Annotated in this window: 46 protein-coding genes (1 of these 46 running past the window's edge); 24 read left to right on the forward strand and 22 right to left on the reverse strand. The window is 68.9% G+C overall.

From position 1 onward, the window contains the following. Nucleotides 1-145: 145 nt before the first annotated feature. The 5 genes from TSH20_RS21000 to TSH20_RS21020 all read right to left on the reverse strand — a co-directional run bounded on the left by TSH20_RS21000 (nucleotide 146) and on the right by TSH20_RS21020 (nucleotide 6079). Nucleotides 146-1330 (reverse strand): Gfo/Idh/MocA family oxidoreductase, encoded by a 1185-nt coding sequence (locus TSH20_RS21000; protein WP_247871295.1) that lies wholly within the window; start codon nucleotides 1328-1330, stop codon nucleotides 146-148. Next, entirely contained in the window at nucleotides 1327-2394 is a 1068-nt protein-coding gene (locus tag TSH20_RS21005) for a sugar phosphate isomerase/epimerase (RefSeq protein WP_109156250.1), read from the reverse strand. The genes TSH20_RS21000 and TSH20_RS21005 overlap by 4 nt, the downstream gene beginning before the upstream one ends. 162 nt (nucleotides 2395-2556) lie before the next feature. Continuing rightward, entirely contained in the window at nucleotides 2557-3540 is a 984-nt protein-coding gene (locus TSH20_RS21010) for a substrate-binding domain-containing protein (protein ID WP_109156251.1), read from the reverse strand. Nucleotides 3541-3564: 24 nt separating this feature from the next. Continuing rightward, complete coding sequence (locus TSH20_RS21015; protein ID WP_247871296.1) at nucleotides 3565-4539, reverse strand: ABC transporter permease; 975 nt, start codon at nucleotides 4537-4539, stop codon at nucleotides 3565-3567. Nucleotides 4540-4549: 10 nt separating this feature from the next. Next, the gene (locus tag TSH20_RS21020) at nucleotides 4550-6079 is read right to left on the reverse strand and encodes a sugar ABC transporter ATP-binding protein (protein ID WP_109156253.1); all 1530 of its coding nucleotides are present in this window, start codon (nucleotides 6077-6079) and stop codon (nucleotides 4550-4552) included. Between the two features lie 365 nt (nucleotides 6080-6444). On the opposite strand from TSH20_RS21020, the gene TSH20_RS21025 reads away from it, so the two are divergent. Beyond that, nucleotides 6445-7677 (forward strand): ROK family protein, encoded by a 1233-nt coding sequence (locus TSH20_RS21025; RefSeq protein WP_109156254.1) that lies wholly within the window; start codon nucleotides 6445-6447, stop codon nucleotides 7675-7677. Here TSH20_RS21025 and TSH20_RS21030 read toward each other — a convergent pair. The 3 genes from TSH20_RS21030 to TSH20_RS21040 form a co-directional block, all read right to left on the reverse strand. After that, entirely contained in the window at nucleotides 7655-9757 is a 2103-nt protein-coding gene (locus tag TSH20_RS21030) for a HAMP domain-containing methyl-accepting chemotaxis protein (RefSeq protein WP_109156255.1), read from the reverse strand. The two genes, TSH20_RS21025 and TSH20_RS21030, sit on opposite strands and share 23 nt — an antisense overlap. Nucleotides 9758-10038: 281 nt before the next feature. Further along, a complete protein-coding gene (locus TSH20_RS21035) occupies nucleotides 10039-11331 on the reverse strand; it encodes a DUF5666 domain-containing protein (protein ID WP_247871297.1) in 1293 nt (430 codons plus the stop codon). Beyond that, the gene (locus TSH20_RS21040; protein ID WP_199231953.1) at nucleotides 11328-12242 is read right to left on the reverse strand and encodes a DUF6502 family protein; all 915 of its coding nucleotides are present in this window, start codon (nucleotides 12240-12242) and stop codon (nucleotides 11328-11330) included. Before TSH20_RS21040 ends, TSH20_RS21035 begins: the two co-directional genes overlap by 4 nt. 343 nt (nucleotides 12243-12585) lie before the next feature. Here TSH20_RS21040 and TSH20_RS21045 point away from each other — a divergent pair, with 343 nt between their 5' ends. Beyond that, a complete protein-coding gene (locus TSH20_RS21045) occupies nucleotides 12586-13296 on the forward strand; it encodes a hypothetical protein (protein ID WP_109156257.1) in 711 nt (236 codons plus the stop codon). A 57-nt stretch (nucleotides 13297-13353) separates the two neighbouring features. Here TSH20_RS21045 and ptsP read toward each other — a convergent pair whose 3' ends face one another. Beyond that, nucleotides 13354-15918: a phosphoenolpyruvate--protein phosphotransferase gene (ptsP, locus tag TSH20_RS21050; RefSeq protein WP_109156258.1), complete on the reverse strand. Its 2565-nt coding sequence runs from the start codon at nucleotides 15916-15918 to the stop codon at nucleotides 13354-13356. A 303-nt stretch (nucleotides 15919-16221) separates the two neighbouring features. Here ptsP and ptsG point away from each other — a divergent pair, with 303 nt between their 5' ends. The 3 genes from ptsG to nagA all read left to right on the forward strand — a co-directional run bounded on the left by ptsG (nucleotide 16222) and on the right by nagA (nucleotide 20407). After that, the gene (gene ptsG, locus TSH20_RS21055; RefSeq protein WP_109156259.1) at nucleotides 16222-18006 is read left to right on the forward strand and encodes a PTS glucose transporter subunit IIBC; all 1785 of its coding nucleotides are present in this window, start codon (nucleotides 16222-16224) and stop codon (nucleotides 18004-18006) included. A 179-nt stretch (nucleotides 18007-18185) separates the two neighbouring features. Further along, complete coding sequence (locus TSH20_RS21060; protein ID WP_109156260.1) at nucleotides 18186-19247, forward strand: SIS domain-containing protein; 1062 nt, start codon at nucleotides 18186-18188, stop codon at nucleotides 19245-19247. Beyond that, a complete protein-coding gene (gene nagA / locus TSH20_RS21065; protein ID WP_109156261.1) occupies nucleotides 19247-20407 on the forward strand; it encodes an N-acetylglucosamine-6-phosphate deacetylase in 1161 nt (386 codons plus the stop codon). Before TSH20_RS21060 ends, nagA begins: the two co-directional genes overlap by 1 nt. 150 nt (nucleotides 20408-20557) lie before the next feature. On the opposite strand, the gene TSH20_RS21070 is transcribed toward nagA, so the two are convergent. Together TSH20_RS21070 and TSH20_RS21075 are read right to left on the reverse strand one after the other, a co-directional pair. Next, a complete protein-coding gene (locus tag TSH20_RS21070; protein ID WP_109156262.1) occupies nucleotides 20558-21223 on the reverse strand; it encodes an HAD family hydrolase in 666 nt (221 codons plus the stop codon). Nucleotides 21224-21274: 51 nt separating this feature from the next. Beyond that, nucleotides 21275-22033: a GntR family transcriptional regulator gene (locus TSH20_RS21075; RefSeq protein ID WP_109156263.1), complete on the reverse strand. Its 759-nt coding sequence runs from the start codon at nucleotides 22031-22033 to the stop codon at nucleotides 21275-21277. A 220-nt stretch (nucleotides 22034-22253) separates the two neighbouring features. Between TSH20_RS21075 and TSH20_RS21080 the strand changes: the two genes are divergently transcribed. Together TSH20_RS21080 and nagE are read left to right on the forward strand one after the other, a co-directional pair. Further along, nucleotides 22254-23150, forward strand: a complete 897-nt coding sequence (locus TSH20_RS21080; protein WP_109156264.1) for an N-acetylmuramic acid 6-phosphate etherase — start codon at nucleotides 22254-22256, stop codon at nucleotides 23148-23150. Between the two features lie 64 nt (nucleotides 23151-23214). Further along, complete coding sequence (gene nagE / locus TSH20_RS21085; RefSeq protein WP_109156265.1) at nucleotides 23215-24681, forward strand: N-acetylglucosamine-specific PTS transporter subunit IIBC; 1467 nt, start codon at nucleotides 23215-23217, stop codon at nucleotides 24679-24681. 139 nt (nucleotides 24682-24820) lie between these two features. On the opposite strand, the gene TSH20_RS21090 is transcribed toward nagE, so the two are convergent. Next, nucleotides 24821-26359 (reverse strand): FAD/NAD(P)-binding protein, encoded by a 1539-nt coding sequence (locus tag TSH20_RS21090; protein WP_109156266.1) that lies wholly within the window; start codon nucleotides 26357-26359, stop codon nucleotides 24821-24823. A 643-nt stretch (nucleotides 26360-27002) separates the two neighbouring features. Between TSH20_RS21090 and TSH20_RS21095 the strand changes: the two genes are divergently transcribed. The 8 genes from TSH20_RS21095 (at nucleotide 27003) to TSH20_RS21130 (ending at nucleotide 34806) form a co-directional block, all read left to right on the forward strand. After that, on the forward strand, nucleotides 27003-28094 hold the full coding sequence (locus TSH20_RS21095; protein WP_109156267.1) for an ABC transporter substrate-binding protein: 1092 nt from the start codon (nucleotides 27003-27005) through the stop codon (nucleotides 28092-28094). 28 nt (nucleotides 28095-28122) lie between these two features. Continuing rightward, entirely contained in the window at nucleotides 28123-28995 is an 873-nt protein-coding gene (locus TSH20_RS21100) for an ABC transporter permease (RefSeq protein WP_199231954.1), read from the forward strand. Further along, a complete protein-coding gene (locus tag TSH20_RS21105) occupies nucleotides 28992-29777 on the forward strand; it encodes an ABC transporter permease (RefSeq protein WP_109156268.1) in 786 nt (261 codons plus the stop codon). Before TSH20_RS21100 ends, TSH20_RS21105 begins: the two co-directional genes overlap by 4 nt. Nucleotides 29778-29808: 31 nt before the next feature. After that, nucleotides 29809-30675, forward strand: a complete 867-nt coding sequence (locus tag TSH20_RS21110; RefSeq protein ID WP_109156269.1) for an ABC transporter ATP-binding protein — start codon at nucleotides 29809-29811, stop codon at nucleotides 30673-30675. A 56-nt stretch (nucleotides 30676-30731) separates the two neighbouring features. Beyond that, nucleotides 30732-31676 (forward strand): TauD/TfdA family dioxygenase, encoded by a 945-nt coding sequence (locus TSH20_RS21115; protein WP_109156270.1) that lies wholly within the window; start codon nucleotides 30732-30734, stop codon nucleotides 31674-31676. Between the two features lie 146 nt (nucleotides 31677-31822). Beyond that, nucleotides 31823-33136 carry an amidase gene (locus TSH20_RS21120; protein WP_109156271.1) on the forward strand — a complete coding sequence of 438 codons (1314 nt, stop codon included), beginning with the start codon at nucleotides 31823-31825 and terminating at the stop codon, nucleotides 33134-33136. A 365-nt stretch (nucleotides 33137-33501) separates the two neighbouring features. Further along, entirely contained in the window at nucleotides 33502-34437 is a 936-nt protein-coding gene (locus TSH20_RS21125; protein ID WP_109156272.1) for a hypothetical protein, read from the forward strand. A gap of 120 nt (nucleotides 34438-34557) precedes the next feature. Next, nucleotides 34558-34806 carry a hypothetical protein gene (locus TSH20_RS21130; RefSeq protein ID WP_109156273.1) on the forward strand — a complete coding sequence of 83 codons (249 nt, stop codon included), beginning with the start codon at nucleotides 34558-34560 and terminating at the stop codon, nucleotides 34804-34806. A 36-nt stretch (nucleotides 34807-34842) separates the two neighbouring features. Here TSH20_RS21130 and TSH20_RS21135 read toward each other — a convergent pair whose 3' ends face one another. From TSH20_RS21135 to TSH20_RS21155, 5 genes are all read right to left on the reverse strand, one after another. Further along, on the reverse strand, nucleotides 34843-36183 hold the full coding sequence (locus TSH20_RS21135; RefSeq protein WP_109156274.1) for a sigma-54 dependent transcriptional regulator: 1341 nt from the start codon (nucleotides 36181-36183) through the stop codon (nucleotides 34843-34845). Beyond that, on the reverse strand, nucleotides 36156-37991 hold the full coding sequence (locus TSH20_RS21140) for an ATP-binding protein (RefSeq protein ID WP_109156327.1): 1836 nt from the start codon (nucleotides 37989-37991) through the stop codon (nucleotides 36156-36158). The genes TSH20_RS21135 and TSH20_RS21140 overlap by 28 nt, the downstream gene beginning before the upstream one ends. A gap of 99 nt (nucleotides 37992-38090) precedes the next feature. Continuing rightward, nucleotides 38091-39368, reverse strand: coding sequence for a dicarboxylate/amino acid:cation symporter (locus tag TSH20_RS21145; RefSeq protein ID WP_109156275.1), 1278 nt, complete (start codon nucleotides 39366-39368; stop codon nucleotides 38091-38093). 101 nt (nucleotides 39369-39469) lie between these two features. Beyond that, a complete protein-coding gene (gene aspA / locus TSH20_RS21150; protein ID WP_109156276.1) occupies nucleotides 39470-40888 on the reverse strand; it encodes an aspartate ammonia-lyase in 1419 nt (472 codons plus the stop codon). Between the two features lie 204 nt (nucleotides 40889-41092). Then, nucleotides 41093-41782 (reverse strand): MOSC domain-containing protein, encoded by a 690-nt coding sequence (locus tag TSH20_RS21155; RefSeq protein ID WP_109156277.1) that lies wholly within the window; start codon nucleotides 41780-41782, stop codon nucleotides 41093-41095. An 86-nt stretch (nucleotides 41783-41868) separates the two neighbouring features. Here TSH20_RS21155 and otnI point away from each other — a divergent pair, with 86 nt between their 5' ends. Next, the gene (otnI, locus tag TSH20_RS21160; RefSeq protein WP_109156278.1) at nucleotides 41869-42660 is read left to right on the forward strand and encodes a 2-oxo-tetronate isomerase; all 792 of its coding nucleotides are present in this window, start codon (nucleotides 41869-41871) and stop codon (nucleotides 42658-42660) included. Here otnI and TSH20_RS21165 read toward each other — a convergent pair. After that, nucleotides 42657-43097: a GNAT family N-acetyltransferase gene (locus tag TSH20_RS21165; protein WP_109156279.1), complete on the reverse strand. Its 441-nt coding sequence runs from the start codon at nucleotides 43095-43097 to the stop codon at nucleotides 42657-42659. The genes otnI and TSH20_RS21165 overlap by 4 nt on opposite strands. A gap of 94 nt (nucleotides 43098-43191) precedes the next feature. Then, nucleotides 43192-44208 (reverse strand): NADP-dependent oxidoreductase, encoded by a 1017-nt coding sequence (locus TSH20_RS21170; protein WP_199231955.1) that lies wholly within the window; start codon nucleotides 44206-44208, stop codon nucleotides 43192-43194. A 92-nt stretch (nucleotides 44209-44300) separates the two neighbouring features. On the opposite strand from TSH20_RS21170, the gene TSH20_RS21175 reads away from it, so the two are divergent. Then, on the forward strand, nucleotides 44301-45236 hold the full coding sequence (locus tag TSH20_RS21175) for a LysR family transcriptional regulator (RefSeq protein WP_109156281.1): 936 nt from the start codon (nucleotides 44301-44303) through the stop codon (nucleotides 45234-45236). A 9-nt stretch (nucleotides 45237-45245) separates the two neighbouring features. On the opposite strand, the gene TSH20_RS21180 is transcribed toward TSH20_RS21175, so the two are convergent. Continuing rightward, complete coding sequence (locus tag TSH20_RS21180) at nucleotides 45246-46616, reverse strand: FAD-containing oxidoreductase (protein WP_109156282.1); 1371 nt, start codon at nucleotides 46614-46616, stop codon at nucleotides 45246-45248. Nucleotides 46617-46810: 194 nt separating this feature from the next. On the opposite strand from TSH20_RS21180, the gene TSH20_RS21185 reads away from it, so the two are divergent. The 6 genes from TSH20_RS21185 to TSH20_RS21210 all read left to right on the forward strand — a co-directional run bounded on the left by TSH20_RS21185 (nucleotide 46811) and on the right by TSH20_RS21210 (nucleotide 55723). Then, the gene (locus TSH20_RS21185) at nucleotides 46811-48475 is read left to right on the forward strand and encodes an ATP-binding protein (RefSeq protein ID WP_109156283.1); all 1665 of its coding nucleotides are present in this window, start codon (nucleotides 46811-46813) and stop codon (nucleotides 48473-48475) included. Between the two features lie 5 nt (nucleotides 48476-48480). Next, complete coding sequence (locus tag TSH20_RS21190) at nucleotides 48481-49122, forward strand: response regulator (RefSeq protein ID WP_109156284.1); 642 nt, start codon at nucleotides 48481-48483, stop codon at nucleotides 49120-49122. Between the two features lie 136 nt (nucleotides 49123-49258). Beyond that, nucleotides 49259-49645 carry a response regulator gene (locus TSH20_RS21195; protein ID WP_247871298.1) on the forward strand — a complete coding sequence of 129 codons (387 nt, stop codon included), beginning with the start codon at nucleotides 49259-49261 and terminating at the stop codon, nucleotides 49643-49645. A gap of 217 nt (nucleotides 49646-49862) precedes the next feature. Continuing rightward, nucleotides 49863-52481 (forward strand): ATP-binding protein, encoded by a 2619-nt coding sequence (locus TSH20_RS21200; protein ID WP_109156285.1) that lies wholly within the window; start codon nucleotides 49863-49865, stop codon nucleotides 52479-52481. Nucleotides 52482-52597: 116 nt separating this feature from the next. Then, complete coding sequence (locus TSH20_RS21205) at nucleotides 52598-54091, forward strand: ATPase domain-containing protein (RefSeq protein ID WP_247871299.1); 1494 nt, start codon at nucleotides 52598-52600, stop codon at nucleotides 54089-54091. Nucleotides 54092-54100: 9 nt separating this feature from the next. After that, the gene (locus tag TSH20_RS21210; RefSeq protein WP_109156287.1) at nucleotides 54101-55723 is read left to right on the forward strand and encodes an ATP-binding protein; all 1623 of its coding nucleotides are present in this window, start codon (nucleotides 54101-54103) and stop codon (nucleotides 55721-55723) included. 16 nt (nucleotides 55724-55739) lie between these two features. Here TSH20_RS21210 and TSH20_RS21215 read toward each other — a convergent pair whose 3' ends face one another. Next, nucleotides 55740-56513 (reverse strand): M48 family metallopeptidase, encoded by a 774-nt coding sequence (locus TSH20_RS21215; RefSeq protein ID WP_109156288.1) that lies wholly within the window; start codon nucleotides 56511-56513, stop codon nucleotides 55740-55742. Nucleotides 56514-56597: 84 nt separating this feature from the next. Then, nucleotides 56598-57506 (reverse strand): LysR substrate-binding domain-containing protein, encoded by a 909-nt coding sequence (locus TSH20_RS21220; RefSeq protein WP_109156289.1) that lies wholly within the window; start codon nucleotides 57504-57506, stop codon nucleotides 56598-56600. Between the two features lie 93 nt (nucleotides 57507-57599). On the opposite strand from TSH20_RS21220, the gene TSH20_RS21225 reads away from it, so the two are divergent. Next, a protein-coding gene (locus TSH20_RS21225; protein ID WP_109156290.1) for an aldo/keto reductase family oxidoreductase crosses the window boundary here: on the forward strand, nucleotides 57600-57671 show its 5' end (the start). 798 nt of this gene lie beyond the right edge of the window; 72 of the gene's 870 nt are visible here — the first part of the coding sequence; it begins with the start codon at nucleotides 57600-57602; its stop codon lies beyond the right edge, outside the window.

Genomic DNA, 57671 nt, shown 5'->3' on the forward strand with positions numbered 1-57671 from the left:
GGGGGAGGGGGTTGGGGGGGGGGGGACGCATTGGGAGGATCAGGGGGATATGCGGCGCCTTGCATTTCTTGCAAAGCCACGCAGTGCGCCCCTCACCCCGACCCTCTCCCCGGGGGGGAGAGGGGGATTTGGGCGCGAGAGGGAACTAAACCGCCAAACTTACCCACGCGGCATTGCGCCGGCTGGACTCGACTGCGCCATGGATGAAGCGCACGCCGCGCAGCCCGTCCTCCACCGTCGGCAGGGGCACGTCGGTGGGGGCCGGGCGGCCGTCCAGGCGGGCGGCGATGCGGTCGGCGGCGTCGCGGTAGATTTGCGCGAAGCCTTCCAGATAGCCTTCCGGATGGCCGGCCGGGGTGCGGGCGATGGAGGAGGCCGCGGACAGGCTGCCAGCACCGGCGCGGAGAAGGGTGCGGGTCGGCTCGCCTAGCGGGGTGAAGCGCAACTCGTTGGGCTGCTCCTGCTGCCATTCCAGGCCACCGGCCTCGCCGAAGACGCGCAGGCGCAGGCCGTTGGTGGTGCCGGGGCTGACCTGGCTCGCCCACAGCATGCCGCGGGCGCCGCCGTCGAAACGCATCATGATGTGGGCGTTGTCGTCCAGCCGCCGGCCGGGCACGAAGGCGGTCAGGTCGGCGGCGAGATCGGTGCAGTGGAGACCGGTGACGAACTCGGCGAGATGGAAGGCGTGGGTGCCGATGTCGCCGATGCAGCCGGCGATGCCGCTGCGTGCGGGATCGGTGCGCCAGGAGGCCTGCTTCTGGCCGCTGGTCTCCAGATCGGTCGCCAGCCAGTCCTGGGCATACTCGGCCTGCACCACCCGGATTTTGCCGAGCATGCCCGACGCCACCATGGCGCGGGCCTGCCGGATCATCGGATAGCCGCTGTAATTGTGGGTCAGCACGAAGACGAGGTCGCGGCTGCGCACCAAGGCCGCCAACTCCTCCGCCTCCTCCACTGTGTGGACCAGCGGCTTGTCGCAGATGACGTGGATGCCGGCCTCGAGGAAGGCTTTCGCGGCCGGGTAATGTAGGTGGTTCGGCGTGACGATGGCGACGGCGTCGATGCCGTCGGGCCGTGCCGCCTCCGCCCTAGCCATCGCATGGAAGTCGTCGTAGCAGCGGTCGGGGGCGATGAACAGCTCCGCTCCGCTGGCCCGCGCCCGCTCAGGGTCGGAGGACAGGGCGCCCGCGACCAGTTCATAGCGGTCGTCGATGCGGGCGGCGATGCGGTGGACGGCGCCGATGAAGGCGCCCTGGCCGCCGCCGACCATGCCCAGCCGCAAGCGCCTCGCGGAGGCGGGCGATTGGGCTGGCATTTGATCCGGGCTCATGCTGCCCCTTTCCCCAGACCGAGAATCCGGCGGTTGGCCGCCTCGTCGGTGCCGGCGTCGGCGAAGTCGTCGAAGGCGCGGTCGGTGACGCGGATGATGTGATCCTGGATGAAGCGGGCGCCTTCGGCGGCTCCCTGCTCCGGATGCTTGATGCAGCATTCCCATTCCAGCACCGCCCAGCCGTCGAAGCCGTACTGGGTCAGTTTGGAGAGGATGCCGCGGAAATCGACCTGCCCGTCGCCCAGCGAACGGAAGCGCCCGGCCCGGTCCTTCCACGGCGCATAGCCGGAATAGACGCCCTGCCAGGGGGTCGGATTGAACTCCGCATCCTTGACGTGGAACATGCGGATGCGGTCGTGGAAGACGTCGATGTAGCCGAGATAGTCAAGCTGCTGCAGCACGAAATGGCTGGGGTCGAACAGGATGTTGCAGCGTTCATGCCCGCCGACGCGGTCGAGGAACATCTGGAAGGTCGTGCCGTCGAACAGGTCCTCGCCGGGATGGATCTCGTAGCAGAGATCGCAACCGGCTTCGTCGAAGGCATCGAGGATCGGGCGCCAGCGCTTCGCCAGTTCGTCGAAGGCGGTCTCGATCAGGCCCGGCGGGCGCTGCGGCCAGGGATAGAGGTAGGGCCAGGCCAGCGCACCGGAGAAGGTGGCGTGGGCGGTCAGGCCGAGGTTGGCGGATGCCTTGGCCGCGAGGTGCAACTGCTCCACCGCCCAGACTTGGCGCGCATCGGGGCGGCCGTGGACCTCCGCCGGGGCGAAGCCATCGTAAAGCGCGTCATAGGCGGGGTGGACGGCGACGAGCTGGCCTTGCAAGTGGGTGGACAGCTCGGTCAGTTCGACGCCGGCATCGGCCAGGGTGCCCTTGACCTCGTCGCAGTAGGTCTTGCTGGTCGCGGCCTTTTGCAGGTCGAACAGGCGTCGGTCCCAGCTGGGGATCTGCACGCCCTTGAAGCCGAGGCCGGCGGCCCAGCGGGCGATGGCGTCCAGCGAGTTGAAGGGGGCGGCGTCGCCCGCGAACTGGGCGAGGAAGATCGCGGGGCCTTTGATGGTCTTCATGGGTTTTGGCTCCCCGGTTATTGGGGGGTACGGCCACTTGCCCCCACCCTAACCCTCCCCCGCTCTCGCGGGGGAGGGGACAAGTGCTTTGGCGGGAGAGGAGCGGCAGTTCCTCCCCCGCCCAGCGGGGGAGGTTAGGTGGGGGTCTAACGTCACCAAGGATCAGTACGGCGAATCCGGGAAGTAGAACTCCTTGGCGTTCTCCTTGGTGATCAGCGCCGACGGGATGATGTGGGTCGCCGGCAGCTTGTCGCCCTTCAGGCGGGCTTCGGCGGTCATCTTGATGGCGTCGTAAATGAATTTCGGCGAATAGGACACGTCGGCGTGGATCAGTGGGTTGGAGCCGTCGAGGATGGTCTTCACCATCGTCTTCGACCCGGCGCCGCCGAACACCTCCTTGATGTCGGTGCGCTTGGCCTGCTCGATCGCCTTCAGCACGCCGAAGGCCATGTCGTCGTCGGCGGCCCAGATGACGTCGATGTCCTTGAAGCGGGTCAGGAAGTCCTGCGTCACCTTGAAGGCGTCGTCACGGTTCCAGTTGGCGTATTTGCCGTCGAGAATCTTGATGTCGGGATACTGCTTCAGCACGCCGGTGAAGGCCTCCCACCGCTCGTTGTCAAGCGTGGTCGGGATGCCGCGCAGGGCCACGATGTTGGCCTTGCCGTTGTATTTCTTGGCGATGTATTCGGCCGGGATACGGCCGAAGGCGGTGTTGTCGCCGGCGATGTAGGCGTCCTGCGCGCTGGTGTCGGTCAGGCCACGGTCGACGACGGTGACATAGACGCCCTTCTTCTTGGCCTGCATCACCGGCTGGGTCAGGGCGGCGGATTCGAAGGGGAAGATGACCAGCGAATTGATGCCGGTCACCGTCACCAGATCCTGAAGCTGGTTCGCCTGTTCCGGTGCGCCGCTGGCGGTCTTGACGGTGATCTTCAGGTTGGGATGAGCCTTTTCCAGCTCGGCCTTCGCCTGATTGGCCCACCAGACGATGCCGCCGGTGAAGCCGTGCGTGGCGGCGGGAATGCTGACGCCCAGCTTGACGGTGTCGGCCGCCAGGGCGAAGCCGCCGCCGAGGGCCACCGTCGCGGCCATGGCGAGGCCGGCGCCGAGCACAACACGTCGAGTATAACGAGCAACTTCCGACATGACGTTTCTCCTCCTTGTCGTTTCTTACGGGCGCCGGCGCTGCAGGAAGGCGACGGCGATGATGACGCAGCCCTGGACCGCCGCGTTCAGATAGACGCTGATGATGCTGGTCAGGTTCAGGATGTTGCTGATGACCGACAGCAGGACCGCACCGATCACCGTCCCGGCGATCCGGCCCTCGCCCCCTTTGAAGGAGGTGCCGCCGACGATCACCGCGGCGATGGCCTCCAACTCCCACAACAGTCCGGTGGTGGGGGAGGCGGACCCGAGGCGCGGCACATACAATACGGTCGCGATGCCGACGCAGACGCCGAGCAGCCCGTAGGTCAGCAGCTTCACCCGGTCGACGTCCACGGCGGCGAAGCGCGCCACCTGCTCGTTGGAGCCGATGGCCTGGACATAGCGACCGAAGGCGGTGCGGTTCAGCAGAACGGCTCCCGCCACCGACACCGCCAGGAAGACCCAGGCCGGCACCGGGAGGCCCAGCAGGCTGCCGTAATAGACGGGGCCGTAGGCGTCGGACAGGTCGTTGTCCAACGTGATGGCGCCGCCGTCGGCCAGCCACGTCAGCACCGCGCGGAAGATGCCGAGCGTGCCCAGTGTGACGATGAAGGGTTCGATCCGGCCGCGCGTGATCAGAAAACCGTGCGCCAGCCCGAAACCGCCGCCCAGCAGCAGCGCGAACAAAACGCCGAGGGCCACCACCGCGACCGGGGAGCCGACCGACGCGGCCAGCGCGTTCATCACCAGGATCATGCTGCCGGCGATCAGCGCCGCCATCGACCCAACCGACAGGTCGATGCCGCCGGAGATGATGACGAAGCACATGCCGATGGAGATGATCCCGATGAAGGCCGTGCGGGTCAGCACGTTCATCAGGTTGCCCCAGGTCGCGAAATCCGGGTTCAGCGCCGTGCCGATCACCAGCAGCAGAACCAGTCCGACGACCGGGCCGAAGCGGTGCGGGTCGAAGCGGCGCGCCGGCTTTCGGGCGGACACCGCACGGACCTCAGCAGCGGGTGTTGGGGCGGGTGTGGGTGCTGATGTCGGTCCCGCTGGCATCTGTCCCGATGGCATGGGCAATCAACTCCTCTTCGCTGAGCCGGTCGGCGGGCACGGTCGCGGTCACCCGCCGCCCGCGCATCACGATCACCCGGTGGCAGAGCCCGATCAGTTCGATCAGTTCCGATGAAATGACGATCACGCCGCGCCCTTCGGCGGCCAGCCGCGCGATCAGGAAATAGATGTCCCGCTTGGCGCCGACATCGACGCCGCGCGTCGGCTCGTCCAGCACGAAGACGCGGGGGTCCGGCTCCAGGAACTTGGCGATGGCCAGCTTCTGCTGGTTGCCGCCGGAGAGCGACGATGCCTTTCCCTGCGGATCGCCGCGGATGCCGAAGCTGGTCACCGCATGCTCCAGCGCCCGGTCCTCCGACGCCGGCGACAGCAGCGGGTGGGCGTGGTGGCGCAGAGTCATCAGGGTCAGGTTGTCGCGCAGGCTCATGCCGACATGCAGGCCCTTGCCCTTGCGGTCCTCGCTGAGATAGGTCAGGCCATTGCGCATGGCCTCGCGCGGATTGCGCAAGCGAACCGGGCGGCCGCCGATCTCGACGGTTCCGGCGCTGCGCGGGCGCAAGCCCAGGATGCCCTCGAACAGTTCTGTGCGGCCAGCGCCGACCAGACCGGCGAAGCCCAGGATCTCACCGGGGTGGAGGTCGAAGCCGACATCCTCCGCCCAGCCGGGCACGGTCAGGCCGCGCACCGCCATCAGCGGCTTGCCGAGGGCCGGGACGTGCTTGTCCGGGAACATGTCGGTCAGCTCGCGGCCGACCATCAGCGTCGCCATGCGCTGACGCGGCGTTTCCGCCGTGGGGGCGCGGGCGACGAAGCGGCCGTCGCGCATCACGATCACCTCGTCGGTGATACGCTCCACCTCGTCCAGCTTGTGGGAGATGTAGACGATGGTGACGCCGTCCCGGCGCAGCCGCTCGATCAGCCCGAACAGCCGGTCGCATTCGGACGGGGTCAGGCTGGCCGTCGGCTCGTCCATGATCAGCAGGCGGGCGTTGCGCAACTGCGCCTTGGCGATCTCCACCAGTTGCTTTTCGGCGACGATCAGGTCGCGGACCTTGGTGTCGGGGTCGCCGTCGAAGCCGACCTGACGCAGGGCTTCGGCTGCCCGCGCGCGCATGGCGCGGTCGTCGAGCAGCCAGCCGCGCTTGATCTCGTGGCCGAGGAACATGTTCTGGGCGACGGTAAGGTCGTCGGCGAGGCTGAGTTCCTGGTGGATCAGCACGATCCCGCGCTTTTCGGCGTCGCGGGAGTTTTTGAACGTTACCGGCTCGCCATCGATGCGAACTGTGCCGGAGGTCGGCGCATGATAGCCGGCGAGGATCTTCATCAGCGTGGATTTGCCGGCGCCATTCTCGCCCAGCAGCCCATGCACCCGGCCGGGATGCAGGTCGAAGCCGACGCCGTGCAGGACGCGCACGGAACCGAATTCCTTGGTGATGCCGTCGAAGGCGACATGCAGGCTCATGGCTCCGCACCCCCTGACGGCCTTTCCACCGGCCGCGTTGCGGCGGGGCGGATGCCGTCCATGACGTTTCTCCCATCGCGGAGCGTGTCGTCCCGCAAGACGCCGCTTCGTTCGTTGAGCGGATGGTAAGCCCGGTGCTTTGGACAGACAATGGACGACTTCGAACATAATTTGGCAAAAGTGGGGTGGGTGTGGTAGGGATGGGGTGGTGGAAAGTGCGGACTCTTGCCCCCACCCTGACCCTCCCCCGCTGGGCGGGGGAGGGGATTGGACCTTTGTCGGTGCACAGCGGCAGTCCCTCCCCCGCCCAGCGGGGGAGGTTAGGTGGGGGTCTAACCCCGCAAGAATTAGAAAGGCACTCCCCGATGGTTGACTGGCAACGTCTGTCGGACGGCGAGCGCGCCCTGCTGGAGCGGTTGTTCTGGGCCGGTGGGCTGTCGCGCGGCGAACTGGCGGCGTCGGTCGACTTTTCCAAGAGCAAGGCCAACCTCGCCATTTCCAGCCTGATCGGCCGCGAACTGATCGAGGAGGGCGGGGTGCAGCCGTCTTCGGGCGGGCGGCGGCCGGAGGTGCTGCGGCTGAGCCACCGGATGGGGGTGCTGGCGGGGATCGACATCGGCGCCACCAGCGTCGACGTGGCGCTGCTCGCCCCCGACATGACGGTGCTGGACCACCGGTCGGAACCGGCGGATGTGCGCGACGGGCCGGTGGCGGTGTTCGGACGGGTGCGGACGCTGCTGCGCGAGGCGCGGGAGCGGCTGGGCATCGGGCCGGCGCGGGTGCTGGGCATCGGCGTCGGCGTGCCGGGTCCCGTCGCCTTCGGCAGCGGCATGCTGGTCAACCCGCCGCTGCTGCCGGGGTGGGAGAGCTTCTCGATCCGCGAATGCCTGGCGGAGGAGTATGCCGCGCCGGTCTTCGTCGACAACGATGTGAACATCATGGCGCTGGGCACCCATTGGCGCCTGCGCGGCCAGCTTCAGAACTTCCTGGTCATCAAGGTCGGCACCGGCATCGGCTGCGGCATCATCTGCCACGGCATGGTCTATCGCGGGCGCGACGGGTCGGCGGGGGACGTCGGGCATATCTGCGTCGATCCCCACGGGCCCGTCTGCCATTGCGGCAATGCCGGCTGCGTCGAGGCGATGGCGGCCGGCCCGGCCATCGCCCGTATGGCGGAGGACGCGGCGCGCGCCGGCGAGAGTCCACGGCTGATGGAGGTGCTGGAGCGGAACGGGCATCTCACCACCGTCGATCTCGGCAATGCCAGCCGGGCGGGCGACGCGGCGGCCAATGCCATCGTGCAGCAGGCTGGCGGCCATATCGGGCGGATGCTGGCGGCGGTGGTCAATTTCTTCAACCCGTCGCACATCTTCATCGGCGGCGGTGTCGCGCGGATCGGGCCGCTGTTGCTGGCCTCGATCCGGCAGAGCGTCTATCAGCGCTCGCTCGCCCTCTCCACCCGGCATCTCGACATCCAGTATGTGCCGGAGGTCGAGAGCGCCGGGGTGATCGGTGCGGCGGTGATGGCGGTTCAGGAAACCATGCTGGCCGGTACCGGGCTGACTGGCACCGGCGTCACGCCGCGCGAACGGCGGTGATGAAGCTGGTGACCTCGCCGCGCAGGGTCTCGGCCTCGCGCGCGAGGCTGCTGGCGGCGTCCAGCACCTCGGTGGCGGCGGAGCCGGTTTCCAGCACCGCGTGGTTGACGCCGACGATGGTGGAGGAGACCTCGGTGGTGCCGCGCGCCGCCTCCGTCACGTTGCCGGCGATGTCGCGGGTGGCCGCGCCCTGCTCCTCGATGGCGGCGGCGATGGTGGTGGTGATCTCGCTGATGCGGCCGATGGTCTGGCCGATGCCGGCGATGGCGTCCTGGGCGCCGCCGGTGGCCTGCTGGATCTCCTTCACCTTGGCCTGGATCTCGTCGGTGGCGCGGGCGGTCTGGCTGGCCAGCGCCTTCACCTCGCCCGCCACGACGGCGAAGCCCTTGCCCGCTTCACCCGCACGCGCGGCTTCGATGGTGGCGTTCAGCGCGAGCAGGTTGGTTTGCGCGGCGATGGTGTTGATCATCTCCACCACATGGCCGATCTGGTCCGCCGCCTCCACCAGCATCCGCATGGTGCTGTTGGTCCGTTCGGCCTGGGTCACCGCCTCGCCCGAGATGCGGGTGGAGGCGGCGATCTGACGGCCGATCTCATGGATGGAGGCCGACAGCTCCTCCGTCGCCGAGGCCACGGTCTGCACGTTGGCCGACGCCTGTTCGGAAGCCGCGGCGACGGCGGTCGCCTGGGCGCTCGCCTGCGTCGCGGTGGTGGACATGGTGCCGGCGGTGCCCTGCATCTCAGTGGCGGCAGAGGCGACGGTCTCCACGATGTGCATCGCCTTGGCGTCGAAGTCGCGCATCAGCGCTTCCAGCCGGGCGGCCCGCGCCTCCTTGGCGGCCTGTTCGCGGGCCTGTTCCGCCGCCAGACGGTCGGCGGTGATCATGCTGTCGCGGAAGACGGTGACGGTCGCCGCCATGCCGCCGATTTCGTCGGCGCGGCCCAGGCCGGGGATCGCCACCGCCATGTCGCGGTCGGCCAGACGGCGCATCGCCTCGGTCATCGAACGGATCGGGTCGCTGACCCGGCGCTTGGCGACGACCATGCCGGCGACGGTCAGCAGCACGGCGGCCAGCACCAGCAGGCCGGCGATGACGGCGTCGCGGGTGGCGCTCGCGGCCTGCGATTCGGAGCGGACGACCATCCGGTCCACTGCCGCCAGCGCGGCATCGACGATGTAGCCCTGGCTGGCGGTGTCCTGCCGGCGCAGCGTGCCGATCTCCACCGGCGAGGGACGGCCCTCGGCAAGGGCGGCGAGCACCGCCTTGCGCTGATCGACCAGTGGGCCTTCGAAATTCACCTTGGCCTTCTCGACCGCCTCACGGATGGAGTCCGGCGTGTCGGGGCGGGACGCCGATTCCTTGACCAGGGCCCAGGCCTGCACGGTGCGGCCGATGGCCTCCGCCACCGCCTGCGCGTCGGCAGGCGTCCAGGCCTGACCGGTGGCGACGGCGGTCTGGATGCGCAGCGCCATGCCGCCGGCGTTCAGGCGGGTGTTCCAGGCGGCGCGCTTGATGCCCAGCAGATGGTCGACCACCGGATCGGCCAGCTTCAGCGAGCCGTCGAGCAGGTCGGTGGCGGCGGTCAGCGCGTCGAGATAGGCGACCGGCGCCGTCACCCAGGCGTCCGCCACCGCCGGATCGCGCGAGGCCTTGCGTTGGCGCACCGCGCCATCGGCCTGCTGGCGCAGGGCGGCAAGCGTGTCGTGGGTGGCGCGCAGTTTGTCGGCCGCTGAAGGCAGGCCGGGCAGGTCGAGAGTGGCGAGCTTGGCGGCGATGGCGGCGTAACCAGCCTCCGCCACCGCGCGGTTGGCGGCGATGTCGCGCAGTTCGGCATCGCCGGCCGGCTCCTCCGCCCCCAGTGCCGGGCCGACCAGACCGCGCTCCAGACGGATCGCCAGCAGCGTGCGCAGCAGGTCGCGGCTGGTCTCGCTGAGCGTGGCGACGCGGTGGGCGTTGCGGGTGCGGTCTACGACGTCGACCAGCATGTGGCTGCTGGTGGCGATCAGCAGCAGGCCCAGCGCGGCGATGACAAGTCCAAGGGTGGCGCGGATCGACAGCCGCGAGAGGAGCGTGATCATGGTCGATTCCTGTCTGTGCGAAGAGTTCGAGCCGTCGCGGGACGGGCGCTGTCCGGAAAGAGGTCTGGATGTGAGCCAAAGACGTTGATGGAAACCGAATCGTCCTTTCGGCTCAGCCCCTATTGACAGCGGCCGGCATGGTCCGCGACGGCATCTCTCCGGCGTTGATATATTAATATGCTAAAACTGCGTGTTTGAGAATGCAGATAAATTCGAAGCATGGATCAAAATGCCGCATGAGGACTGCGGAAGTATTTGACCGTAATTTAAAATAAACGCGCTTAGAAACGCGCGCCCCTGCCGCCGGGGCCACCACCCGGTCCTCCATCAGGGCCGCCGCCAAATCCGCCGCGGGGGCCGCTGTGCGGAGAACCGCCGCCACGTGGAACACCGCCGCCCGGTCCGCGGCCGGGACCGCCGAATGTACCGCCCGGACCGGGGGAACCGCCAACGGGGCCGGGGGGTGGCGCCGCTCCGGGACGGGAGCGCAGGCCGTCGATCGGACCATCCGGCCCCTCCATGCCGGGCGCGTCCGGTCCCGGTATTCCGTCGGAGCGCATGCCCTCTGGCCGCATGCCCGCGCCCAGACCGGCGGCGCGGTCGGCGGGATCGGTGCCGGGCAGCGACCGGCCGCCCAGATGCGGCGCGCCGAAGGCCCGTCCGCCGCCGAACCCGCCGCCGGTGGTGACCACACTGTCGATCACCACCCGTGCCGGCGCGGCGATGCCGCTTGCCCGGTCGATGCGCGGTCCGCCCGGCGCGACGGTCTGGCCGGAGCCGTCCACATAGGTCTCGACCGACAGGGCGCCGACCGTGGTGCCGAAGGGGTTGAAGGGATCGGGCTCCACCGTCAGCGCCGCACTGCCATCGGCTTTTCCAGCGGCAGCGCCGGTGACGCGCACCATGCCGCCCACCTCCGGCAGTCTGCCGTCGAGCCCCCGGCCGCGGGACAGCGTCAGGCCGGCGACGGTCAGCGTCTTCGGCGTGACGGCATCGAGCCGGCCGCGAAGAACCCAGCCGCGCGCCGGATCCCAGGGATCGACACGGCTGGCGTCGATCACGCCGTCGGGACGGCGCAGGCCGGAGACGGCAACCCAGCGTCCGGGCGTGAGCGCGGTGGTGCCCTCGGCCTCGGCGAGGTCGATGCGCTGGCCCAGCACCAGCGCGCCGCCGGCCGTCGTCCGGTCCACTGGGCCGGCGACGGCGAAGCGCACGTCCAGCGTTTGCGCGGTCAGGCCGGTCGGCCCGCCGGGCGCGGCGGTCATGGCGACGGTCTGGCCGATGCGGACATCGCCGGGCTGCGCCGGACGGCCTTCGATCCGCACGGTGGTGGTCGGCGGCAGATCGACCCGCAGGCCGTTGACCCAGACGCTGCCGAACGCGGTGACCGTGCCGACGATGCCGGTGCTTCCGATCCCAGTGCCGCCGATGCCGCGGTCGGTCACGGACACGCCGGTGCCGCCGATGCCGCGGTCCGCCAGCCCGTCATCCCGGCCAGGGGAGGGGGTGGGACCGCAGCCGGCGGCCAGCAGCAGCGTCAGCAGCAGGGTTCGGGCGAGGGGCTTGCGTGTCACGATGCGCCTGCTCCCCCGCCGGAGCCGGCATGTTGCTGCGCAGGAACGGGCGTCTCGTCCTCGTCATAGAGATAGAGGCCGGCGGTGAAGCGGTGGCTGGCGTCGTCGCGGCCGGCATCGCCGTCGGCGAGATCCGCCGCCATGCGGTTCAGCTCGACCAGCATCGCCATGCCCAGCCGGTCGGCTTCGCGGCGCAGGGCGGCGATGGAATCGGGGCTGAGCCGGTCATAGGCCAGCGCCCGCTCCAGGAAAGGCGGGGTGCCGCCGGCCAGATTATGCCCGGACGCCGCCAGATGGTCGGCGAGGTTGCGGCCGTAATAATAGGCGAGCTTGTCCAGGTCGCCACGCGGCACATGCGCTGCCTCGGCAAGGTCGAGCAGGCCGTCGGGCCGTTCCGTTACCAGCCCGGCATGCAGCAGTTCGTCCAGCAGGGCGCGCGGGCGGATGTCCTTGCTGATGCCGGTCACCAGCGTCTCGAAGGCGGGCTCGCGGTCCGAAGCGGAACTGCGGGGCAAGGGGCGGGGGCGGCCGGCGGCATCGAGGAAGCCGGGATCGGTCAGCCAGCGGCTCAGCACCTGCGACCCCAGCGACGGCGCGGCGGCGGCGGCGGCTTCCGCAGCCGGCGGAGCGCCCCGGATCTGGCTGACGTCCTTGCGGTGGACGCCGGTCAGCAGGGTGATCCGGCTGTCGGTCATCGGCTTTCCGGGCAACGCGAAGCCACGCTCCGCCACCTCGACATACACCGACTTCAGCAGGGTCGCCAGCATCGGCCAGGAAATGCCGAAGCCGATCAGCGTCCGCACCAGCGGGACCAGCACACGGCGCACCGCCGAAAGCAGCGCCGGCGGCGGTGCCGCCCCGGTGATGCCCGCCTCGCTGGGGCGGTCTGGCTGGGGGCTGCGGGTGGGCACGCGCCTGACACTCCGGCGGTTGGGGCTGTCTCTATTGCCGATGCGACAATAGCGCGGCGGGGCCGAAAGGGAATCACCTTTTCGCTTGATGTGGGAAATTTTCCCACGCATGATGCCGGGCATGTGACAGCCGCGGTCGCTGCGCAGTTCCACGGGGACCACCAAGGTCCCCCAAACTTTCCCCAAGGTCAGGAGCGGCCGTCCGGCCGTAGCCCGCATGAGCCTGTCAACGATTGACCAGCCTGCTTATCCGCCCGCCCGCGGGGACGCTCCCAACCCTGTCGGGGCGCATGGAAAACGGAACCCGTCTTCGGTCCTACCCTTTCGAACGCGAGCGTCCGATATGGCGTCGTCCATCGCCCGTACCGCCGCCATCAACCGGTCGGCTTTGATCCGCAGCATCCTGTTCGGGGCGGCGGCGAACCTGCTGGTGGCCGGCAGCGCGCTCTATGCCCGGCCGCTGCAGGACGCCCTGTGGACGGGGGCCGACGACGGCAGCCTGCTTCTGCTGGTCGCCATTGCGCTGGGACTATTCGCCCTGCATGCGCTGCTGGACTTCGGCCAATCGCGCGAACTGGCGCAGCTGGTGCCGCCTGGCGCTGTGTCCGGTGCGCCGGCGGGATTGCTGGAGCGGCTGTGGCTGCTGGAAGCGGTATGGGCACCGGTCCATCTGGCGGTGCTGACGCTGCTGAACCCGCTGATGGGGGCGATGGCGCTGGCCGGGATCGCGGCGTTGGCGGCGATGATCGCGGTCGGCGCCACCGGGCCGGCGAGCGCCATCGGCGGGCGGTCGCAGCTCGCCCGGCTGGCCGGCGCGGACAGCTTCGGCTGCACCGACGGATTCCTTGCCGGGCTGGGCTTCTGCGAGACGGTCTATCGGGTGCTGATCGTCGGGCTGGGAGCGGCGCTGCTGGTGCGTGGCGATCTGGAGCCGGGACTGTTCGTCGCCGCCTCACTGATCGGCATCGCCGCGATGCGCGCCGCCGCCCGCGGTGCCTCCCGTTGGCACGGCGGACGGCAGGCGGCGGTGATGCTCAGGGTCGGACGGGTGTGATGGTACAGGTGCCCTCTCCCAGGGCGGGAGAGGGAGTTTTATGCGGCAATCAATCGTTCAAAGCCCCAGCCACGTCTCCGCGACCAGACGGCGGACTTCGGCGGCGCTGTCGGTGCCGAGTGCGGCTTCGGCGACGCGGCGGCAATCCTCCAGGCGCAGGGTGCGGATGAAGGCCTTCAGGTCGGCGATCACCGCCGGGGTGGCCGACAGCTCCGTCACGCCAAGCCCGATCAGCAGTGGTGCCGCCATCGGGTCGGAGGCGGAGCCGCCGCACACCGCCACCACCCGGTCGTGGGTCTTCGCGCCCATCACCGCAAGCCGGATCAGCCGCAGCACGCCCGGGTGCAGCGCGTCGAGCTGCGCCGCCACATGCGGGTTGCCGCGGTCCATCGCCAGCACATACTGGGTCAGGTCGTTGGTGCCGATCGACAGGAAATCCGCCACCGCGCCGATGCGGTCGGCGATCAGGGCGGCGGCCGGCACCTCGATCATCGCGCCCAGCTCGATCGGTTCGGCGCGGCCGAGCCTGGCCCGCTCCTCGTCCACCATCGTCCGCACCGCCAAAAGTTCGGACGGCGAGGCGATCATCGGCACCATGATGCGGCAGACGCCGGCCGGCTTGACGCGCAGGATGGCGCGGATCTGCGCGCGCAGAAGCTCCGGCTCGCGCAGGCCGACGCGGACACCGCGCAGGCCCAGCACCGGGTTCTCCTCCTTCGGCAGCGGCAGGTAGGACAGCGGCTTGTCGCCGCCGACGTCCAGCGTGCGGATCACCAGAGGCCGGCCTTCCAGCGCGTCGGCGATCTGCTGGTACTGCTGGTATTGCTCATCCTCGGTCGGGGCGGACTGGCGTTCCAGGAACAGGAATTCGGTGCGCAGCAGACCGCAGCCCTCCGCCCCCTCCACCACGGCGCCGGGGGCGTCGCTGACCCGGCCGAGATTGGCGAACACCTCGATCCGGGTGCCGTCGGCCATGCGGCAGTCCTCGCGGGAGGTGCGGCGGTTCTCCTCGCGCCGGGCGGCACGGGCAGCGACGGCGGTGCGGGTGGTCGCCAGCATGTCCTCCGGCGGGAAGACCAGCAGCTCGCCGCGGTTGCCGTCGAGCACCACGGGGGCGCCGTCCGGCACCCGTTCCGCCTGCCGGCCCAGCGCAACCACGGTCGGCACGCCGAGCGCGGCGGCCAGAATGACGGCGTGGGACGTTGGACCGCCATGGGCCATGCCGATGCCGGCCAGCCGACCGGCCGGAACCCCGGCGAGGTCGGAGGGAAGGATCTCGTCGGCCAGCACGATGGTGCCGGCCGGCAGGTCCGCCAGCCCGGCCGACGGCTCCTTGCCCGACAGGGCGGTCAGCACCTGCTGTTCCAGGTCGCGCAAGTCGGCGGCGCGTTCGGCCATGCGGGGATCGGCGAGACCGGCCAGCGCATCGGCCTGCATCTGCGCCGTGCGCTGCCACGCCCATTCCGCACTCTTGCCGGCACGGATGTCGGTCAGCGCGCTGTCCAGCAGTTCGGGATCGTCCAGGATTTCGCGGTGGGCCTGGAAGATGGCGGCGTGGTCCGGCATGCGCTTGGCCGAGTCCACCAGCCTGGAGATCACGCGCTCCAGCGCCTGATGCAATCGCGGCTCCTCGACCTCGGGTCCGGCGCCCTGTTCCGTCACGCGCACGCCGCTGCGGAAGCGGCGGACGACGCTGCCGACCGCCTGTCCCGGCACGGCGATGGTGCCCTTCAACAGCGCCTCCTCGCCGGGAGCGAAGGGTGGCCCGATGTCTTTCTCGGCGGCTGGTTGGGCTAGGGCCGGGGTGGCGGCGGGAGCAGGAGCCGGAGCGGCGACGCCTTCGACGACGGGGTCGCCAAGGCCGCTGTCGATCAGGCCGGCGATGCTCTCCACCACGCCCTGTGCGCCGGGACCGGTCGCGCGGATGGTCAGCCGGTCGCCCAGCACGGTGCCGAGCCCCATCAGGGCGACGACGCTCTTGGCATTGGCGCTGCGGTCGCGGCAGAGGATGGTGACGGTGCCGGGATGCGCCTTGGCGGCGGCGACCAAGGCCGCGGCGGGGCGGGCGTGCAGGCCGTGGGCGATGCGCAGCGAGACCGTGCGCTCGGCCGTCTCGCCCGACTCGACCGGAGCGGCAGCCGGGGTGGGGGCGGCATCGGCGCCGCTGCCGCCATGGACGGTCATTGCGACGTCGCCGGCCGCGATCTCGCGGTCCACCGACTGGCCGTCGACGGTATAGCCGTCATTCACCACGACCATCATGCTGACCAGGCTCTGCGCCCGGCTTCCCACCAGATCCATGTCGAAGCTGATCAGGCGGTCGCCGGTCTTCACCGACTGCCCATCCTGCACATGGGCGGTGAAGCCCTCGCCGTTCAGGCCGACGGTGTCGACGCCCAGATGCAGCAGGACCTCCGCGCCGCTGGCGGTGCGGACGGTGCAGGCGTGGCGGGCGCGGTGGACCGACAGCACGATGCCGTCGCAGGGGCTGCGCAGCTCGTTCACCGTCGGGTCGATGGCCATGCCGGTTCCGACCAGCCCCTGGGCGAAGGCGGGATCGGGCACCTCGGTCAGCGGCATGGCCCATCCGGCCAGCGGGGCTGCAAGCGTGATCGCGGTCATGATGGTTCGATCCTCTATTCTTATCGCTTGGACCGGAGCGGGCGTCACCATGTCGGACGCCGTCTGTGCGCAGACGCCGCATAGCCCAAGCGGAATTCTCATCATATGTTAGCGAAAGATCCTGTCCGGGAAAGGCGGAAGCCTGCGGCCAATCCGCGCCCCAGCCGACGCATCGGGGATAAGCCGCAAGCTTGCCCGATTCACTATGTCGCCTATGTCGTGAAACCAGAGCATGGGTCAGGTTGTAATTCTGTCCTGAGCAAACGATGTCGCCGCCGCCGGACAATTTGCGGGAGAGCCGCCATGGCATTGAACCCCTTTGCGTTTCTACAGAAAATCGGCAAGTCGCTGATGTTGCCGGTGGCGGTTCTTCCCGTCGCCGGTCTGCTGCTGGGCATCGGCGCGGCGAATTTCGAATGGATGCCGCCGCTGCTGTCGATGCTGATGAAGAATTCGGGCGATGTGATCTTCGGCAATCTGCCGCTGATCTTCGCCATCGGCGTGGCGTTGGGATACACCGAGAATGACGGCGTGTCGGCCATCGCCGCCACCATCGGCTATGTGGTGATGCTCGCCACGCTGGGCGTGATGACCGGGGTCTGGGGCATGGAGCCGAAGACCATCATGGGCATCAAGTCGATGGAAACCGGCGTGTTCGGCGGCATCCTGGCCGGCGGGCTGGCGGCGGCGATGTTCAACCGCTTCTACAAGATCGCGCTGCCGGCCTATCTGGGATTCTTCGCCGGCAAGCGGTTCGTGCCGATCATCACCGCGCTGGCCGCCATCGTGCTGGGTGTCGTGCTGTCGGTGGTCTGGCCGCCGATCCAGGGCGGCATCAACAGCTTCTCGCACTGGGCGGCGGTGAACGACCCTCGCCTGGCCGCGACCATCTACGGCTTCGTCGAACGGCTGCTGATCCCCTTCGGCCTGCACCATATCTGGAACGTGCCCTTCTTCTTCGAGATCGGGTCCTTCCAGGATGCAACGGGGCAGGTGGTCCATGGCGACATCAACCGCTATTTCGCCGGCGACCCCACCGCCGGCATCCTGTCCGGCGCCTTCCTGTTCAAGATGTTCGGCCTGCCGGCCGCCGCCATCGCCATGTGGCATGCCGCCAAGCCGGAGAACCGGGTGCGCGTCGGCGGCATCATGATCTCCGCCGCGCTGACCTCCTTCCTGACCGGCATCACCGAGCCGATCGAGTTCAGCTTCCTGTTCCTGGCGCCGGTTCTGTACCTGATCCACGCGGTGCTGGCGGCGACCTCGCAGTTCATCATGAACTCGCTGGGCGCCCATATGGGCTTCACCTTCTCCCAGGGCGGCATCGACTTCGTGCTGTTCAACGTGCTCAGCCCCTATTCGCAGAAATGGTGGCTGGTGCTGATCCTGGGGCCGGTCTATGCGGCGATCTACTATGTCGTGTTCCGCTACACCATCCTCGCGCTGAACCTGAAGACCCCCGGCCGTGAGGACGCGACGGAAGAGGGCATCAGCACCGCAACCGGCAGCGAGCGGGCGCGCGACCTCGTTCTGGCATTCGGCGGGCGGGGCAACATCAGCAATCTGGACGCCTGCATCACCCGCCTGCGCGTGGTGGTGAAGGATCCGGGGCGCGTCGACGAGGGCAAGCTGCGCAATATGGGCGCGTCGGGCGTGTTGCGGGTGCGCGACAGCGTGCAGGCCGTGTTCGGCACCCTGTCGGAGAATCTGAAGACGGAAATGCAGGAGTATCTGCACAGCGCAGGTTCGGAGGCGGACGGGCCGGCCAGCGTGGCGGCACCGGTCGCGGCGCAGACCATTTCCGCTCCGGCTGCGGCGCCTGTGCCGACCGACCGCGCCGCCCGCATCGCCGAGGCGCTGGGCGGGGCCGGCAACATCAAGACGCTGGCCGCCTTCGCCACCACCCGCCTGCGGGTCGAACTGGGCGACGCCGGCAAGACGAATGCCGAGACGCTGAAACGGGCCGGCGTGCGCGCGGTGATGGGGCTGGGCGCCAATGGCATCGACCTGATCGTCGGCAATGACGCTGACGCGCTGGCCGGAGCCATGACCGGCATGCTGCCGGGCGGACGGCGCGCCGCGGAATAGGCCACTCTCTGCATGGTATTCGACTGGTTTCATCGGGCGGCACGACCTTATCCGGGTCGTGCCGCTTTTCTTTTCCGCATTGCGGCTGTCGTCGTGAAGCGATTCCACCAATGGACGCTGGCCTCCGGCGCAAGAAGGTCTTACATTGGTATCTATACCAGCCAATCGCGAGCGCCGCCATGACCGATCCGGGCATTCCTGATTTCAAGCCGTCCCGCACCACTCCCCTGATGGCGGTGGAGGCGGCGGAGGCGCCCGCCGCGGTGGCCCGGCAGATCGCGCGCTGCGGCGCCGGCTTCGCCGAGTTGGGCGCGCGCCTGCGCCGCGAACCGCCGCGCTTCGTCGTCACCTGCGCCCGCGGCAGTTCCGACCATGCCTCGGCCTACGGCAAATACCTGATCGAAACGCGGATTGGCCGGGCGGTAGCCTCCATCGGGCCGTCGATCGCTTCGGTTTATGGCGGGCATCTGAGCCTGGAAGGGGCGCTGTTCGTCGCCGTCTCGCAGTCGGGGCGCAGCCCGGACCTGCTGCGGCTGGTGGAGGCGGCCAAGGTCGGCGGTGCCCTGGTGGTCGGCTTCGTCAATGCGGAGGACTCGCCGCTGGCGGAGATGTGCGACCATTTCCTGCCGCTGGCGGCCGGGCCGGAGCGCAGCGTCGCCGCGACGAAATCCTGCATCGCCTCGCTGGCCGCCTACCTGCAACTGGTGGCGCATTGGCAGGATGATCCGGTGCTGAAGGCGACGTTGGCGGCCCTGCCCGACACGCTGGCGGCAGCCCAGGCGCTGGACTGGAAACCGGCGCTGATGCCGCTCGCCACCGCACAGAACCTCTATGTGCTGGGGCGCGGAGTCGGCTTCGGGGCGGCGCTGGAGATGGCGCTGAAGTTCAAGGAGACCTGCCGCCTGCATGCCGAGGCCTTCAGTGCGGCGGAGGTCGTGCACGGTCCGCTGGCGCTGGTCGGTCCCGGATTCCCGGTGCTGGCCCTGACCCAGGCCGACGCGGCGGAACCCCACACCCGCGCGGTGGTGGAACGCATCGTCGGGCTGGGCGCCGCCGTCGCCACCACCGAAGCGGGACTTGCCGGAACCACCCTGCTGCCCAGCCTGCCGGGGATTGCACCGGAGGCCGCACCGCTGGCGGCGTTGCAGAGCTTCTACGGCGCGGTCTATGAACTGGCGCTGGCCCGCGGCATCGACCCCGACAGCCCGCCCAACCTTGCCAAAGTGACGAAGACCGTCTGATGCGACAGCTCCTGACCGGTGCCCGGATTTTCACGGGCGAGACCATCCTCGACGGCCGCAGCCTGCTGGTCGGCGATGGCCGCATCCTCGACATCGTGGCGCCCGGCCGCAACGCGCCGGAGGTCGACCGGACGGTGGCGCTGGAGGCGGGCGACCTGCTGGCCCCCGGCTTCCTCGACATCCAGGTCAATGGCGGCGGCGGCGTGCTGTTCAACGGGCAGCCGACGGCGGAGGGGGCGCTCGCGATCGCCGCGGCGCACCGACGATTCGGCACCACCGGGCTGCTGCCGACCATCATCACCGACACCCCCGACTGCCACCGCGCCGCCGCCGAGGCGGCGGTGAAAGCGGTGGCGCAGCCCGGCAGCGGCGTGTTGGGCATCCATTTCGAAGGGCCGTTCATCAGCCCGCAGCGGGTCGGCGCCCATGACCCGCGCTTCGTCCGCGCGCCGGACGAGGGCGATCTGGACTTCATCGGCGGGCTGCCGGCGCGGATGCCGGGCGGGCGGGTGCTGCTGACCCTGGCGCCGGAATGCGTGGAGGATGCCGCGCTGTCGCGGCTGATGGCCGCCGGGGTGATCCTGTCGGTCGGTCACACGATGGCGAGCGCCGAGCGGGTGGTCGAAGCCTTCGATCTCGGCGTGCGCGGGGTGACGCATCTTTACAATGCGATGCCCGGCATCGCCAACCGCCAGCCGGGTCCGGCCGGGGCGGCGCTGGGTGACGGGCGGCCCTGGTGCGGGCTGATCGCCGACGGGCACCATGTCCATCCGCTGATGATGCGGGCGGCGCTGGCGGCCCGGCCGCGCGGTCGGATGATGCTGGTGACCGACGCGATGCCGCCGACCGGCACCGATGCCGACAGCTTTGAACTGAACGGGCGGACGATCTACCGGCGCGACGGCCGGCTGGTGCTGGCCGACGGGACGCTGGCGGGGGCGGACCTCGACATGGTGACGGCGGTGCGCAATGCCGGGACTTTGATCGGCCTGCCTCTGGAGGAGTCGTTGCGGATGGCGTCGCTCTATCCGGCGGAGTTTTTGGGGATGGACGGCGAACGCGGACGGATCGTGCCGGGCTGGCGGGCCGATCTGGTGCTGCTGCGGGCGGATTTGACGGTGAAGGGGACTTGGGTGGAGGGAGAGTGGCGGGGGGTGTGAGGTGTCGGCTTCGACTGCCCCCACCTAGCCTCCCCCGCTGAGCGGGGGAGGGACTGCCGTCGCCTTTCCGATTAAGTGCTTATCCCCTCCCCCGCCCAGCGGGGGAGGGTTAGGGTGAGGGCAATCGACAGCCGGAACTTCAAGGACACGTCAGCCCACCGCCACGATCTCCAGCCCGTCCTCCTCCACCCGCACCCGCAGAGCCGTCAGGTCGGGCAGGCAAAGGTTGCCGTCCAGCTCATGCGCCGGCAGCGTCGTGGTCAGCGCGATCACCAGGGCGCCGGCGGCATGGCCGGCCTCCAGACCCGCCGGGGCGTCCTCGAACACCACGGTCTCGCGCGGGTCGAAGCCCAGCTTTTCGGCGGCGGTGCGGTAGCCTTCGGGGTGGGGCTTGCCGTGGGCGACCATGTCGGCGCCGATCAGCAGGTCGGGCAGGGGCAGGCCGGCCTGGGCGATGCGCTTCCTCGCCATGTCCTGCGGAGCCGAAGTCACCACCGCCCAGCGGTGGCGCGGCAAGGACTGCAGAATCTCCAGCGCGCCGGGGACGGCGCGCACCCCCTCGGTGTCGTTGGTGTAGCAGTCTTCCACCAGCCGGACCTCTTCCTCGATGTCGGCGCCGGCGGGGGCGAAGCGGCGGACGGTTTCGATGCTGCGGACGCCATGGCAGACGGCCAGGATCGCGTCGGGGTCCAGATCGTGCCGGGCGGCCCAACTGCGCCAGGAGCGCTCCACGGGACCCTTGGTGTCGATCAGGGTGCCGTCCATGTCGAACAGGATGGCGCGGACACGGAACGGGGTATCAAGGGCAGGCTTCATCGCGCGCTCTCGTCAGGATTTTCTTGCAGGGAACGGAATGGTCCGGGGGGATCAGACCAGCGACAGCTCCACGACGAAGTCATAGGCGTCGCCGCGGTAGTGGGAACGGACGAACTCCAGCGGGGTTCCGTTCTCCAGGAAGGTGCGGCGCTCAATGTAGAGGGCGGGGGCGCCGTCCGGAACCCCCAGAAGCGTCGCCTGATCCGTCGGCAGGCGAATGGCAGACAAGCGTTGCAGCGCCCGGAAGGGGGGGAAGCCGCGCGCGCGCAAAGTCTCGTACAGGGATCCCTGCACCAGATCCGGGTCGGGCAGGAAACTGGTCGGCAGAGCGCTGAGTTCGATGGCGAGCGGGGTGCCGTCGGCCAGCCGCAGCCGGTGCAGCCGCACCACCTCCGCCCCCGGCCGCAGACCCAGCGCCATCGCCTCCTCCGGGGTCGCGGTGGCGACGGAGCGGCTGAGCCAGCGGGAATCCGGCTTCAGGCCGCGCCCGCCGATATCCTCGGTGAAACTGGTCAGGGCGGACAGCCGCTGTTCCACATGGGGGCTGCGGTTGATGAAGGTGCCGGCGCCCTGGCGCTGGTGCAGCAGCCCCTCCGCAATCAGTTCGCGCAGTGCCTTGCGCACGGTGACGCGCGACACGCCAAAGACTTCCGCCAGTTCCCGTTCGCCGGGCAGGGCGTCCTGGTCGGTCAGCCGGCCCTCGACGATCAGCGTCCGCAGATGCCGCGCCAACTGCAGATAGAGCGGCAGGGGCAGCGCATCCGACAGGGCGGCGGGGTCGAACGGGGCCGCGGGGGCGGCGTTGGACATCGGCAACCACTCCAGTGCTCCGGGACCGGCATGATACCACTGAAAGGCCTTTGGGCAACAGGCCCGGGCGGCAGCCCGCGGTGCCGCGCACGATTGTGACCAGTTTCAGATTGCGGAATGTCCGGATTTTGGTATTCTGCGCATACAGTCCAATCTAATACCACCAACCAGACATCACCAATCTCCGGTCCATGTGCCGGAGCGACAGCGGAGCCGGGGAATGGCAAGCGGCACCGAGGATGCGGCGAACCGGTACAGCCGGCTGGACGTGTGGCCGGCCGCCGAACTGATGACGGCGCTTTGGGAAGGGCAGACGCGGGCGCTGGCATCTTGCGTTCCGGCATTGCCCCTGGTCGCCGCCGCCGTGGAGGCCGCGGCCGGGCGGCTATCGGGCGGGAACGGGCGGCTCGTCTATGCGGGTGCGGGGTCGTCGGCGATGGTGGCGGCGCTCGACGGGCTGGATCTGGGGCCGACCTTCGATTGGCCGGCGGATCGTCTGGTGCTGCTGATCGCCGGGGGGCTCGATCTGTCGCGCGGGCTGGCCGGGGCGGCGGAGGATGACGAGGGGGCCGGGCGCGCCGATGCCGGCCGGGCGGGGATTTCCGCCGCCGATGTGGTCGTCGGGCTGTCGGCCAGCGGGGCCAGCGCCTACACCGTCGGCGTCCTGCGCGCCGCGCGGGAGGCGGGGGCGCTGACCATGGGCATCGCCAGCAGCGCCGGCTCGCCCCTGCTGGAAGCGGTGGAGCATCCGGTGCTGACCGCGACGGGGGCGGAGGTGATCGCCGGCTCCACCCGGCTCGGTGCCGGGACGGCACAGAAGGTGGTGCTGAACCTGTTTTCGACCGGCGTCATGACGGCGCTCGGCAACGTCTACGACAACCTGATGATCAATGTCCGGCCGGAGAACGCCAAGCTCCGCCGCCGCTGCACCGTCATGGTCGCCCGCATCGCCGGCGTCGACGAGGATGCTGCCGGTGCGGCGCTGGAGCGGCATGGCGATGTGCGCCGCGCCGTGCTGGGGCTGGCCGGGCTGGATGGGGCCGACATCGACCGGCTGCTGACCGAGACCGGCGGCAACCTGCGCCGGGCGATGGAGCGTGCCAAATCAACCACTTGATAATGACCAACACGACAGGCCCGGCACCCTGAGGCCGGAGCCCGCTTCACTGGGAGACGTCCGAATGTCTGCTGATCGTTTGCCGGGCGACCGCTTCTCGGGCGTCCAGAGGCTTGGGCGGGCGCTGATGCTGCCGATCGCCGTGCTGCCCATCGCCGGGCTGCTGCTGCGCATCGGCCAGCCCGACCTGCTGAACATCGCCTTCATCGCCGCGGCGGGCGACGCCGTCTTCTCCAACCTGGGCGTCCTGTTCGCCGTCGGCATCGCCATCGGCTTCGCGCGGGAGAACCACGGAGCCGCGGGTCTGGCCGGCGCGGTGGGGTATTTCGTGGCGGTGAAGGGTGCCGTGGTGCTGAGCGGCGTCGCGCCCGAACTGGTGGCGAAGATGTCGAGCCGCATCAGCATTCCGGTCGGCATCCTGATCGGCATCATCGCCGGCCAGCTCTACAACAAATACAAGGACATCAAGCTGCCGGACTATCTCGCCTTCTTCGGCGGGCGGCGCTTCGTGCCCATCGTCACCGGTCTGGCGGCGCTGGGGATCGCGCTGGTCTTCGGCTATGGCTGGCCCATCGTCGATTCGGGCTTGAGCGCGCTGACCACCGGCGTGCTTGGGCTGGGCGAGTTCGGCCTGTTCCTGTACGGCGTGCTGAACCGCATCCTGATCATCACCGGCCTGCACCACATCATCAACAACATCGCGTGGTTCCTGCTGGGTGATTACCAGGGCGTCACCGGCGACCTGAACCGCTTCTTCAAGGGCGATCCGACAGCCGGCGCCTTCATGGCGGGCTTTTTCCCGGTGATGATGTTCGGCCTGCCGGCCGCCTGCCTCGCCATGTACCACACCGCCAAGCCGGAGAACCGCGCCGCGGTCGGCGGCGTGCTGCTGTCGATGGCGCTGACCGCCTTCCTGACCGGCGTGACGGAGCCGGTGGAATTCGCCTTCATGTTCCTGGCGCCGGTGCTGTTCGCCGTCCATGCCGTGCTGACCGGCCTGTCGATGGTGCTGATGGACGTGCTGAACGTGAAACTCGGCTTCGGTTTCTCGGCCGGGCTGTTCGACTATGTGCTGAATTACGGCAAGGCGACCAACCCGATCCTGCTTCTGCCGGTGGGGGCGGTGTACTTCGCCGTCTATTACGGGCTGTTCCGCTTCGTCATCCAGCGCTTCGATCTGAAGACGCTGGGCCGCGACGATGTCGCCGTTCCCGCCGGTCAGGCGCCGGCCGCCGAGGGCGTCCGTCCCGCCGCCGCGCCGGTCGCGGTGACCAGCGACCGGGCCGGCGCCTATGTCGCCGCACTGGGCGGGGCCGGCAACCTGCGCTCGGTGGAGGCCTGCACCACCCGCCTGCGCCTGAGCGTCGCCGATGCCGGCCGCATCGACGAGGCGGCGTTGAAGCGGATCGGTGCGCGCGGCGTGGTGAAGCCGACGGCCAACTCGGTCCAGGTCATCGTCGGCCCGATCGCCGACCAGTTGGCGGGCGAGATCCAGGACTCGCTGAACGCATCGGCGGGATTGCGGGTCTGAGCGCCGGGCCGAGGAAGCCGGTCTGACGAAAAGCCCCGGTCCTCCGATGAGGCCGGGGCTTTTTCATGCTTTGCCCAATCGCCCGGCTTTATCCGTGGCGGACAGTGCCGAGCAGCTCGCCGGTGGCCCTTCCGTCCGCTCAAACCCGTCGCGGTTCCGGGAACTCAGGCGCCGTCATGCCGGGCAGAGCCGCTTGGCCGGCCATCGTTCCGGCATCCAGCCCGTCCAGAATCCGGCGGGCGGCTTCGGCGCATTGGCTGCGCAGTTCCGGCACGGCGGTCATCTCCCAGAAGGGGGCCTTGGCGACCGGACCAAAGGCGAGCAGGCGCGGGGAGGGGGTGCCGTCGGCGGCGATCACCGCACCGCCTTCCGTCACGTCCAGCCCCAGCCGCAACGCATCCGGCCGCGCAATGCCACGGTCGAGCAGCGAGCGCACCAGGGGATGGCGGATGCGGGTGTAGTCGCAGTTGGTGCCGGTGGCGTTGATCAGCGCGCCCGCCGTCAGCAGCCGCTCCCTTCCGCCGCCGCGCTCGACGACGGTCAGCTCCAACCCATCGGCGGTGAGGGCCGCGTCCTTCAAGCGGCCGGGCAGGATGCTCAATTGACCGCCGGCACGGGCGGCGGCGATGCGGTCGGCGACCTGCGGCGCCATGCGGTGGCGGTGCACCTCCCAGAAGGGGCGGGCGTGGCGGAGGAAGCGCTGGCGTTCCTCCATCGGCAGATGCGCCCAAATCCGGTGGTGGTGAGGCCGCAGCGCGTCGAAGGCCGACCGCCAGTCATAGCCGGCAGCCGAGGCCCGCCGCGCGTCGGCCTTCAGGGCGATCAGCACGTCCAGAACCGTGCTGGGCAGCACGTCGGGATGGAGGAACGAGGTGTAGGGCCGCGTCTCCTCATGCCGCAGCGGCAGCAGGCCGCGGCGCGACACGGCGGTGATCGGACCGCGGTGCCCCTGGTCGAGCAGCGTCAGAACCGTGTCCACCATGGTCAGGCCGGTGCCGAGGATCGCGACGGCGGCTTGCCCGTCGATCCTGGCGATGGCGGCGGCATCCCACGGGTCGCCGATGAAGCGCTCCGACGCGAAGGCCTCCGCCGCCGTCGGGGATGCCAGACAGGGTGGAGAGGGCGGGAAATTGCCGATGCACAGGGCCGCCGTGTCGGCGCTGACCACCCGTCCGTCGCCGAGGCGGACATGCACCGCCGGCCGGTTGCCGGAGGAGGTTTCGGTGCGAACGTCCACCGCCTCGCCGCGGATCTGGTTCAGGCGGGCATGGGCGGGAGCCTCTGCCTGTGCCTCCGCCAGGACATCCTGGATGTAGGCGCCATACAGCGCGCGGGAGACGAAGGCATGGCCGCTGGGCGGCTGGTCCGGCACCTGCCCATCCGCCCGGCTCCACAGCCAGCGCAGAAAATGGCGCGGGTCGTCGGGATAGGCGCTCATGTTGTAGGCGCGGACGTTCAGCACATGCGTGCCGTTCGGGGTCGAATAGGCGACGCCGGTACCCGGCCGGTGGCCGTATTCGATCAGATGGACCACCAGCGGCGCCCGGGCACCGCGCAGCAGATGGGCCGCCAGCAGGCTGCCGGTGAAGCCGGCGCCGACGACAGCGATCTGGCGGGGTTGGTGGAAACTGTCCGGCGCGCTGCCACCGGGCGGATGGAAGTGAGGCGTTGCAGGCATCGAAGTCCGTCCTTCCGTGAGTCATTCCGGAAAAGGCCGGCCGTTGGCGGCTGCTCCCCAGGTCCGTCAATCCGTGATCGGGTGCGGGGTTTCGCGTCGGCCGTGTGTCTGCTCGGTCCGCTTCGTTCTCTCCTGCATATCACAGGGTCCGGACACGCGCCATCGGCCGAACGGCAAATACCATTACCAAAGTAGGATTCAGTTTATTTTCACACAGATCGGTTTTTCCACGTTGACTCATAGTCCACCAAAACTGTAGAGAATAGGGGTGAGCCCGCTTCCGGAGCCGCCGCGGCAATTTGAATCGCAGCTTGCGCCGCGTCACCAAACGCTAAAGCGCCACGATCCCGATCGTGGATTCGTCGAAGGAGTGACCGGATATGTCCATGGTCGCATTCCAGTTTTCCATCATGCCGCCTGTCGCTCCAGCCGGGCCGATGGCGCGCTGTACCTGTCGCGCCTGACGCAACGGGCCTGATGGTGAGCGCCTGACGCCGGGCGCCCCGCCGATCCAATCCTTCCCGGTTCCCGGACGCAGCCCCGCATTCCGTGGCTGTGCTTACCCCCGGCTTTTGCCGTGACGGCGTGCGCGATCCTTTGCGCCGCACCGGGAGACCTGCACCGATTTAAAGGTGGTCAGTCCATGAAACAATTCACAAAACGGATCGCCCGCTCGGTCCTGGCCGCTGCCGCCGTGCTGACGGCCGTCACCGTCGCCGGAAGCGCCGTGGCCGAACCGGTCACCATCCGCTTCGGCTTCGCCCAGGTCGGGGTGGGCAACCGCCAGTTCGGCAGCGGCAACACCGCGGCAATCCTGCATTCCAGGGGAATCCTGGCGGAGGAGTTCAGGAACGACCCCGACGTCAAACTCGACTGGTCCTTCTTCAAGGGCGCCGGTCCCGCAGTGAACGAGGCGATCGCCAACGATCAGCTCGATTTCGCCCTGCAAGGCGACCTGCCGTCGCTGGTCGGCCGATCGAACGGGCTGAAGACCAGGATTCTGGCGGCGAGCGGCCTGCGGTCGAACCTTTATCTGGCGGTGACGCCGAAGGCGGGCATCCGGTCCATCGCCGACCTGAAAGGCCGCAAGGTGGCGCAGTTCCGCGGCACCAACCTGCAGCTGGCGACCGACAAGGTGCTGGCCGCCCATGGCCTGACCGAGCGCGACGTGAAATTCATCAACATGGACTTCGCCACTGCCACGGCCGCACTCGCCACCGGCGACATCGACGCGGCGTTCGGGCAGGCCGATTATCTGGCGCTCGACGGCCAGGGCGTCGCCAAGGTCGTCTACAGCACCCGCGGCGACGACCCGACCTTCACCCGCCATTCCCACCTGCTGGTGACGGAGGCGTTCGAGAAGGCGCATCCCGATATCACCTACCGCGTGGTGAAGGCGCTGGTGAAGGCGGCGGCCTGGGCGTCGGACGAGGCCAACCGCGAGGCGCTGTTCGGGGAATGGGCCAAGTCCGGCGTTCCGGCCGAGACCTTCCGCGCCGATTTCGAAGGACAGGCGCTGGGCTACCGCAACAGCCCGCTGATCGACGACTTCCTCGTCGCCGCCTACCGCGATCAGGCGGAACGGGCCAAGGGCTACCGGCTGGTGCGCAGCGACGTGCAGATCGACGGCTGGTTCGAGCCCGCCTATGTCGACCGCGCCGTGGCCGAGCTGGGGCTGGCCGGCACCTGGAAGCGCTACGACGCCAAGGGGCATCAGCAGACGGCGGCGAAGTAACGCCCCACCGATCGGAGGAGTTCGCCCCATGACGAACCTCGAACTGAGCCGCGGCGCCTATGAAGCCGCCCGGATCGCCGGCAACGGACGCCTCGACCTGCGGGTGGATGATGGTAACCCGGAGCCGGCCGCCGCCGTCCTGCGGCCCATGCTGACCGCCCTTTCGGCCCTGGTCTTCCCGGCGGCCCTGCTGGGAATGTGGACGCTGTCGTCGCATTTCGGCTGGCTGCCGGCCCAGATCCTGCCGGCACCGGATCAGGTGGCCGCCACGCTGGCCGATCTCGCCGACAGCGGCGACCTGTGGTTCCACACCCGCATCAGCCTGCTGCGCGTGGTGGAGGGCTTCGCGCTCGGCGGAGCGGCGGGGTTGTTGCTGGGCATCGCCATGGGCTTGTCACGGCGGGTGCGCTGGACCGTCGAGCCGCTCTTCACCGCGCTGGCCCAGGTGCCGCCATTGGGCTGGATCCCGGTTCTGATGCTGCTGGTCGGCATCGACGAGGGGCTGAAGCTGCTCATCATCGCCAAGGCGGCCCTGATCCCCGTGGCGCTGAACACCCACAAGGGCATCCGCAACGTTCCCGACAGCCTGCGCGAGGTCGGGTCGGTCCTGACCTTCGGCCCCTGGGCGACGCTAACGCGGATCGTCCTGCCGGCGGCGGTGCCGTCGATCTTCACCGGCATCCGCTATGGCCTGACCAGCGCGTGGCTGGCGCTGGTGGCGGTGGAGCTGCTCGCCTCGTCGGAAGGCCTGGGATACCTGATGGTGTGGGGCCGCCAGCTGTTCCAGCTGGACATGGTGATCGCCGCGATGCTGGTGGTCGGGCTGATCGGCTTTGCACTGGACTGGACCCTTTCCCGGGTCGAGCGCCGCCTGCAACGCTGGGAGCTGGCCGGATCATGAGCACGCTCGACCATCCCGCCGCATCCCGCGTCTCGCGCCGTCTCCATGGTCTGATTCCCGTGCTGGCCCTGCTGGCCGGGTGGGAAGCCGCCAGCCGCAGCGGCCTTGTCGATCCGAACCTTCTGCCGTCGCTGCTGACCGTCGCCGGGCGTGCGGGGCAGGAGCTGGCCGAGGGGCGGCTTGCCGTCGATGTGGCGGCCAGCCTGGCCCGCGACATCGCCGGCTTCACCATCGGCAGCCTTGCCGGGATCCTGGTCGGATTGCTGCTCGGCCTGTCGCGGCTGGCCGACCGGCTGATCGGGCCCAGCTTCAACGCCGTCAAGCAGATCGCGATCTTCGCCTGGATCCCGCTGATCTCGGTGTGGTTCGGAGTGGGGGAGGAGGCGAAGATCGCCTTCATCGCGCTCGCCGCCTTCACGCCCGTCGTGGTCAACACATGGGAAGGTGCCCGCGCCGCGCCGCCAAAGCTGGCGGAGGTCGCCCGCGTGCTGGAGTTCGGCCGCTGGCGGACCTTGCGGCTGGTCACGCTGCCGGCGGCGCTGCCCGCCATCTTCGCCGGGCTGCATCTGGGCCTGATCAATGCCTGGCTCGCCACCGTCGGCGCCGAATATTTCATGACCGTCGGTCCGGGCATCGGCGGGCTGATGACCGAAGGGCGCGAGCATTTCCACATGGACCTCGTCCTGCTCGGCGTCCTGCTGCTGGGGCTGATCGGCCTCGCCCTCAACACCCTTGCCACCCGGCTGGAAGCGCGCGCCCTGCGCTGGCGCCGCCGAGCTTAAGTCCCTGAGCCTGATAAGGAGCGTTCCCGTCATGGCCGACATCATTCGACCAAGCCATCACTCCATCCACCACGCCACGGCACGCGGCGCGCTGGAGATCCGCGGACTGACCAAGCGCTATCGCGTGTCCGGCACTCCGTTCACCGCCTTGCAGGACATCGACCTGTCGGTGGCGCCGGGTGAGTTCGTCTCCATCGTCGGCGCGTCCGGCTGCGGCAAGTCGACCCTGCTGCGCCTGATCGTCGGGCTGGAGCGGCAGTTCGACGGCGACATCCGTCTGGACGGCCGTCCCATCGCCGGCCCGGGTCTGGACCGCGCCATCGTCTTCCAGGAACACCGCCTGTTCCCCTGGCTGACGGCCGAGGAGAATGTCGCGCTGGGTCTGCTGAAATCGAACCGTCCCGCTGCGGACAAGCGCCGTCTGGTGCGGGAGCATCTGGAGCTGGTGGGGCTGGGCGCCTTTGCCGGGGCCTATCCATCGCAGTTGTCCGGCGGCATGTCGCAGCGGGTCGCCATCGCCCGCGCCCTGGTCAACCACCCGCGCATCCTGCTGCTTGACGAGCCCTTCGGCGCGCTCGACGCGCTGACCCGCAGCCACTTGCAAGCCGAACTTCTGCGCATCGTCCGGGCGGAGGGCATCACCGCCATCCTCGTCACCCACGACGTGGAGGAGGCGCTGTATCTGGGCGACCGCGTGGTGGTCATGCACCCGCGTCCCGGCCGGATCGCCAGCATCATCCCGTCCGGCCGCCTGCCTGCGGCGGAGGATGGCAGCGGCAGCCCGCACCATGGCCATGGGCACGATCGCGCCGATCCGACCTTCGTCCGCCTGCGCGAGGCCGTGCTGGCCGAACTCGGCGCCGGACATGCACAGACGCCCGTCCGGCGAGCCGCCTGACCCGCGTAATTCCCGCCCAATCACAAGTCCGACAACCAACCAAGGATCATCTCATCATGACGACTCTGACCGCCGACATCGCCACCCGTTCCGAGACCTCGCCGGCCGGCTTCGGCCTCGACATCCGTCCCATCGGCGGGCGCATCGGCGCGGAGGTGCATGGCTTCCGCCTGTCCGGCGACCTGCAGCCCGCCACCGTCCACGCCATCCGGCAGGCGCTGACCGAGCACAAGGTCCTGTTCTTCCGCGGCCAGACCCATCTGGACGAGGCCGAGCAGGAGGCCTTCGGCCGGCTGTTCGGCGATCTGGTTTCCCACCCCACCGTGCCGTCGCTGGCCGGGACGGAGCATGTGCTGGACGTCGACGGCAGCCGGGGCGAGCGCGCCAGCTCCTGGCATGCCGACGTCACCTTCGTGCCGGATTACCCGTCCATTTCCATCCTGCGCAGCGTCGTGGCGCCCGGGCGCGGCGGTGACACCATGTGGGCCGACAACGTGTCCGCCTACAACGAACTGCCGGAGCCGCTGCGCGAACTGGCGGAGAAGCTGTGGGTGGTGCACTCCAACGTCTACGATTATGTCGGCGACCGCCAGAACCGGTCGGAGCAGGCGCTGCATCGCTACCAGACCGTCTTCACCTCCACCCGCTATGAGACGGAGCATCCGCTGGTCCATGTTCATTCGGAAAGCGGCGTGAAGGCGCTCATTCTCGGCCATTTCGCTCAGAGGATCGCCGGCTTGACCAGCACCGATTCCCGCCTGCTGCTGGATCTGTTCCAGGGTCACGCCACCCGGCCGGAGAATGTGGTGCGCTGGCGCTGGAGCCCCGGCGACGTGGCCGTGTGGGACAACCGCACCACCCAGCACCGCGCCGTCGACGACTATGACGACCAGCCGCGCGTCGTCCGCCGCGTGACGGTCGCCGGTGCGGCCCCCGTGGCGGTCGGCGGCCGCCGCAGCTTCTCCCGCTCGGTCGTCCAGGCAAACGCCGCCGCGGCGTGATGTGGCCTGGGGCGGGGGCCGCGGCATTCGCCACGGCCTCCGTCCCGCCGCCATCATCGAGGTCGCCAATCCGGCGCCGATGTGGCACATGCGATGGCGCGCACCGCCGATGCGCACGTCGTCCCATGTCCCGTCAGGAGGCTGCCATGTCCGTGTCGCCCACCGCCCGCTCTTCCGCTTCCGACCGGCTGGAGGCGGCCCTCTCCCGGATTGCCGATCCGGAGCAGCAGGGCTCCCTGGTATTCACCGAAGTCTATGCGGAGGAGGCGCGCGCCGCCGCAATGGCCAGTGACCACCGCGCCGCACAGGGCCGGCCGCTGGGGCCGCTCGATGGGCGCATCGTCTCGGTCAAGACGCTGTTCGACGTGGCGGGCGACACCACGGCGGCCGGGTCCGCCATCCTGCGCGGCCGGCCGGCTGCGGCGCGCGACGCCCGGGCGGTGGCCCGGCTGCGGGCGGCGGGCGCGGTCATCGTCGGCCGGACCCACATGACGGAATTCGCCTTTTCCGCCGTCGGCATCAACCCCCATTACGGCAATCCCGGCAATCCGCATGACCGCTCGCGGGTGCCGGGCGGCTCCTCCTCCGGGGCGGTGATCTCGGTGGCCGACGGCATGGCGGAGATCGCGCTGGGCAGCGACACCGGCGGCTCGCTGCGCATTCCGGCAGCGCTGTCCGGCGCCGTCGGCTTCAAGCCGTCCGCCGGGCGCCTGCCGGCCGAAGGGGCTTTCCCCTTGTCGCCGACGCTGGACGTCATCGGGCCGATTGCCGCGACCGTTGCCGATGCGGCCTTGCTGGACAGCGTGCTTTCCGACGGCGACATGGCGCCACTGGCCGCGCTGCTGGTTGCCGGACAGTCCTTCCTGGTGCCGCGCGGGCGATTGTTCGACGGCGTCGAGCCTGCGGTCGCCGCTGCGTTCGAGGCGGCGCTGGACCGGCTGCGCGCGGCCGGCGCCCACATCGCGGATGGCTCCATCGAGGCGGAATTGGAGGCGCTGGCGGAGTTGGACCGCATCGGCGTCTTCACCGCCATCGAGCTGGCGGCGACGCTGGCCGATCTCGGCATCACGGCGCTCGACGGCATCGATCCGAAGACCCGCGCGCGGATCGAGGCCGGCGGCAAGGCGCCTGCCGCCGATTATGTCCGCATGCTGCGCCGGCGCGCCGAACTGATCCGGCTGATGGACGAGCGGCTGACCCGCCATCCGGTCCTGCTGCTGCCCACCGTGCCGATGACCGCGCCCGCCATTGCCGACGTGCTGGAGGATGCGGCCTTCCACCGCGTCAATCTGGCGCTGCTGCGCAACACCCGCGTCGCCAACCTGGTCGACCTGCCGGGCATTTCCCTGCCGGTGCCGACCGACGGCCTGCCGGTCGGGCTGATGGCGATGGGGCGGCGCGGCAGCGACCGCAGCCTGCTGGGCATCGCCGCCGGAATCGAAGCTGCGCTGCGGGGGTGATCCCCGGGTGAGGATGTGACCAACGTGGGGCCGGGAATTTTCCGCGCAGGAATCCCGGTTCCGCACGTATCACTGGTGAGGACGTGTGTCGTTGCTGAAGAGTATGAACTAAAATTCATAAATAACCGCTTCATGACTCCCAAATGACCACTCATCGTCACAAGCGGTGGCAAAGAGTGGGTACAGGACAGAATCCGGTTCATTTCGCATAAAGTCGCCGCCTATTGTCTCCGTGTGGTCCGATGAGGACTGCAGACGAGAGCTGAACGCCGTCGATGATGACGGCCGGTAGCCGTCCGGTTGCGCCGGAAATATTGGTGCTGAAAATCCGGATGGCAATCAGCTGAAATGTTTGGAGACTACTTATGGCTAACAACTTCGCCACTGATTCGCTCAAGTCCGTGATGTCCAAGGCTGCCACCGGCCCGACCTCTTCCGTCGCGACCTCCGACAGCGCAGTTGCCGAGTTCCGAGCCCACCAGCCTCTGCACCAGGACACCCAGAGCGACGCCTCCACCGGCGGCACCACCGACACCACCGCCCAGCATGGCACGCCGACGCTGTCCGACAGCGCCATCGCCGAACTGAAGGCTGCCTATGTCGCGGTAGAACACGCCATTGCCGAGGCCAAGACCGGCACGACCGGCAGCACGACCGACACGACAGGTACGGACAAGGCGGCCACGGATTCGGCAGCCACGGATACTGCCTCGACCGACAAGACGCCCACCGATGCGGCCAGCCATAAGACCGCCGACTCGTCCACGCACCAGCCGCCGGCCGGTCCGCTGGTGAAGGTTCTGGCCGACGCCACCGGCGAAACCACCGCCACCGTTCAAGGCGTGCTGCAGCAGGTTCGCGCCGTGCTGCACCAGGAGCACCTGACCGACGCCTCCGGCCATAATTCCGGCCATGCCGGGACGACCGACACGACGGCGGACGCCAAGCCCTCCACCGGCACCTCCACCGCCACGGAAAACACCTCCACGGCGACGGACGACGCCAAGACCGGCGATACCCCGCATTGGCACGACCGTCTGATCGCTCAGCATGACGGCTCCGGCACCACGGGCTCGACGGATGCCGCCGGCGGTCAGGCCGCGGCCGACAGCGGCAGTGCCCTCTGGCAGCATTTCCTGAACCATTATGCCGCGGCCGACAGCACGGTCACCGGCAACGCCGACGTGGTCGCGGCGGTCGACGAATTCGCCGACACCGTCCAGTCGCTGCACCTCGACCACGGCCATGGACAGATGCATGACCATGGCACCGACGGCGCCCATCTCGGCACCGCCGCCTGACTCGCGCTGCGCCCTTCCATTCAATGGGAGGGCGCAGCCTTTTCACAATGTGCTTTGTCATCCCGCCGCAACGGTCCTACTGTTCAATATCAGTGAAGGACCGGATTGGATAAGCAATCGATGGACTTGACCCCCGGCATGCTGGACAGGATGACGCCCGAGCAGGAACGTCTGTTCGAATCCCAACTGGAGCAGGATGACGGGACGGAAATGCGGCGGGTGCTCCGTGCCGGTGTTCCGGTCTACTATACCCGGGACGACACGCCGCCGGGCTGCGTCATCAAGGAATATCCGGGAGGGCGGAAAGAGCTAGTCGACTTCTCGACCGGCGACGAACGCTTGGTTTCACTGCTGATGGAATCCAGATGAGCGTTATTCACATCGGATTCTTTATGAGCACCGGCTTCACGACAGCCCATATTTCCTGATCTTGTCGTGCAGCGTGGTCTTGGCGATCTGCAGTTCTTCCGCGGCGCGGGCGAGGCTGTGGTTGGTGCGGCGCAGGGTGTCGGCGATCAACGCGCGCTCGAAGGCCTCCACCGCCTCGGCCAGCGGGCGACCGGCTGCGGGATGGACGGTGGCGAAGGGCGGGAAGCCCTGTTCGATTCCCAACACGCAGCGGTCGGCGACATTGTGCAGCTCGCGTACGTTGCCCGGCCAGTCATAGGCCATCAGGCGGCGCATGCGCTCGGCATCCGGCGGCGGGACCGGGCGGCCGTGGCGGGCGGCGGCCTGCAGGGTGAACTGTTCGAAGAGCAGGGGGATGTCCTCGCGCCGGTCGCGCAGGGGCGGCAAGGGCAGGTTGGCGACGTTCAGGCGGTAATAGAGGTCGGCGCGGAATTGCCCGCGATCGGCCAGTTCGCGCAAGTCCACCTTGGTCGCGGCGATCACCCGGCAATCGACAGGAACGGGGGTGTTGGAGCCGAGCCGTTCCAGCGTGCGCTCCTGAAGCACGCGCAGGAACTTGATCTGCACCGGCATCGGCATGCTCTCGATCTCGTCGAGGAACAGGGTGCCGCCATTGGCGTGCTCCACCTTGCCGATGCGGCGCTTGCCGGCCCCGGTGAAGGCGCCGGCCTCGTGGCCGAAGATCTCGCTGTCGATCAGGCTTTCCGGCAGGCCGCCGCAGTTGATGGCGACAAAGTTGCCGCCGCGGCGCGGGCTGGCGTCGTGCAGACAGCGGGCGGCCAGCTCCTTGCCGGAGCCGGTCTCGCCATGGATCAGCACGTCGGCGGCGGAGTTGGCGAGTTCACCGATCAGCCGGCGCACCCGCACCATCTGCGGCGATCCGCCGACCAGCCGCGCCTCGATGCTGTCGCGGTTCTGCAGGCGGGCGCGCAGGTCGCGCACCTCCAGCGTCAGGCGGCGCTTTTCCAGGGCGCGGCGCACCACCTCGACCAGATAGTCGGGGGAGAAGGGTTTCTCGATGAAGTCGTGGGCGCCCAGCTTCATCGCCTGCACCGCCATCGCCACGTCGCCGTGGCCGGTCATCAGCACCACCGGCAGGTCCGGGTCGCTTGCCAGCAGTTCGGCCAGCAGCGCCATCCCATCCATGCCCGGCAGGCGGATGTCGGTGACGACGATGCCGGGGAAGCCCTCGGCCACCAGCCGGCGGGCCTTCTCCGCGCTGTCCACCGCCTGGGTCGGGATGTCCTCCAGCTCCAAAGCCTGCTGGCAGCCGAGGCTGACATTCGGGTCATCCTCGACGATGAGGACCTTCAGAGCGTTGGCGGCAGCGTCGGACATGGAAACTCTCCGGCCTGGATGGCGGTCGGGTCGGTGGGCAGGGCGGCGGCGGGAAGGTCGACGGTGAAGACCGCTCCGCCATCCGCGCCGTTCGCCCCGGTCAGGGCGCCGCCGAAGTCACGCACGATCCCGGCCGAGATGGCAAGCCCCAAGCCGAGCCCGCCGCCCTCCTTCGCTCCGTCCTTCGCCGCCTCCTTGGTGGTGAAGAAGGGCTCGAACAGGCGGGGAAGGACGTCGGCGGGCAGGCCGGGGCCGTTGTCGGCCACCTGGATGCGGACCCGCCCATCCTCCGTCCGGGCGGTGAGCGCCAGCCTACCGTCCTTGCGCCCGGCCAGCGCGTCCAGGCTGTTGGCAACCAGATTAACCAGCACCTGCTCCAGCCGGTTGGGGTCGCAGAGGGCCGCGACATCCTCCGGCACATCGAGGTGAACGGTCACGCCGGACCGCCGCAGCCGCTGATCCAGCAGGAACAGCGCGTTGTCGATCGGCCGGCGCACCGCCACCGGGCGGGGGGCGCCGGAGGATTTGCGGGCGAAGGATTTCAGCTGGCTGGTCAGGGCGCCCATGGCGTCGACCAGACTTGCGATACGCTCCAGATTGCCTTGCGCCGCGTCCAGATTGCCGCGCTGGAGGAACTTGACGCTGTTGCCGGACAGGGTGCGCAGCGCCGCCAGCGGCTGGTTCAGCTCATGCGCCAGACCGGCGGAGAGTTGGCCGATCACCGCCAGCTTGCCGGCATGGACAAGCTCGTCCTGGGCGGCGCGCAGGTTGCGTGTGCGCTCCTCCACCTTGCGTTCAAGGTCGTGCAGGTGGCGGCGGCGCTGCACCCACATCAGCAGCAGAATGCCGAGGAAGGCGCTGCCCACCGCGGCGAGCGCGGCACGGGTCCAGGCCATGCCGGTCACCTGCGCCACCGGCGACAGCACGGTCATCGTCCAGCCGGTGCCGTGCAGCGGCGCGGTCTGGGCCAGGAAGCCGCCGGAGACCGGGAAGACCGTCTCCTCAAGCTGTCCCTCGGCCGGGCGGGGCAGGCGGACCAATTCGGCATCGTCGGCGATCCGGCTGACCGGCTTCAGGCCCAGCGGCGGCAGCGGACGGGCGTTGTATTGCAGGGTCTGGTCGAAATGGCGGCGGGTCGGCTCGTCCATCGGCCGCAGGGTGGTGAATTTCCAGGAGGGGACGGAGGCGAGGATCACCACGCCGTTCTCGTCGGTGACCAGCACCGGCGCCTCCACCGTCGACCAGCTTTGTTCCAACTGCTCCAGGCTGACCTTCACCACCGCGACGCCGACGATGGCGCCATCCTCCGCCAGGGGCGAGGACAGGTAATAGCCGGCTTGGCCCCGCGTGGTGCCGACGCCGAAGAAGCGGCCCTGGCGGCCGGCGGCGGCCTCGACGAAATAGGGGCGGTAGGACAGATCCTCGCCGATGAAGCTGTCGGGACGGTTCCAGTTGCTGGCGGCCAGCACCCGGCCCTGGCGGTTCAGCACATAGATCGACAGGGTGCCGGCCCGCTCGTTCAGCCGCTCCAGATAGCGGTTCAGCCCCCAGGCCAGCGGCGCCCGGCCGGTGACGAGGTCGAGGACGTCGCGCTCCAGCCCCAGCGTTGCCGGGAAATAGGCGTATTTGTCGATCTCGCGTTCCAGACTCTCGGCATAGAGGTCGAGGCGGTGGTGCCCGGTCTCCTGTAAGGCGGCGAGCCCCATCCCCTCGCTGACCCGGAAGCCCACCACACCGGCAAGCAGCGCCAGACCGGCGAGCGCCGGCAGCAGAAGACCGATGGTGCGGAGGCGTCTGGCAACAGGCATGAAAAAGGCGGGCAGGGGAAGGGGCCGCCGCATCATAGCAGAAGCCCCCGTCCCATAGCCCGCCCGTCTTCCAGACTGGCCCCTCAGGATATCAGCCCGTCACTCGGCAGCGGCCGGGGCGGGCAGCGCGGCGCCGGCCTCCTCGTCATCCTCCTCGGTGCCGATGGCGTTCTCCCACTTGGCGACGACGGTGGTGGCGATGGCGTTGCCCAGCACGTTGGTGGCGGTGCGGCCCATGTCGAGGAAATGGTCGATGCCCATGATCAGCAGCACGCCGGCCTCCGGCAGGTGGAACATCGGCAGCACCGCGGCGACCACCACGAGGGAGGAGCGCGGAACGCCGGCGATGCCCTTGCTCGACACCATCAGCACCAGCAGCATGACGATCTGCTGTTCCAGCGTCAGCGGGATGCCATAAGCCTGGGCGATGAACAGCGACGCGAAGGTCGTGTAGATCATCGAGCCGTCGAGGTTGAAGGAATAGCCGAGCGGCAGGACGAAGCCGATCACCCGCTCCTTCACGCCCAGCGTCTTCAGCTCTTCCATCACGCGGGGATAGGCGGATTCGCTCGACGCGGTGGAGAAGCCCAGCAGCATCGGCTGGCGCATCGCCTTCACGACGCGGAAGACGTCGCCCTTCAGCACGACGAAGCCGGCGAAGACCAGCGTCGCCCACAGCACCGCCAGCGTCAGATAGAAGCTGCCCATGAACTTGCCGTAGACGGCCAGCACGCCGAGGCCCTGCGTCGTCACCACGTTGGCGACGGCGGCGAAGACGCCGATCGGGGCGAAGCGCATGACATAGTCGGTGACCTTCAGCATCACCGGCACGACCTCTTCGATCGAACGGGCGAGCAGGCCGGCCTTGGTGTCGCGCAGCTGGCCGATGGCGAGGCCGACGAAGAGCGAGAAGATCAGGATCTGCAGGATCTCGTTGTTCGCCATCGCTTCGAAGAAGTTGCGCGGGAACAGGTGGGTCAGGAAATCCTTCAGGTTCAGGGCGGAGGTCTTCAGACCGGCGCTGGCGGCGGCATCGGGCAGCGGCACGCCGACATTGGCGCCCGGCTGCAGCAGGTTGGCGAAGACCAGCCCGATGAACAGCGACGCGAAGGACGCCATCAGGAACCAGCCGACCGCCTTGCCGCCGATGCGGCCGACGGTGCGGGCGTCGCCCATGCCGGCCATGCCGGCGACCAGGGTGGCGAAGATCAGGGGCGCGATGATCATCTTGATCAGGCGCAGGAAGATGTCCGTCACCATCGCGAAATAGCCGGCGATCTCCTTGGCCGCCGCCGCGTCGAACAGGCTGTTGCAGACATAGCCGGTGACGATGCCCAGCAGCATGGCGACGATGATCAGCGTCGTCTGTTTGTTCATGGTCCTGTTACCTCACCTTTCCCGCCCGCCTCGATGCGCCGGCCGGGTTGCGGTCGATAGGAACCGGCCCCGAGCGTGTCGGGACCGGGTGGCGGATCGGGTCAGCCGGCGGTCGCCAGCAGCCGCGGCCGGGTCAGCACGTCCGGACGCAGCACTTCGGCAAGCGCGGCGGCGGTCATCAGGCCGCGCGCCTCCACCAGTTCGGCGACACCCTTGCCGGTGCGGTGGGCCTCGGCGGCCACCTCGGTGGCGTTGGCGTAGCCGATGTAGGGGTTGAGCGCGGTGACGATGCCGATGGAGTTGCGCACGGCGGCTTCCAGATGGTCGCGGTTGGCGGTGATGCCGTCGACGCAACGGTCGGCCAGCACCAGGCAGCCCTGGCGCAGGTGGGTGATGCTCTTGAACAGGCTGTGGGCGATGATCGGCTCGAAGGCGTTCAGCTGCAGCTGTCCGGCCTCGGCGGCGAAGGTGACGGTCATGTCGTTGCCGATCACCTCGAAGGCGATCTGGTTGACCACCTCGGGGATCACCGGGTTGACCTTGCCCGGCATGATCGAGGAGCCGGCCTGCCGCGCCGGCAGGTTGATCTCGCCGAAGCCGGCGCGCGGGCCGCTGGACAGCAGGCGCAGGTCGTTGCAGGTCTTGGACAGCTTCACCGCCACCCGCTTCAGCACGCCCGACAGCTGGACGAAGCTGCCGCAATCCTGCGTCGCCTCGACCAGATTGGGTGCGGTGACGACGGGAACGCCGCTGATCTCGGCCAGACGGCGGCAGACCAGGGCGGCATAGTCGGGATGGGCGTTGATGCCGGTGCCGATGGCGGTGGCGCCCAGATTGATCTCACGGATCAGCAGGGCGGCTTCCTTCAGCCGCTCCTCGTCCTCGGCCAGCATGACGGCGTAGGTGGAGAATTCCTGGCCCAGCGTCATCGGCACGGCGTCCTGCAGCTGGGTACGACCCATTTTCAGGATGTCGCGGAACTCGTCGGCCTTGCGCTGGAAGGCGGCACGCAGATGGCCCATCGCCTCCACCAGCCGGAAGATGCCGGTGTAGGTCGCCAGCTTCAGCGCCGTCGGATAGACGTCGTTGGTCGACTGGCTCATGTTGACGTGTTCGTTGGGGCGGAGATGGACGTAGTCGCCGCGGCGGTGGCCCAGCAGTTCCAGCGCCCGGTTGGCGATCACCTCGTTGGCGTTCATGTTGGTCGAGGTGCCGGCGCCGCCCTGGATCACGTCGACGACGAACTGGTCGTGCAGCCTGCCGGCGCGGATTTCGCGGCAGGCGGCGGCGATGGCGTCGGCCCGCTCGCCGTTCAGCAGCCCAAGTTCATGGTTGGCGCGGGATGCTGCCATCTTGATCTCGGCCAGCGCGCGGACCAGATCGGGATAGTGGGAAATCGGCGTGCCGGTGATCGGGAAATTCTCGACAGCGCGCAGGGTGTGGACACCGTAATAGGCGTCGGCCGGGACCTCGCGGTCGCCCAGCAGGTCATGTTCGGTGCGCGTTGTGGCTGCAGACATCGGACGTTTCGCTCCCTTGGTTGAGACCGCCCCGTCTTCGCGGGGCGTAACCGGTAAGGAGCAACCGCCATGCCAGCGCAGGCGGGCAGGACGTCGCGGCCTAAGCCTTTGATCTTTTTGCGTATGATTGCTGGTGAGAGCCGCGGTCGTTCGGATTTCCGAATGCGCCCGCCAACGGGCGTCCGGAAATCCGAACGCGCCCGATCACTCGCCCAGGCGGTTTGTCCAATCCTCCACCCGGCCGCTCTCGACCCGGCGCTGAGCCAGGGTGCGCCAGCCGGGCGCCAGCGGCTCCAACTCCGCGATGCCGGCCAGCGTGGGAAGGTCGCCAGTGTCGTGGTAGAAGGCGCGCAGGATGCGGGCCAGCGGCCAGTCGGGCAGGGGGCGCTCGATCAGCGAGATCTCGTCGCCGACGGCGGCGATGCCCGGCTCCAGCACGCGATAATACCAGCCGGTCCGGCCGGTGGATTGCACCCGCCGCGCCATGTCCTTCACGCCGAAGCGATGGTTCAGCTTCCAGCAGGGCTGGCGCCCCTGGCTGACCTGCAGGATCGCGGTGCCGATGCGGAAGACGTCGCCGACGCAGACCGTCTCCTCCGTCAGGCCCCGGGTGGACAGGTTCTCGCCGAAGGCGCCGACGCTATCAAGCAGCGGGACGGGGGCGGGCAGGTCGGCGCGCCAAGCCGCGTAATGGTCGAAGGGGTAATGGTGGACCGCCTTGTCCGGCCCGCCATGGTTGCGGCGGTCGGCCTGCTCGTCGCCCTCCAGACCGGCCGGACCGATGGCGACCGCGGCGTCGGTCGGATGCTTGCCGATGGCGCTGAGCGTGTCCGGCCGGCCGAACGGCACCGCCTTGCCGGTCAGAATGGCGGACAGGGTCGTGGTCTTCGTCATTGGCCGATCTCTTTGGTCTTATCGTTTCGCCTGCCCTCCCTTATCAGTTTCATGCCGTCCGTGCCACGAGGGAGCCCCGCCGCGCCATGCCCGCCTTTGCCGCCAACCTGACGATGATGTTCACGGAGTGGCCGTTCCTGGACCGCTTCGACGCCGCCGCCGATGCCGGTTTCCGGGCGGTCGAGTATCTGTTCCCCTACGACCATGCGCCGGACGAGGTGGCCCGGCGGCTGGAGCGCAACGGGTTGACCCAGGCGCTGTTCAACATGCCGCCCGGCGACTGGGCCGCCGGAGACCGCGGGCTGGCCGCCCTGCCGGAGCGGTTCGAGGAGTTCCGCGCCGGCGTCGCCAAGGCGCTGGACTATGCGACGGCGACGGGCTGCCGCCGGCTGCACATGATGGCCGGGCTGGCCGATCCCGCCGATCCGGCGGCGGCCGGATCGTACCGGCGCGCCATGGACTACGCGGGCGAGGCGCTGTCGGCGCGCGGGATCGGGCTGCTGCTGGAGCCGATCAACGGCCGCGACATGCCGGGATATTTCCTGAATGATTTCGGTCTTGCCGAGCGGATGATCGCCGACTCCGGCCTGCCCAATGTCGGGCTGCAGTTCGACATTTACCACCGTCAGATCCTGCATGGCGACGTGACCATGGCGCTGCGCCGGCTGATGCCGCTGACCGGCCATGTCCAGATCGCCTCGGTCCCGTCGCGCAACGAACCGGACGGCGAGGAGCTGAACTGGCCCTTCCTGTTCGGGGAACTGGACCGGCTGGGCTATGGCGGCTTCGTCGGCTGCGAGTACCGGCCGAGGGCCGCCACGCTGGAGGGGCTGGGCTGGTTCGCCCCGTACCGCGCGGCGGCGGGGCAGTCGCGCTAGTCCAGCTTGTGGACGAAGTGGTGGCAGCCGATCCGGTAGCGCTTGCCCATATAGACACGGTGGGCGTCGCTGCGCTCCGGACCGACGCCGGAATCGAGGTGCAGCGCCTTGCAGTCCAGCCGTTCGGCCTCGGCCTTCGCCCAGTCAAGGATGAGGGAAGCATAGCCCCGGCCGCGATGCTCCGGCAGGGTCGCCATGTCGACGATGTAGAAGGACTTGCCCAGCCAGAGGGAATATTGCAGGCGGAATCCCATGACGCAGGCGGCCGGCCCACCCGCTTCGGGGATGATGCCGGCGAGGCGATAGCCGTTCGGCCGCAGCACTGTGTCGATGATGCGGGTCATCTCGGCCGCATCGTATTTCGGCCAAAGCACCTGCAGGGCCGGCACCGCCGACGCCGTATTACCTTCGGTAATCTCGCTGATCTCCGGCTGCACGATTCATCCTCTTGGTTCCGGTGCCGTCGGCAGGATGGTCCGGATGGGGAGGAGGTTGCAAGGCCGGCTTGGGCGTGGCTGCCGTGCTGCGCGGTCAGTCGACGGTGAGAACGATCTTGCCCTGGACATGGCCGTCGGCGGCGCGCTCGTGCGCCTTCCGTGCGTCGGCCAGCGGGAAGACGCTGTCGATGACCACGCGGATGGTGCCGTCGTCAAGGAGCTTTCCGATTTCCGTCAGTTGGGCGCCGTTCGACCGGACCTGGGTGGCCGACACGGTGACGCCCAGCTCCGCCGCTTCCGTACCGGCGTCGAAGCCCAGCGGGAAGATCGGGAACAGGGCGCCGCCACGCTTCAGAGTCGGCAGGAAACGGCGGGTGGCCGCGCCACCGACCGCGTCGATGACGAGATCAGCCCCGCGCACCACGTCCTCGGGCCTGGTCCTGGTGTAGTCGATGACCTCGTCGGCACCGAGATCGCGCAACAACGCCTTGTGCCGGCCGGAGGCCACGGCGATGGCGCGCGCACCCTTCCATTTCGCGATCTGCAGAGCCAGATGCCCGACACCGCCGCCGGCACCGTTCACCAGCACGGTCCTGCCGGCAAGCGGTACCGGCCGATGCTGGTTCGGCTGCAGCGGATTCGGTTCATCATGGCCGAGATCGACCAGGAACTGCCATGCGGTGAGCAGCGACATCGGCGCCGCGGCGGCATGCACATGGTCGATGCCCGGCGGTTTGATCCCGAGTTCCGATGCCGGAACCGTGACATACTCGGCATAAGCCCGGCTGTCACCGGCGAGGCCGACGGGAAAGCGGACCATCGCATAGACCTCGTCGCCAACGGCGACTGTCCCAACATCGTCGCCCACGGCTTCGACCATGCCGGAAATGTCGGTTCCGGGGATGATGGGGAAGGACACCCGGGGTCGCCATTCGGGCGGAAGCATCCGGTAGCCGTCGCGCAGATACCAGTCGGGAGGATTGAGCCCGACCGCGTGGACGCGGACGAGGACCTCGCCCGCTTTCGGCCGGGGTTTCGGCGCGTCTTCATAGACCAGGACCTCCGGACCGCCGAAGGCGTGCAGCCGCACCGCTTTCATCATTTCGCTCATCACAGTCTCCTTGGGAGAGGATCGGACCTGGACGAGCATATGATCGGCGGTTGGGGATTGATAATCGGCCTGATTATCTGTTCAATTATGCCATGAAGGAACAAATGGGCCTGGAACGGCTGACCGGGCTGATCGCATTCGCGCGTGCCGGATCGCTGGGCAGCTTCACCGCCGCCGCGCGGTCGCTGTCGATCTCGCCCTCCGCCGTCAGCAAGAGCGTGCAGCGGCTGGAGCAGCGGCTGGGGGTCTCGCTGTTCACCCGCACCACGCGCTCGCTGACGCTGACGCCGGAGGGGCGTGAGTTGCATGAACGCGCGGTGAGGCTGCTGCGCGATGCGGAGGAGATCGAGCAGGCGGCGATGGCGGCGCGATCGGAGCCGTCCGGCACCCTGCGGGTCGCGGCCCCGCTGCCGATCGGCGTCCATGTGATCGCGCCGGCATTGCCGGCCTTCCGCAAGCTCCACCCCAGGGTGACGGTCGATCTGCGCCTGAACGACCGGATGGTCGACATTGTCGAGGAGCGGATCGACATCGCCGTACGCATCGGCGAGTTGGCGGATTCCGGACTGCTGTCGCGCCGGCTGGCGCCGCACCGGCTCTGCTGCTTCGCCTCGCCGGACTATCTGGCGGCGCGCGGCATGCCGATGCACCCCGACGAACTGGACGGACATGACACCGTCCTTCTGCGCTATCAGAGCACGGGGCAGGCGCTGCGCTGGCCCTTCCTCATCGGCGGCCGGCTGGTGGAGGTCGTGCCGCCGGCCGGCATCGTCGTCGACGCAAGCGATGCGCTGGTCGCCGCGCTGGCGGCCGGCGGCGGCATCGGCATGGCCGCTACCTTCATCGCCGGCCCGCTTGTGGCGCGCGGCGAATTGGTCCCGGTCCTGCCGGACTTCGCGGTCGAACGGAACAACATCACGGCGCTCTGGCCGGAAAGCCGCCATACCAACCCGGCGGTGCGCGCCTTCCTGGCCCTGTTGCACGAGGTGTTTCAAGAGCGGATGACGGCCGCCGGCTTTCCGGCCTGATCCTACCCGTCACTCCAGCGGCTTCAGTTCGCCCAGCAGGGTCGGCAGCAGTTCGGCGACGGTGGGGTGGATGTGGACGGCGCGCTGCAGCGTGGGGTAGGGCGCCTTGGCGTACATCATGTCGAGCACGCCGTGGATCGCCTCGTCGCCGCCGGGGCCGAGAATGGCGGCGCCGAGAATCTCCCGGCTGTCGGCATCGACGACGATCCGCATGAAGCCGTCGGCCTCGCCCTTTTCCACCGCGCGGCCGACGCGGGTCATCGGCCGCTGGCCGAACAGCGCCCGCCGGCCGGAGCGGCGGACCGCCTCGTCGGTCATGCCGACGCGGGCGAGCGGCGGGTCGGTGTAGAGCGCATAGGCCTGGATGCGGTCGTCGACGCTGCGCGGATCGTCGTCCAGCAAATTGGCGGCGACGATCTCGAAATCATTGTAGGCGGTGTGGGTGAAGGCGCCGCGCCCGTTGCAGTCGCCCATCGCCCAAATGCCCGGCACGTTGGTGCGCAACCGGTTGTCCACCGTGACATAGCCGCGGGAATCCGTCGCCACCCCGGCGCGGTCGAGGCCGAGGTCGCCGGTGTTGGGCGTCCGCCCGACCGCCAGCAGCACATGGCTTCCCACCACCAACGGGGTGCCGGAGGCGCAGTTCACCCCGACCTCGATGCCGTCGGCATGGGGAGCGAAGCGGATGCAGTCGGCCGACAGGCGGACGGTCACCCCCTCCTTCTCCAGCAGCTCCCGGATGGCATATGAGACGTCGGGGTCCTCGCGGCCGATCAGCCGTTCCCCTTTCTCCACCACCGTCACCTCGGCGCCGAACCGGCGGTACATCTGGGCGAATTCCAGGCCGACGTAGCTGCCGCCGACCACCACCAGATGCCGCGGCACATGGTCGAGGTCGAGGATGGTGCCGCTGGTGAGAATATTCACGTCGCGGACGCCCGGCATGTCCGGCACCGCGGCGCGGGCGCCGACATTGAGGAAGATGCGCTCCGCCGTCAGCAGTTCGTCGCCGACGCGCACGCTGTTGGCCGATTCGAAGCGGGCATGGCCCTGCAGCACGCGGCAGTTCGGCATGCCGCGCAGCCAGCGTTCGACATTCTGGCGCGAGCGGCCGGAGACGGCGTCCTTGCGCGCCTTGACCCGCGCCATGTCGATGCGCACCGGGCCGTCCAGCATCACGCCGTATTCGGCGGCGCGCTGGGCCATCCGCGCCACGCGGGCGCTGGCGATCAGCGTCTTGGTCGGGGTGCAGCCGGTGTTGACGCAGGTGCCGCCGAACAGCTTGCGTTCGATGACGGCCACGCTCATGCCGGCGGCGGTGAGGCGTTCGGCGAGCGGCGGTCCGGCCTGGCCGGCTCCGATGATGATGGCGTCGACCATGGCGGGCTCCTGCGGCCTGATGCGTTTGTTGGGGGAAGGCGTGGCGAAAGGATGGTAGCGCCGGTTCCGCGGCCTTCTCAACCAACCCAAGGTATGACTGGCGACAGCACGTCCAGATCGTTCAAGAAGCGGGAGGCATCAGCAGGCAAGCTGCGGGGATGGGAACGGCACATCCCGAGGTTGGAGACGGGCGCATGGGTGCGGATTGGGCGGGCGCGGAGTGGAGCGGTTCGCAGGCGGCGGGCCGGGCGGCCGAGCGGCGGCTGGGCGTGCTGGCGATTCCGCTGGCGCTGACCGTGTTCGTGATCGACACCTTCACCGACATCGAAAGCGCCATCGCGGTCCTGTATGTGCTGGTGCTTCTCCTGGCGGCCACCGCGCTGTCCCGGCGCGGCGTCTTGCGGGTGGCGGCGGGCTGCGCACTGCTGGCGGTGCTGTCCTTTTTCCTGTCGCACTGGCACGACATGGACCTGTCGTCGGTCCTGCGCTGCGGCGTTTCGCTGGCGGCCATCCTCATCACCGGTGCGCTGCTGGTGCGGGACCATGACTCGCGGGCATTGCTGGTCCGGGCCAACAACGCGCTGGCGCGCAGCGAACGGCGCTATCGCGGCATGTTCGAGCAGGCGCGCATTTCGCTGTGGGAACAGGATTTCACCGCCGTGACGGCGGCGCTCGACGCGCTGCGGGCGGACGGGGTGACGGACATCGCCGCCCATGCGCAGGCCAATCCCGGCTGGGCGCGGGAGATGGGCGCGTCGGTCGTCACCACCAACGTCAACGACGCCACCCTGGAACTGCTGGGCGCCGCCGGCCGGACGGAGGTGCTGGGGCCGCTCGAACGGTTCCTTCCCGCCGAGGATCCGGCGCTGCCGCAGATACTTCTGGCGCTTTGGGACCGGCGCGACCGCTTCGAGGGGAGGGCGCAGCTGATCGCCGCCGACGGGCGCACCCTGACTGTGCTGCTGGGCATCAGCTTTCCGGACGACGGCGTCGGCTTCGACCGGGTCGTGGTCGGCGTCGTCGACATCACCCAGCGCGAACGCACGCAGGAGGCGCTATTGGCTGCCCAGGCGGAACTCGCCCGCGCGGCGCGCGCCGCCACGCTGGGTGCCCTGTCCGCCTCCATCGCCCATGAGCTGAACCAGCCGCTGGGCGCCATCGTGCTGAACGCGCAGGCCTGCCTGCGCTGGCTGCGCCGTGACCCGCCGGACATCGAAACCGCCGCCAAGGCGGCGGACCGCATCGTCCGCGACGGCAAGCGCGCCGCGGACATCGTGCAGCGGACACGCGGCATGCTGGTCAAGGACACCCGCTGCGACGAGACCATCGACCTGCGCCAACTGGTGGAGGAGGTGGCGCTGCTGCTGGAGCGCGAGCTGTCGGCCGCCGCGACGGTGCTGGTCACCGGCTTCGCGTCCGATGTGCCGCCGGTGCGGGGCAGCCGGGTCGGCCTGCAGCAGGTGCTGATCAACCTCGTCACCAACGGCCTGCACGCCATGGCGGAGGCGGGGAGCCCGCGCCGCGAACTGACCATCACCGTCGAGCGTGCGGGGGACGGCAACGAGGTGAGTGTGGCGGTCCGCGACCGCGGCCGGGGCATCGACGAGGCCAGCCGCGCCCGCCTGTTCGATCCCTTCTTCACCACCCGGCCGGACGGCATGGGCATGGGGCTGTCGATCTGCCGGTCCACCGTCGAATCCTGCGGCGGCACGCTGACCGCGCACAACCATGCGGAAGGTGGGGCGGTGTTCGAGTTCACCATACCCGCGGCCTTGCCCCAGCCCCCGGCATCTTCCGGGCCGCTGCCCGCGTTTTCCGGATCGCCGGCCGTTCCGCCGGCGCCGGCACGAGAGGACTGACCACCATGCCACAAAGCCCCGCTCCATCCCCTTTGAAGGACGACCCGCTGGTTCTCATCGTGGATGACGATGCCGGCATGCGGGAGGCGGTGGTCGATTTGCTGCGGTCGGTCGGCATCGAAAGCCTCGCCTTCGGCAGCACGGCCGAACTGCTGGCGGCGGCGGTTCCCGACCGGCCGGGCTGCCTGATCCTGGACGTGCGGCTTCCCGGCCTGGGCGGGCTGGAGTTCCAGACGAGGCTGGACAGCCTGGGCATCGCGCTGCCCATCGTCTTCATGACCGGTTTCGCCGACGTGCCGATGTCGGTTCGGGCGATGAAGGCGGGGGCGATGGATTTCCTCATCAAGCCCTTCCGCGATCAGGACATGCTAGACGCGGTGGAGGCCGCGATCGCCCGCGACCGGTCCAGGCGGCGCGATCGGGCCGCCGCGATGACGGTGGAATCGCTGGCCGCGACCCTGACCCCGCGGGAGCGCGAGGTGATGGCCGAGGTGGTCAAGGGCCGGCTGAACAAGCAGATCGCCGGCGATCTCGGCATCAGCGAGGTGACCGTGAAGCTGCACCGCGGCAAGGTGATGCGGAAGATGCAGGTGCGCTCGGTCGCCGACCTCGTCCGCAAGGCGGAGGTGCTGGACCCGGAGGAGTAGACCCCCGAGGAATGGACCCCTTAGGAATAGACCCCCTAGGAATAGACCTAGGTGTGGTATCTCCCCGCGGTCCCGTCCGGCTAGGATGCGCGTGGCGCCGGGGAACGGCGCCTCCATCCGGTCGAGGCATCACGAATTGTCCAACGCACCCCTGATAGCGGTGGTCGATGACGACGAGGCGATCCGCGAGGCGCTGGACGACCTGCTGCGGTCCGTCGGCTTCCGCTGCCGGTCCTTCGTCTCCGCCGAGGATTTCCTGGCGCAATTCCTGACCAGCGCCGACCGCGGCGATATCGACTGCATCATCCTGGACGTGCGCATGCCCGGCCTGTCCGGGCTGGAGATGCAGGAGCGGCTGAACGCCGACGGCGGCGGACATCCGCCGATCCTGTTCATGACCTCCTATGCCGACGAGGCCACACGGGCGCGGGCGATCGGCGGCGGCGCCCGCGACGTGCTGGGCAAGCCGGTGGACGCCCATATCCTGATCGCCTCGCTGAACAGCGCCATCGCGGCGGGGTGACGGCCGGGGGCGGCCTGCGCGTGTGCGGGGCAACCCGTTCGCTCCCTCTTCTGATCTGTTGTGCTTCTTCGATTTCCCAACGAACCTGCCGGGCCGCAAATGGCGATCGCGTGGCAGCGTTCGGCAATCCCCGTCGGTTAAGGATTGAGCGGGGCCGGACGGGAGACGGAGCAATGACGGTCGCAACCCACAGCACCAAGGCCGGACTCGGGGCGCCATGAGCTTCCTGACCCGCCTGCTGCTGCTCGTGTTCCTGGCCCTGGTGCCGGTCTGCGCCCTGGAGGTGTGGAACCAGATCGACCTGCGCCGCCAGCGTTCGGAGGAAATCCACGAGCATGCGCGGCAGCTTCTCAGCCTGCTCGGCGGCGAGCAGCAGCGCCTCGTCGAAGGCGTGCGCCAGATGCTGGAACTGCTGGCCGAGACGTCGGCCGCGCAGACTCTCGATGCGCCGGCCTGCCAGGCGCTGCTGACGCGCACGGGCGCGCGGATCGCGGATTATCTGTCGATCAACCTCGCCGGCACGGACGGGGTCATCCTCTGCTCCACCAACGCGGCCCTGGCCGGACGGACCATCGCCGACCGGATGCATGTGCGCGCAGCCCTGGAAAGCGGCGGCTTCACCGTCGGCGAGTTCATCCGGCAGCGTCACAACGGCAAGCCCGCCATGCCGTTCGGCCTGCCGATCCGCCGCAACAGCGCCGACGGTCCGCCGATCGGCGTGGTCACGGCGCTGATCGATCTCGGCTGGCTCGAACGCTATCTTTCCGAACACCCGCTTCCCGACAACGCGTCGCTGCTGGTGGCCGACAGCAACGGCACCGTGCTGGCCCACGTGCCGGCAAGCTCCGGACTTGTCGGCAGCACGCTTCCGCAACGGTTCCGCCCCCTGCTGGACGCCGACGCCGTGGGAACCGCCCGGCTGATGGGGATCGACGGCATCGAGCGGGTTTTCGCCTATGTTCCGCTGTCGGCCGGGGTACGGCATATCTTCGTGGCCATCGGCATCGACCATGATGCGGCGATGCGCGGCATCGACGACGCGCTGTGGCGGTCGCTGATCTGGATCGCCGCCACGCTGATGCTGGGCCTGCTGGCGGCGTACCTGATCGCCAAACGCCATATCCATCTGCCGGTGACGGCGTTGATCGCCGCGACCGAACGCTGGCGTTCCGGTGACCGCTCCGCCCGCGTCGGCGCGGTGGACGGCCCGGAAATGAGCCGGCTCGGGCTGTCGTTCGATGCGCTTGCCGAAGACCTCGACCGGCAGATGCAAGCCAACGAGGCGGCGTCCGCCGCGCTGCGCGCCAGCGAGGAACGGCTCCGCGCCCTGGTCGAGAACGCGCCGCACATGATGTGGGTGAACCATCCGGACGGCACGCTGGAATTCGTCAACGCCGCCTTCCGCGCCTACACTGGCCGCATGACGACCGAGGCCAACCGGATGGAAGACCTCCATCCGGACGATGTCGGGCATGTCCAGGCGATCCGCGCCCGCGCCATCGCCGTCGGCGCGCCGCACGAATACGAACTGCGCCTGCGCCGGGCCGACGGAGCCTACCGGTGGCATCTGAGCCGCACCCACCCGATCCACCAGGGCGGACGGATCGTCGCCTGGTATGGCGGCGCGGTCGATATCCACGACATCCACCGCGCCCGTGACGCGGCGGAGGAAGCCGGCCGCAGCAAGAGCCGCTTTCTCGCCGCCGCCAGCCACGATCTGCGCCAGCCGATGCAGTCGATCCTGCTGTTCGCCGAGGTGCTGCGCCCACATCTGACCGACGGCCCCGGCCTGGACGCGCTCGGCCGTCTCCAGCACGGCCTGGAAATTCTCAAAGGGCTGCTGGACGGGCTGCTCGACATCTCCCGCCTCGATGCCGGCATCGTGGCGCCGCAGTTGGAGGAGTTCCGGGCGTCGGATCTGCTGAGGAGCCTGGACGACGCCTATGCGCCGCTCGCCCAGGAAAAGGGGCTGGACTGGCGGGTGGTGCCCTGCCAAACGACGATCCGCAGCGACCGTGTCCTGCTCGGCCGCATGCTGCGCAATCTGGTGGAAAACGCCATCCGCTACACCGACCGGGGCGGGGTCACGGTCGAATGCACCCTGCAGGCCGATCATCTGCTGATCGGGGTTCGCGACAGCGGATGCGGCATCCCGGCCGACCAGATCCACCGCATCTTCGAAGAGCTGTATCAGATCGAGAATCCCGAGCGGGACCGCAACCAGGGGCTGGGACTGGGGCTGGCGATCGTCCGTCGCCTGTCGGATCTGCTGGATCATCCCGTCACCGTGCATTCGCAATCCGGGCAGGGGTCGCTGTTCAGCATCGCCGTGCCGCTCGCCACCGAAGACCGCGCCGCGGAGCCCCAGCCCGCCGAGGCGGCGCCGGCACCGCCGGAGCGGGGGGAGACGCGGCTGGCGGTGGTCGTGGATGACGATCCCATCGTCCTGGCCGGGATGGAGAGCATCCTTCACGCCTGGAAATTCGACGTGATCGCCGCCGATTCCACCGACCACGCGGTGGAGAGCCTGGAACGGGACGGGCGGCGGCCGGACATCCTCATCGTCGACTATCGCCTGCGGGACAAGCGCATCGGCACGGAGGCCATCCTGCGCATCCGTGCGATGCACGATCCGGCCATTCCCGGCCTGATCGTCACCGGGGAGATCGGCACCGAACCGCAGAACGATGCGCTCAGATACGGCTTCCACCTGCTGCACAAGCCGGTCACCCCGCGCACGCTGGCCGCCGCGCTCAGCCGGCATCTTGCGGGGAGCGATGGCGAAGATCGGACAGCGGTCGCCGACGGCGCCGGTCGACCGTCAGCGGACCTCTGAGTTATCGGTGGGGGCAATGACACTCCCAGCCAATTTTTCGGGCCGCACATTAGCACCGACGGAACATTTCGCCTGCGCCGTGTTTGTCTGCAGACATGGAAGTGAAGGAGCCATTGGTGCCCAAGCCGATCCCGATTGGAAAAGTGCAGACCGGAATTCCGGAATTCGACCTGATTTTGCGTGGAGGACTGCCGCGCGGCCGAATACATCTGCTGGAAGGCGCACCGGGCACTGGGAAGACGACCATCGCCTTGCAACTTCTGGCGCAGACGCGCGATGACGGCAGAAAAGGGCTTTATATCACGCTGTCGGAAAGTGCGCCGGAGCTGGAGGCGACCGCCGCCAGCCACGGCTGGTCGCTGGACGGCATCGCGCTGTTCGACATCGTGCCGATCGAAGCGCGGCTGGATCGCCAGCAGAGCGTGCTCTACCCGTCGGAGGTGGAACTGGGCGAGACCGTGCGCCTGATCATCGACCGCATCGAGGAGGAAAACCCCGAAGTGGTGGTGATCGACACCGTTTCGGAACTGCGGCTGCTCACCCAGGATCAGTTGAGCTACCGGCGGCAGGTCCTGGCGCTCAAACAGTTCCTGCAGAACCGCCGCTGCACCACGCTGATCCTCGACGACCTGACCCATCAGGAAAGCACGACGGAGCTGCACAGTCTGGTGCACAGCGTGATCGTGCTGGAACAGAGCGAACGCTCCTACGGCGCGGCACGCCGCCGCCTGCGCATCGCCAAGATGCGCGGAGCCGAGTACCAGAGCGGCTGGCACGATTTCGCCATCACCGAACGCAATGTCCTGGTCTTCCCCAGCCTGATCGCCGAGGAGCATCGCAGCGACTTCGAGCCGGAGGAGATGGAAAGCGGACTGACGGCCCTGGACGAACTGATGGGCGGCGGCCTGACGCACGGGACCACGACGATACTCGTCGGTCCGTCGGGCGCCGGAAAATCGTCCCTCGCCCTGCAATATGTCGCGGCGGCGGTCAAGCGTGGCGAGCATGCCACCTATTTCTCGTTCGACGAGAACTTTAAGACGTTGGAGCTGCGCAGTTCGGCGTTGGGGATCGACATCGTAGAGGCCGTGCGCCGGAACCGCGTCGGCTGGCACCGCGCCAATCCGTCCCGCCTGTCGCCCGGCCAATTCGTCTGGCAGGTCCGCCGCGAGGTCGAGGATCGCGATGCCCGCATCGTGGTGATCGACAGCCTGAACTCCTACCTCAGCACCATGCCGGAGGAGCAGGCGCTTGTCCTGCAGATGCACGAACTGCTGACCTACCTGAACAACAAGGGCGTGGTCACCATCCTGATCCTGGCGCAGCAGGGCATCATCGGCGACGTGCAGAACCCCGTCGACCTTTCCTTCATGAGCGACACCGTGGTCCTGCTGCGCTTCTTCGAAGCCGGGGGCGAGGTTCGCAAGGCGATTTCGGTGGTCAAGAAGCGCACCGGCGTCCATGAAGTGTCGATCCGCGAATTCCGGCTGTTCCCGGACGGCATGCAGGTCGGCCCGCAACTGATGGAATTCCAAGGCGTGTTGACGGGAGTGCCGCATTATGACGGTCCGGCGGAGCCGCTTCTGCGCGGTCATGCAGAGGGCGGGTGAACGACGCCGATGCGCACGTCCATCCTTGTCCTGGCCCCGGAGGGGCGGGATGCCGAGGTGATCGGCTCGGTCCTCGGCGAGATCGGCCTGGAAACGCAATCCTGCTTGTATATGGCGGCACTGTGCCGAAGCCTCGGTGACGAAACCACGGCGCTGGTGCTCTCCGAAGGGGCACTGGGCGATGTCGGGCCTCTGGCGGCGTGGCTGGAGGGCCAGCCTCCCTGGTCGGACCTGCCCATCGTGATCCTGACCTCGCGCGGCAGCCGGCTGGCCGGCCGCGGCCGTCAAGCCTTCTTCCAGTCGCTCGGCAACGCCACGCTGCTGGACCGGCCGCTGCACCGCGAGGCGCTGCAGAGCGCCGCGCAGGCGGCGCTGCGCAGCCGGACGCGCCAATACCGGACCCGCAGCCATCTGGACCAGATCACCCAGGCCACCAGCCGCCTGGAGGAGCGGGTCGCCGACCGGACGCGGGCCTTGCAGGCCGAGATGGCGGATCGGCGGCGGGCCGAGACGGCCCTGCTGCAGGCCCAGAAGATGGAGGCGCTCGGGCAGCTGACCGGCGGCGTGGCGCATGACTTCAACAACCTGCTCCAGGGCATCGTCAGCTGCCTCGCCGTTCTGGAACCCACGGTGTCCGACGGCACCCCGCGCCAGCTGTTCGAGGCGGCGAACCGTTCGATCGAGCGGGGCGCAAAACTGACGCAGTCGCTGCTGTCCTTCGCGCGGCGCCAGATGCTGATGCCGGAGGCCACCGACCTCGGCGACCTGCTGTCCGGCATGGGCTCACTGCTGGAGCGCACGCTGGGCGGCCAGATCGCCGTCACGATCGAAGTGCCGCCCGGACTTCCGGCGGTGCTGATCGACCGGGCCCAGTTCGAATCCGCCATCCTGAACCTCGTCATCAATGCCCGCGACGCGATGCCGGCGGGTGGTCGGCTGTCGATGACGGCATTCGTCGCCACGGTGGGCCGCGACGGCGGAGGAGATTTGCCGGTGGAACTGGCTCCCGGGACCTATGTGGCGATCCGGGTGGAGGATAGCGGCAGCGGGATCGACCCGACGGTGATGCCGCACGTTTTCGAACCGTTCTTCACCACCAAGCCGGTCGGCGAGGGATCGGGGCTCGGCCTGTCGATGGTCCATGGCATGGCGACGCAGTCCGGCGGCGGCATCCACATCGACAGTACGCCGGGCGCCGGAACCGCGATCACCCTGTACCTGCCCAGCACTTCCACCGGCACCGCCATGCCGGATGCGCCCGCTGCCGAGGTCGAACCCGGCGCCGGGCGCACCATCCTGCTGGTGGAGGATGATGCGATCGTGCGAATGGGGACGATGGCGCTGCTGGAGAATCTCGGTCATCAGGTCATCGAGGCGGACAGCGGCGAGGAGGCCCTGGCGGTTCTCAGCGACGGGGCGGAGATCGACGCCCTGGTCACCGACTTCGCCATGCCCGGCATGAACGGTGCCGCCGTGGTGCGGGGCGCCCGGCAATTGCGCCCCGGAATACCGGCGCTGATCGTCACCGGCTATGCCGACACGCCGGACTTCGGGGAGGCGGTGCGCCTGCTGCGCAAGCCCTTCACCCCCCACCAGATCGCCGACTGCCTCTCGGCCATGCTGCCGGAGTGACAGGCCGGGGAGGCCGTCACGTCGGCGCGTAGAGCTTCAGCGCCTCCGGCATCAGGCGGTTCATCTGGCCGATGCGGTCGTCGATGCCGGGGTGGGTGGACAGGAAAACCGGCGGTTGCGATCCGGCCTGCCGCATGTTGCCCCACAGCGCCACGGCCTCGCGCGGGTCGTAGCCGGCGCGCGCCATCAGCATCAGCCCGTCGCGGTCGGCCTCCAGCTCCTGGTTGCGCGAGTAGGGCAGGATCAGGCCGTATTGCGCACCGGTGCCGAGCGCCGCGGCGATCTGCTGGCTGCCGGGAACGCCGCCGGCGCCCAGTGCCGCCCCGACGATGCCGGCTCCCGCCTCCGACGCCATCTGGGTGCTGACCCGCTCGGCGGCGTGGGCATCCAGATTGTGGGCGATCTCGTGCCCGACCACCGCGGCCAGCTGTGCGTCGTTCCTGGCGTAGCGGAACAGCCCTTCATAGACGCCGATCTTCTGGCCGGGGAGGGCGAAGGCATTGGCCTCCTCACCTTGGAAGACGCGAACCTCCCATTTCGAGGCGTCGAGGCCGGCGGCACGCAGCAGGCGCGCCGACACCTCCTCGGCCCGGCGCTGGTAGGATTGGTTGGTGGTGGCCGGCGTGGAGGAGACCAGGCGTTGCCAGTCCTGTTTGCCCAGATCGGCGAGCTGTTCCTGCGAGACGAGGTTGAGGCCGAGCCCCGTCGCTCCGCTGCCGCAGCCGGCCAGAGCCAGGCATCCGCCCAACATCGCCGCGAGACGCAGCGCACGGGTCCTTTCGTTCGGCATGAGTGATTCGCTCCCTGCAATTGCTTTCCAGCTTAACCCTGGCATGTCCTGACGGTTCCAAGAAAGCTGTCCATACGGGGCGCATCAGCGGTCGCCGTCCCCGGCCCTGATGAAATCGAGGAAGGCCCTGAGCGGAGCCGGCACCAGACGACGCCCGGCATAATAGAGGAAGGGGCCGGAAAAGCTTTGCCACCAGGGTTCGAGAACGGGCTCCAGCGCGCCGCTGTCCAACTGCGGGCGCAGCCATTGCTCGAACAGATGGACCACGCCGACGCCGGACGCCGCCGCGTCGATCGCGAGTTCCATGCCACCTCCCGGACCCACCACCAGCGGACCGGGCGGATCGAGCCGGATCACCTCCCCGTCGCGCTCGAACTCCCACAGCGGAAAGGCGCCGCTGGCAAAGCGCCCGCGCAGGCAGGCATGGACCATCAGGTCGCGCGGATGCTCCGGCCGTCCCTTCGCGCGGAGATAGGAGGGCGAGGCCGCGGTCGCGAAACGCTGGCGGCGGGGGCCGATGGGAACCGCGATCATGTCCTGCTCCAGCCGCTCGTCATAGCGGATGCCGGCGTCGCAGCCGGCCGCCAGCACGTCGACGAAGCTGTCCTCCGCCATCACCTCCACCCGGATTTCGGGATAGGCGGCGAGAAAGCGCGGCAGGATCCCCGGCAGGACCAGCCTTGCCACGCTGACCGGCACATTCAGCCGGAGGGTTCCCGCCACCCGGTCGCGGAAGCCGTTCACCACATCGAGCGCAGCATCGACCTCGCGCAATGCGGGGGCGAGCCGGGCCAGCAGACGCTCCCCCGCCTCCGTCAGCACCACGCTGCGCGTGGTCCGGTTGAGCAGCCTCACGCCCAGTTGCGCCTCCAGCCGCCGCACGGCCTCGCTGAGGGCCGAGGCGCTGGCGTTGCTGGCGCGGGCGGCTTCACGGAAGCCACGGGCGCGGGCCACCGCGACGAAGGCGTTCAGGTCCCCCAGGTCATGCTGCATTGTTCGCTGATCCGCACAGGCTGTCCCGACTGTGCAGACTAATCGAACAGGGTGCTGGCGACTAGATTTGCCGAGACCAAAACGGAGGCCATCATGTCCAATCTCGACGAATCCGGCAGTTTCACCCTCGGCGGCAAGACCGTCAGGCGGCTCGGCTACGGCGCC

Source organism: Azospirillum sp. TSH20 (assembly GCF_003115935.1).
Taxonomy (GTDB): domain Bacteria; phylum Pseudomonadota; class Alphaproteobacteria; order Azospirillales; family Azospirillaceae; genus Azospirillum.

Excerpts from the sequence above, each read along its gene's own strand:
- TSH20_RS21000 (WP_247871295.1), bottom strand. The coding sequence starts at position 1,330 with ATGAGCCCGGATCAAATGCCAGCCCAATCGCCCGCCTCCGCGAGGCGC.
- TSH20_RS21005 (WP_109156250.1), bottom strand. The coding sequence starts at position 2,394 with ATGAAGACCATCAAAGGCCCCGCGATCTTCCTCGCCCAGTTCGCGGGC.
- TSH20_RS21010 (WP_109156251.1), bottom strand. The coding sequence starts at position 3,540 with ATGTCGGAAGTTGCTCGTTATACTCGACGTGTTGTGCTCGGCGCCGGC.
- TSH20_RS21020 (WP_109156253.1), bottom strand. The coding sequence starts at position 6,079 with ATGAGCCTGCATGTCGCCTTCGACGGCATCACCAAGGAATTCGGTTCC.
- TSH20_RS21025 (WP_109156254.1), top strand. The coding sequence starts at position 6,445 with ATGGTTGACTGGCAACGTCTGTCGGACGGCGAGCGCGCCCTGCTGGAG.
- TSH20_RS21030 (WP_109156255.1), bottom strand. The coding sequence starts at position 9,757 with ATGATCACGCTCCTCTCGCGGCTGTCGATCCGCGCCACCCTTGGACTT.
- TSH20_RS21045 (WP_109156257.1), top strand. The coding sequence starts at position 12,586 with ATGGCGTCGTCCATCGCCCGTACCGCCGCCATCAACCGGTCGGCTTTG.
- ptsP (WP_109156258.1), bottom strand. The coding sequence starts at position 15,918 with ATGACCGCGATCACGCTTGCAGCCCCGCTGGCCGGATGGGCCATGCCG.
- ptsG (WP_109156259.1), top strand. The coding sequence starts at position 16,222 with ATGGCATTGAACCCCTTTGCGTTTCTACAGAAAATCGGCAAGTCGCTG.
- TSH20_RS21060 (WP_109156260.1), top strand. The coding sequence starts at position 18,186 with ATGACCGATCCGGGCATTCCTGATTTCAAGCCGTCCCGCACCACTCCC.
- nagA (WP_109156261.1), top strand. The coding sequence starts at position 19,247 with ATGCGACAGCTCCTGACCGGTGCCCGGATTTTCACGGGCGAGACCATC.
- TSH20_RS21070 (WP_109156262.1), bottom strand. The coding sequence starts at position 21,223 with ATGAAGCCTGCCCTTGATACCCCGTTCCGTGTCCGCGCCATCCTGTTC.
- TSH20_RS21075 (WP_109156263.1), bottom strand. The coding sequence starts at position 22,033 with ATGTCCAACGCCGCCCCCGCGGCCCCGTTCGACCCCGCCGCCCTGTCG.
- TSH20_RS21080 (WP_109156264.1), top strand. The coding sequence starts at position 22,254 with ATGGCAAGCGGCACCGAGGATGCGGCGAACCGGTACAGCCGGCTGGAC.
- nagE (WP_109156265.1), top strand. The coding sequence starts at position 23,215 with ATGTCTGCTGATCGTTTGCCGGGCGACCGCTTCTCGGGCGTCCAGAGG.
- TSH20_RS21090 (WP_109156266.1), bottom strand. The coding sequence starts at position 26,359 with ATGCCTGCAACGCCTCACTTCCATCCGCCCGGTGGCAGCGCGCCGGAC.
- TSH20_RS21095 (WP_109156267.1), top strand. The coding sequence starts at position 27,003 with ATGAAACAATTCACAAAACGGATCGCCCGCTCGGTCCTGGCCGCTGCC.
- TSH20_RS21100 (WP_199231954.1), top strand. The coding sequence starts at position 28,123 with ATGACGAACCTCGAACTGAGCCGCGGCGCCTATGAAGCCGCCCGGATC.
- TSH20_RS21105 (WP_109156268.1), top strand. The coding sequence starts at position 28,992 with ATGAGCACGCTCGACCATCCCGCCGCATCCCGCGTCTCGCGCCGTCTC.
- TSH20_RS21110 (WP_109156269.1), top strand. The coding sequence starts at position 29,809 with ATGGCCGACATCATTCGACCAAGCCATCACTCCATCCACCACGCCACG.
- TSH20_RS21115 (WP_109156270.1), top strand. The coding sequence starts at position 30,732 with ATGACGACTCTGACCGCCGACATCGCCACCCGTTCCGAGACCTCGCCG.
- TSH20_RS21120 (WP_109156271.1), top strand. The coding sequence starts at position 31,823 with ATGTCCGTGTCGCCCACCGCCCGCTCTTCCGCTTCCGACCGGCTGGAG.
- TSH20_RS21125 (WP_109156272.1), top strand. The coding sequence starts at position 33,502 with ATGGCTAACAACTTCGCCACTGATTCGCTCAAGTCCGTGATGTCCAAG.
- TSH20_RS21130 (WP_109156273.1), top strand. The coding sequence starts at position 34,558 with ATGGACTTGACCCCCGGCATGCTGGACAGGATGACGCCCGAGCAGGAA.
- TSH20_RS21135 (WP_109156274.1), bottom strand. The coding sequence starts at position 36,183 with ATGTCCGACGCTGCCGCCAACGCTCTGAAGGTCCTCATCGTCGAGGAT.
- TSH20_RS21140 (WP_109156327.1), bottom strand. The coding sequence starts at position 37,991 with ATGCCTGTTGCCAGACGCCTCCGCACCATCGGTCTTCTGCTGCCGGCG.
- TSH20_RS21145 (WP_109156275.1), bottom strand. The coding sequence starts at position 39,368 with ATGAACAAACAGACGACGCTGATCATCGTCGCCATGCTGCTGGGCATC.
- aspA (WP_109156276.1), bottom strand. The coding sequence starts at position 40,888 with ATGTCTGCAGCCACAACGCGCACCGAACATGACCTGCTGGGCGACCGC.
- TSH20_RS21155 (WP_109156277.1), bottom strand. The coding sequence starts at position 41,782 with ATGACGAAGACCACGACCCTGTCCGCCATTCTGACCGGCAAGGCGGTG.
- otnI (WP_109156278.1), top strand. The coding sequence starts at position 41,869 with ATGCCCGCCTTTGCCGCCAACCTGACGATGATGTTCACGGAGTGGCCG.
- TSH20_RS21170 (WP_199231955.1), bottom strand. The coding sequence starts at position 44,208 with ATGAGCGAAATGATGAAAGCGGTGCGGCTGCACGCCTTCGGCGGTCCG.
- TSH20_RS21175 (WP_109156281.1), top strand. The coding sequence starts at position 44,301 with ATGAAGGAACAAATGGGCCTGGAACGGCTGACCGGGCTGATCGCATTC.
- TSH20_RS21180 (WP_109156282.1), bottom strand. The coding sequence starts at position 46,616 with ATGGTCGACGCCATCATCATCGGAGCCGGCCAGGCCGGACCGCCGCTC.
- TSH20_RS21185 (WP_109156283.1), top strand. The coding sequence starts at position 46,811 with ATGGGTGCGGATTGGGCGGGCGCGGAGTGGAGCGGTTCGCAGGCGGCG.
- TSH20_RS21190 (WP_109156284.1), top strand. The coding sequence starts at position 48,481 with ATGCCACAAAGCCCCGCTCCATCCCCTTTGAAGGACGACCCGCTGGTT.
- TSH20_RS21200 (WP_109156285.1), top strand. The coding sequence starts at position 49,863 with ATGAGCTTCCTGACCCGCCTGCTGCTGCTCGTGTTCCTGGCCCTGGTG.
- TSH20_RS21210 (WP_109156287.1), top strand. The coding sequence starts at position 54,101 with ATGCGCACGTCCATCCTTGTCCTGGCCCCGGAGGGGCGGGATGCCGAG.
- TSH20_RS21215 (WP_109156288.1), bottom strand. The coding sequence starts at position 56,513 with ATGCCGAACGAAAGGACCCGTGCGCTGCGTCTCGCGGCGATGTTGGGC.
- TSH20_RS21220 (WP_109156289.1), bottom strand. The coding sequence starts at position 57,506 with ATGCAGCATGACCTGGGGGACCTGAACGCCTTCGTCGCGGTGGCCCGC.